Genomic DNA, 56855 nt, shown 5'->3' with positions numbered 1-56855 from the left:
ATGACTTCTTGATCTCAAGCTGGAACTGATCAATCCTTGTCTATCTAGTTTTCGGAATAGCTCTTCATCCTGACGTTGATGAAAAGCAAGCCAATGAACTGGAGCATCAATATCTGTAAGGATCATCTCAAGGGCTTGGAGCAAATGCTGCCAGCCAAAGCGATCAAGCATTGAGGTGGAACGCCAACAGAGCACAACTGCTTGGCCACCCTCCCAGCTCCTAGAGGGAAGCTGCCAAACTGGATCTGGTGCCATCAGCATCGGAGAGGGTAGGCACCACTGCTCAGCAAGCTGAAAAGAGTCTGGATCTCTCCAGCTGATCGCCTGCACCCTGCGTAAGACTCTCCTAACCATCCATCGACTCAAGCGATAACGGAATGGCCCCAGGCCCTGCCCCCAAAGCAAAACAGGAACGCCACGTTGTTGGGCTATCACAATCAAGATCAAGTAGTAGATCAGGCTCTTAAAACTCGTGCTGTCCTGCAGCAAGCTGCCACCACCAAGAATCAAACCCTGAACTTGAAAAAGTGCCCTAATGCTCTCCAGCAATGAGCGTCGGTTAATGACTTGAGCCTTCGGAGCTAAACCCTTAATCACATTTGAATCATTTGCCGTGATCCAAGGCTGCAAACTTGAGGGAAGCTCCTCAAGTAAAACCTGCAAAAGAGCATCATCGCCAAGGTTGTGCTCGCCGTAGTAGCCGCATAACAGCACTGCCTTGCATTGCTTTGCCTGAACTGCCATAGCCAAGCAATAGCTGCATCAAACATTAACGGCGACCAAGCCTCCCTAGGCTGCTGCCATCGAGCGAATCACGTGCACGCCCTATCTCTAGGCACATGGTGGATCCACCTCGCATCCTTGTTCGAATGGATGCTTGCGATTGTGCTGGTGGCGCAATGGGGGAAAAGGAACCAAAACAGGGCAATGTCATGGTTGGCTCTAGCAATGCTCCCCAACTTGGTGAGTGCAATGACAGCCATCACCTGGCATATTTTTGACAACAGCAAAGCCCTTAGTGGAATTGTTGTGCTCCAAGCGTGGCTGACTCTTATTGGCAACTGCTGTTTGGCCGCAGCCACCTGGAATTTGATGCGTTCAGAACGACAGAAATCATGATTTTTGCCACTTCTACTGAGATTCTGAACTCCCTCATTGAGATGGACCCAGGTCCTCTATATGGCCTTTCTTTAATTCCCTATCTCGGTTTCCTGTGGTGGGCGCAACAGAGCAAGAGCTTGCCACGACTATCCATCTGGGGATTCCGGCTCACTCTTCTTTTTGTGTTTATGACAATCATTTTTTCGATCCTGGCTGATCAAATTTATGGACTTGAGCTGGTTGAAGTTGATGCTTTCCATGGGGCGGCAGAAGCCTTTCTAGTGCTAAGCGATGCCCTCGTGGTTTTGGGATTTATTCGTGCTGGCCAGCAACAGGTGGTGAAAAACTCTTAAGAGGTATGGCTTGTATGCCAAGAACACCTATCAATGTCGGACAATAAGGCGTCGCTTCCACGGTCTAAATGTTCACGCACCTCCTGGCTGCAGCTGCTCCTTCCACATTCACCTGGTCGCCTGCGGTGGGCATGGTGATGATCGCTTGCAACGTGCTCGCATTTGTCATTGCTAAGGCCAACATCGAACACCAAAATGAAGGCTTCGACATGCCTAATAACAAATTCTATGGAGGCATGAGCCACGCCTCCGTTGTCGGATCCCAATGCTTAGGCCACATCCTTGGCATGGGCACAATCCTCGGATTAGCTTCACGCGGAGTTCTCTGAACAGCACGAGGGCTGGCGAATTCATCGCCAGCCCATTAAATAAGGAAGAAGACGGAGTCCGTAGCGCTCAAAGCGGTATTCGAACAACAATCGGCTCAGTTCTTCAGCGCTGACTCGCATTGACAGCCCATTAATCAAACCTGACAAGCGTCGATCGCCTTTTTGATCGCACAAACCCCACCATGTTCGCTTTGCCAAGCGACCTGAAAGATTCCAGCGCCAACCCAAACGAAGACGCAGGAGCCGTTCAAATTGCATTAAGACCATGTTGTCTTTGTCTTGATTTGAACTGGGTGGATTAGAGCAGGCTTCAACAAGCAAAGGAGTAAGCACCTCTGCACTAACGAGAGCATGACGGATGCCTTCTCCGCCAAGCAAATTGGCAGTACTAATAGAGTCGCCAACTCCAACAATCCTGCCAACAACGTGAGCTTCACTGCGCCTTAAGCTGCTGCGCAAGATTCCGCCATGTCTATCGATAACTGGTAGCTGATCAAGCTGGTTCTTGATAAGCAGGCGGTTCAAGATGCTGCTCATCGGTTCGAGGCACTCCTTCAGTGGAGGAGGCAGACGGCAAACTCCTACCTTCAACTGATTACCAGCCATGGGAAAAATCCAGCCATAACCATGTTGAATCCACTGGCATCCCAAAAAAAAACAAACCCGGTCACGCCAGTGAGCTGTTGTTTTTTGATCACCCTGCAGGATCCACTCAACGCCAGCACCTTCAAGCATGCAATCGGTATCAGAAAGCTTGGATCCTGCAGTTGAACCCAATAAAAGGCGGCGATGACCTGTGGCATCTACCACCCAGCTCACTCTCCTTGTTTGACACAAACCATTTGGACCAATCAATTCAACGTTTGCGCCGTCATTGACCGTAAGAACGGAATGAACTCTCCAACCCAATAAAAATTCAACACCTGCTTCTATAGCTTGCTGCCAGAGCTGTTGACGTAGCGAGCCGAAGTTGAGAACCACACCAAGGTCATCTTGAGACCACCATTGATGTTGAATTCCATCTGGATCCACCAATTGCCACCCTTTCCAATGGCTGGCAATTGCTTCAGCAGGAATGCAGAGATCAGACACCGCCTGGATAGGGATGGCAGCACTAGAAAAAGCATTCTGATTGGCTTCTCTTAAGCGTTCAACAAGAGTTACAGCAATCCCCTGGCTAGCAAGTCGTTGTGCAAGCCGAGCTCCTGCTGGCCCTGCACCTGCCACCAAAACAGTCAATTGATCAGGTTGACAGGGCCTGCGGTGCTTCCTGCCCTACAAGAGAAGGCTTCGAATTCAAGCAAAAGTGTTCTTGAATTCGTTCAGACATCTGTGTTGGTGTGAGCCCCAGCGCTTCACGGCTCTGTTGGGGACTGGCATGGTCTACCAATTGATCAGGGATTCCAATTCGGAACGTTGGAACCAAGACATCTTGATCACTAAGGGACTCAACCACAGCTGCACCAAAACCACCCGCAAGAGCACCCTCCTCCATCGTGACGACACTACCGATACGACGGGCTAACGGATGAATCAAGGCTTGATCAAGTGGTCTTAGAAAGCGAGCATTGATCACAGTGGCCTTGATACCTGCTTCCTGCAACAACTGAGCTGTGATCATCGCAGCAGGCACCATCACTCCATAAGCAACGATTAAAAGATCATCACCTTCACAAAGCACTTCGCCTCGACCAATTGCCAAAGGCTTCCAGCCTTCATCAAGCAGAGGTACTCCCTCTCCTGATCCTCTTGGAATACGGAGAGCTGCAGGGCCTTGATGTTGAAGACATGTCACCAACATGCGTTGAAGTTCAGCCTCATCCTTGGGCGCCATCACGGTGAAATTAGGAATGGCCCGGAAATAACTGATGTCGTACTGACCCTGATGGGTCGGCCCATCAGCGCCAACAATGCCTGCGCGATCCATCACAAAGGTCACTGGCAGGTTCTGAATCCCCACGTCGTGGATCAATTGGTCGAAGGCGCGCTGCAGGAATGTGCTGTAAATCGCCAGCACAGGCTTGAGCCCCTCACAAGCCATCCCAGCAGCAAGAGTTACAGCATGCTGTTCAGCGATACCTACATCGATGTATTGCTCAGGAACAGCCTTCTGCAGGAGGTCAAGGCCAGTACCTGTGGCCATCGCGGCTGTGATCCCAACGACAGTGCTGTCCTGCTGACAAAGCTTGATGAGCGTCTCGCCAAACACTTTGCTGTAACTCGGTGGTTTCTTTCCTTTTGAGGGAAGAGCTTTCCCAGTACTTAGATCAAACGCAGATTGCGCGTGATAGCCAACTTGATCTGCTTCGGCATAGGGATAGCCCTTGCCTTTGGTCGTAACAACATGAACGAGGACAGGGCCACCAACTTTATGAGCCGTCTCAAAGGTTCGAACCATGCGTTCAATGTCATGGCCATCAATAGGGCCCATGTAGGTGAAGCCAAGCTCCTCAAAAACAGCCCCTACCTTCGGCACGGATAATCGGCGCATACTGCCCTTGAGCAGGTCGAGTTCGGCAGGCAGTTCCCCTCCCATGAAAGGCAGACTCTTGACCCTCTCCTCGACGCTATCCGAGATGAACTGCACAGGCGCGCTGTGGCGCATGCGGTTTAGATGGGTCGACAACGCTCCGACTGGCGGAGAAATCGACATGTCGTTGTCGTTGAGAACAACCAGAAAAGGTGTATTGGGCATATGGCCGGCATGATTAATAGCTTCTAGTGCTATGCCGCCAGTAAGAGCCCCATCACCAATTACAGCTACACATTTGAACGATTCACCACGACGCTCACGAGCAACGGCCATGCCGAGTGCCGCTGATATCGAGGTACTGGCATGGCCGGCACCAAAATGATCGAAAGAACTTTCACAACGCTTCAGATAGCCAGCTACACCACCCTGCTGACGCAAGGTATTGAAGTCGCCATATCGACCAGTAATCAGCTTGTGTGGATAAGCCTGATGGCCAACGTCCCATACAACTCGATCATGATCTAGATCAAGAGTTTGATAAAGAGCAAGGGTGAGTTCAACAACACCGAGCCCAGGCCCCAAATGACCTCCACTGGTGGACACCACCTCAAGATGGCGTTCCCGTATCTGACGTGCTACATCCTCAAGCTCGGCAATGCTCAAGCCATGAAGCTGATTCGGATGGGTTAACTCGCTCAGACGCATTCGCGTTCCTGTCCCACTCCAACCCATTCAATCTAGGTCTTCTCAGCTATAGAACGACGAAAGCAACCCTGGCAAGTGCAAACAGTTGACGGATCTGAATATTGCAAGACTGTCGTGATGGACGATTATCTACAGAGGATTCTGAGGGCACGTGTCTATGACGTAGCCCATGAAACCCCCCTGGAACTGGCCAAAAACCTCAGTCGCCGTTTTCAGAACAAGATCTGGTTGAAACGTGAGGACCTACAGCCAGTCTTCTCATTCAAGCTGCGTGGTGCGTATAACCGCATGTCCCTTCTCAGCCAAGAAGAGTTGCAGCGTGGCGTGATTGCTTCAAGTGCTGGAAACCACGCTCAGGGAGTGGCACTGAGCGCCTCTTATCTCAATTGCAGAGCTGTGATTGTGATGCCTATCACCACACCCGAAATGAAGGTACGGGCAGTCCGTGCTCTTGGCGCTGAAGTCGCACTTCATGGAGAGACCTACGACGAGGCCTATCAAGAGGCCATGCGTCGCAGTGAAAAAGATGGACTCACGTTTATCCACCCGTTTGATGATCCAGAGGTGATTGCTGGGCAAGGGACGATTGCTCTAGAAATCCTGCGCCAGATCCAAGATCCACCAGATGCAATCTATGTCGCAGTTGGCGGTGGCGGACTGATCGGAGGGATTGCCACCTATGTCAAAAGCTTGTGGCCGCAAGTCGAAATTATCGGTGTCGAGCCCTACGACGCTGCAGCAATGAAGCTCTCTCTTGAGGCTGGTGAACGTATTCAGCTGCCCAATGTTGGCCTATTTGCCGACGGAGTCGCTGTACGTCAAGTAGGCAAACTCACCTTCTCATTAGCCCAGATGCACGTAGACGCGATGGTGACGGTAAGCACTGATGAAATCTGTGCAGCGATCAAAGATGTTTTTGAAGATACCCGCTCAATTCTTGAACCAGCTGGCGCACTGGCAATTGCTGGCATGAAGGCAGATATCGCCAAACGTGATCTTCAAGACCGCACTCTTGTGGCCGTGGCCTGTGGCGCAAACATGAACTTTGAACGGCTTCGTTTTGTCGCCGAAAGAGCAGAGCTAGGGGAAGAAAGGGAAGCAATACTCGCTGTGGAAATCCCAGAACAGGCAGGCAGCCTGCGAAAGCTCTGCAATGTCCTTGCAGGGAAAAATCTCACCGAATTCAGTTACCGAATGGCAGAAGGGGATAGAGCACAAATATTCATCGGGGTACAGGTTTTAGACCTGGATGATCGAACCAAGCTTTTAACGCGACTGCAGTCGTCAGGATTCGCATGCCTTGATCTCAGCAACGACGAGCTCACCAAAGGGCACCTTCGTCACATGGTGGGTGGTCGGCTTCCTGCCTCAGCCAAAACCCTTTGCCGAGATGGATGTCGCGAACTGCTCTATCGCTTTGAGTTCCCTGAGCGACCAGGAGCTCTTATGACCTTTGTTAGTGCCCTTCACCCTGAATGGAGTATCAGCATCTTCCACTACCGCAATCACGGAGCAGATGTCGGCAGGATCGTTGTAGGTGTGTTGGTTCAGGACAACGAAATGGACGATTGGCAGCGCTTTCTTGAAGATCTGGGCTACCCAAACTGGGAAGAAACAAACAACCCCGCCTACTGCTTATTTCTGGGTGCACAGACCGTTTGATCGCGGTAACTTGGCATATTCCATACCAGGGCCTGCCATGGCCACCGATTCCCCAGCTCAAGAGAGGGATGAGGTCTCCAGCTTCTCCTTACCAGCACGTTTAGAGGCCATTCTTTATTTGAAGGGTCGTCCTGTAACGCTCAAAGAGATGGCAGAGCTAGCCAATGAGACTGAAGAACTGATTGAGCAAGCTCTACTTGCGCTGACGGCAGGCTATGCACAGCGAGATACAGCCTTAGAGATCCAAGAGAACAATGGTCGATATAGCCTTCAATTGTGTCCAGGCCTTGGCGAGCTGGTCCGCAACCTTTTACCCGTAGATCTTTCCATAGCAACACTCAGAACCCTTGCCACCATTGCCCTGAAAAAAAGAATTCTTCAATCGGAGCTGATCGATATACGGGGATCAGGCGCCTACGACCACATCAAAGAACTCGTTGCTCAGAACTTCATCGAACGCAAACGACAGAGCGAGGGCAGGTCTTATTGGCTCACGCTCTCTGAAAAGTTCCATCGAACCTTCTCAGTACTTCCTGATTTAGGTTCAGCCGAACCTTCTCAGGTTGCATAGAGTTCTAAGAATAGTTGTCTTCACCCATGCAAATCCTGGCCACGTTGCTACAGGTACTAGCCCAGACACTTGAGATCTACTCACTAGTGCTTATCGTGCGCGTGCTGCTGAGCTGGTTCCCTAATCTGGACTGGGCGAATCCAGTACTGAGCACCGTTAGCTCAATCACAGATCCCTACCTCAATGCTTTTCGTGGCTTGATTCCTCCCCTTGGAGGCTTGGATCTCTCAGCGATCCTGGCGTTAGTAGCCCTGAGTCTTCTGCAACAAATGCTGAATACTGCAAGTGTGGCGATCTTGAATAGTGGAATGAGCTATTACAGCTGATCTAGCGGTTGTTTCGAAGGGGTCACTGCCTTGGTTCCCCATAAAAGACCAGGGTCTACAGCCTGTTCAAGCGGAAGCAGCTCATCATCGTCTCCAGCACGAGTACGAACAGGAGCCTTGAATCCCTTTACCTTTGCCCCCTTCACTTGTAAAGGCTCTGGAGTTCCTGCCGGAATCGCCAACCGCACTGCAAAAATACTTGACCCGGGTTGCACGTCGCCAATAGAACCAACCCGAGCGCGGTTTGGCAAAACAGGTTCACCACTTGGATCCAAGATCTGAGCAAAAACATCGCTATCAATCACGGCAGAGTTTCCTGGATTGGTGACCTCACCTGAAAGCACATAGCAACTGGCGCCGATAGGCCTAGTCAGACTGGGCTGCGCACCTGGATCCTTTTGATCACAAGCATCGATACTCAACTGATCCACACTGAGGGTTGCCGCTAAGGCTTGATCACTGAAAACCAGATTAAAAACCAGTAAAACAGCAGTGAGCACTACCTTGAAGATGGAGCTTTGCAAAAAATTCTCCTTCATCGTTGATCACCACTTCCTGAGATCTGGCCACGTGATGCCCTGCTAGCCAGCTTATCGAGATTGGCTTGAGCCACATCTTCTAAATCAAAACCTAGCTCACTAGCCAACTGGGCTACATACCAAAGCACATCTCCCAACTCAAGCTTGATTGCTTGGCGCGTATCCAGGTCAAAAACACCTTGTTGATCGCGAAGGACCTTCTTGACCTTGTCCGCGACTTCACCTGCCTCACCTGTGAGCCCAAGGGTTGGATAAATCGGGTTCTGACCCACATTCGGATAGCGGGCCGTAGCTCGAGCTCCATGCTGGTAATGATTAATGTCCATAGAAAATCATTGGCAACGCTGTCAATAACAACGTTTTGAGGCCTGGATGGTAGTTTCCGCGATGTTTCAGGTCCCGTTGATGGCCCAGATTGATCTGACACGACGGACCAAAATTGTTGCCACCATAGGTCCGGCAACCGAGAGCGCCGAACGAATCCGAGAACTCGTTGAGGTAGGTGCTACCACCTTCCGGCTGAATTTCTCACACGGCGACCATGACGAGCACGCCAAGCGCATCTCCACCATCCGTCAGGTTTCTGATGAATTGGGAATGCACATCGGCATTCTTCAAGACTTGCAAGGCCCCAAAATTCGCCTGGGTCGTTTTGATAAGGGGCCTATCACTCTGGCCAATGGCGATTCCTTCGCACTGACCTCCAAACAAGTTCAATGCAATCAGTCAGTGGCAACCGTCACTTACGACAAGCTTGCAGACGAAGTCACGACCGGCAGCCGAATCTTGCTTGATGACGGTCGAGTGGAGATGAAAGTCTTAAAAATCGATCAAAGCGAACAAACCTTGCACTGCATCGTCACGGTGGGAGGGGTGCTCTCAAATAACAAGGGAGTGAATTTCCCTGATGTACAGCTTTCGGTTCGCGCCCTTACAGAGAAAGATCGCCAAGATCTCGCCTTTGGCCTCCAGCAAGGGGTGGACTGGGTCGCACTGAGCTTTGTGCGAAACCCTTCGGACATGAAAGAGATCCGCAAACTCATCCGCGATCATGGGCACAGCACCCCAGTGATCGCGAAGATCGAGAAATTTGAGGCGATTGATCAAATCGATTCAATCCTTCCTCTCTGTGATGGAGTCATGGTTGCAAGGGGGGACTTAGGCGTTGAGATGCCAGCCGAAGAAGTGCCTCTACTGCAAAAGGATTTGATTCGCAAGGCCAACAGCCTTGGAATTCCAATCATCACAGCCACCCAGATGCTCGACTCGATGGCCTCAAGCCCGAGGCCCACCAGAGCAGAAGTCAGTGATGTAGCAAATGCGATCCTTGATGGTACTGATGCAGTGATGCTCTCGAACGAAACCGCTGTAGGAGACTATCCAGTGGAGGCGGTTCAAACGATGGCCACCATTGCCAGACGGATTGAACGGGACTATCCACAGCGTCCAATCGAAACTTATCTAGCCAGCACCATTTCCAACGCGATTAGTTCAGCCGTAAGCAGCATCGCCAGTCATCTCAACGCGGCAGCAATCGTGCCACTAACTGAAAGTGGTGCAACTGCTCACAACGTCAGTAAATTCCGCCCAGCAGCGCCAATTTTGGCCGTAACCAACAAATTGGCTGTAGCAAGAAAACTTCAATTGGCATGGGGTGTTACCCCACTGCTTGTCCCAACCCAAAAAAGTACCACTGCAACCTTCAGTGATGCAATTGCTGTTGCCCAGGAATTGGGTCTTCTCAAAGAAGGAGATCTAACAATTCAAACTGCAGGAACCCTTGCTGGCGTGAGCGGGTCCACAGATCTTGTCAAAGTAGGAATTGTCAGTGCAGTACTTGGCCAAGGGATCGGTATTGGCAATGGAACCGTTAGCGGCAAGGTCAGATTTGCTTTCTCCCCAAACGACTCAACAAAAATTGAACCAGGCGAGATTCTGGTCATTCATGAAACAAGCGATGACTATCTCGATGCAATCAGAAAGTCTGCAGGAGTGATTACAGAACAAGAAGGAGAGGAATACCACGCAGAAATGATCTCAAAACGACTAGGGATTCCGTTCATCATTGGGATAGCACATGCCACGAGAAACCTGCTTGAAGGAGAGGTGGTAACAATGCAGCTCAGTAATGGCAAAGTTCATCGCGGCACAGGCGGCAAGCTGCCAATGAAGCTCGACTCAATGGACTGAGGGCTCATGAATAGCTCACTTCCGCTCATCGAAACGGTGAGCATGGCGTTCTCAACCCTTAAAGCCAATCGCCTACGTAGTCTCCTGACAATGCTCGGCATTGTGATCGGCAATGCTTCTGTCATCACCCTGGTAGGGGTTGGCAGGGGGGCTCAGAATCTGGCTGAGGCTCAACTAAGCAACCTGGGCGCCAATGTGTTGTTTGTGGTGCCTGGCAACAACGACACTCGTCGTCGCGGTGTGGCCTTCCCGCGAAATCTCGTCATCGAAGATTCAGATGCAATCGCTGAGCAAGTTCCAAGCGTGAAAGAAGTCGCACCACAGATCAGCTCAAGCGAGGTGATTCAAGCGGGTGCCCAAAGTGCTACGAGTTCAATCTCTGGGGTGACCCCATCGTTTCTACCAGTGCGCAACTTCGAAGTAGCCCGTGGAAGATTTATTAGTGATCTAGATCTTCGTAGCGCACGCAATGTGGTTGTGATTGGTCCCGACCTTGTCAATAAACTCTTTCCAACGAGTGCTGCAGTCGGTAAGATTCTACGAATTAAGGATCAATCATTTGAAGTAATCGGTGTAATGGCTCCTAAAGGAGCAGTGTTTGGAAACAATCAAGATGAAAACGCGTACATTCCACTCACAACAATGGTTAGCCGGATCACAGGCAGAGATCCAACCTATGGCGTCAGCCTTAGTTTTATCAGTGTGGAAGCCAAGAATGAAGAAAGCACGGGGGCAGCAAAATTCCAGATCACCAACCTGCTCCGTCAACGACATCGAATCCTGAGAGATGACGACTTTGCAGTTCGATCACAGAAAGATGCCCTCAGCATCGTCAACACAATCACCGGAGGACTAACCCTCATGTTGGCAGCAATCGGAGGGATATCGCTGCTAGTAGGAGGAATCGGAATCATGAATATCATGCTGGTTGCGGTCAGTGAACGCACTGAGGAAATCGGACTAAGAAAGGCCCTAGGAGCTCGAAATAGCGATGTATTGAGCCAATTCCTAATCGAGTCACTCGTTCTTGCAAGCTTTGGTGGCGTCATTGGCACAGCTGTAGGTGTTGGTGCCGTCACAACAATCGGAGTTTTGACCCCTCTCCCGGCAGCAATCGGAATAAGCGTCGTTCTAATCACCGTTAGTCTCTCTGGATCAATTGGTTTGATCTTTGGTGTTTTGCCCGCCAGACGTGCAGCAAGACTTGACCCAATCGTTGCCCTCCGGCGCCTGTAAAACCTTTTTGATTTTCAGAGAATAGGCAAATCAAAAAAGGGGTAGCAATCACAACTCCCCCGCTACGAAAACAATGAGGTCAAGCGCCCAACGCAAGCAAAGCGGGTTGCATGGGATTGATAACTCAATCAACCAATGCGTCCTTTCTGGAAAAAACAAAACGGTTTTTGGCTCAAAGATGTTGGTTGCTCAAAGCAGCATCTAAAAGCGCAAGTGGGAATCTGAGCTCAAAAGCTCAGAAAGATGGTGCCAGAAGAGGATCTAGCAGCCAACGATCTAACCATCGACACCGTTACAGTCAGTGAACCATCCTCTAGCAGATGAATCAACGCTGGCGTCTCATTGCTCTCTGGCTGCTGCCCATCGGTGTTGCCTTGCTGCTCGCCTGGCAAATTTTAGGAAATGGCAAGCTCACAGGAGAGCAGCCGAGTAACGCAACTCTCGCTCCGCGCAATGCTGCGGTTACTCGGATGAGCTACGGCCGCTTCCTCGACTACGTGGAAGCAGGAAGAGTCACCGCCGTGGATATTTACGACGGTGGACGGAATGCAGTAGTGGAAGCCGTAGATCCCGAACTCGACAATCGCGTACAACGGCTAAGAGTTGATCTCCCCGGTCTTGCTCCGGAGCTAATCAACACACTCAAGAGCGAGGGGATCAGTTTCGATATTCATCCTGCTCGTACCACTCCTCCGGCGCTTGGCTTATTAGGCAATCTCCTCTTCCCGCTACTCCTCATTGGCGGCCTAATTCTGCTGGCCCGTCGATCAAGCTCAATGCCTGGAGGCCCAGGGCAGGCAATGCAGTTCGGCAAGACAAAAGCCCGCTTCGCAATGGAAGCTGAAACTGGAGTCAAATTCGATGATGTTGCAGGAGTAACTGAAGCAAAACAGGATCTTGAGGAAGTGGTGACATTCCTGAAGAAACCCGAACGCTTCACCTCGGTAGGTGCTCAAATTCCAAGAGGTGTTCTGCTGGTAGGGCCTCCAGGCACTGGCAAAACACTGCTTGCCAAAGCAATTGCAGGAGAAGCAGGTGTTCCCTTCTTCTCACTTTCTGGTTCGGAATTTGTAGAGATGTTCGTTGGTGTCGGCGCGAGTCGAGTCCGAGATTTATTCAAACGGGCAAAAGAGAACACACCCTGCCTAATCTTCATTGATGAAATTGATGCCGTAGGCCGACAACGTGGTGCCGGAATAGGTGGCGGGAATGATGAACGAGAACAAACTCTAAACCAACTGTTAACAGAAATGGACGGATTTGAAGGTAATAGCGGAATCATCATTATTGCAGCAACAAACCGTCCAGATGTACTGGATTCTGCGCTGATGCGACCAGGGCGTTTTGACAGGCAAGTCAGTGTGGATGCACCAGACATCAAAGGACGACTTGCAATTCTTGAAGTGCACGCACGTGACAAGAAACTTGAAGAAGATCTTTCCTTAAAGAATGTAGCCCGAAGGACACCTGGATTTACCGGGGCAGACCTTGCCAACCTACTTAATGAGGCGGCAATCCTAACAGCTAGACGTCGTAAAAAGGCTATCAGCCTTGATGAAATTGACGATGCCGTTGACAGAATCATCGCAGGCATGGAAGGGCACCCACTCACTGATGGACGTAGCAAGAGATTGATCGCTTACCACGAAGTTGGACATGCGCTAATAGGAACATTAGTTAAAGATCATGACCCTGTCCAAAAAGTGACTCTGATACCACGAGGTCAGGCTCAGGGGCTTACATGGTTTGCTCCAGATGAAGAGCAAATGCTGGTGACTCGAGCCCAACTCAAGGCTCGAATCATGGGAGCACTAGGAGGCAGAGCAGCAGAAGATGTTGTTTTTGGCGATGCAGAGATCACAACAGGTGCAGGTGGAGACATCCAGCAGGTAGCATCCATGGCACGCCAAATGGTGACACGTTTTGGCATGAGCGATTTAGGGCCAGTCTCTCTGGAGAGCGGAAATCAAGAAGTATTTATTGGACGAGACCTGATGACTCGAAGCGAGATTTCAGATGCAATATCCCGCCAAATAGATGAGGCAGTTCGGGAAATGGTTAAGCATTGCTATAGCGAAACTGTAAAAATCGTCAAGCAACATCGGGAAGCTATGGATAGACTCGTTGAAATCCTCATCGAAAAGGAAACCATAGACGGAGAAGAATTTGTTTCAGTAGTAGCAGAGTTTACATCTGTTCCAGAGAAGGAAAGAAGCATACCTATCCTCCAGAGCTAATAGAACTAGCAGTTAAATAATAATCATCCAGGAAATCAAGCATCAGCGAATGGATCCTGACAATCCATCCCCATTCGCTTTAAGATTTAATCTTTAATTTTAGAATAAAAACAATTTTGACACCAAGATGAAGCTGGATAAATGTTTTCGTAATTACAAACAAGTCAATCAGTTCCTTCAGGATTAATGGATTGATAACTATCTATTAGAAATTCTTTTGACTTGCAATACTTGCCTATCACAAGGCAGCCTTGTCAATTGACTGAATGAACCGGACGCTTATCGATCACACTATCGACAAGTCCATAGCCAACAGCTTCTGCGGGAGACATGAAAAAATCTCGATCGGTATCTTCTTGAATTCTCTCTAGAGGTTGACCTGTACGATCTGCTAATACTCGGTTCAATCGATCCTTTAGGAAGAGAATCTCATCAGCCTGAATACGAATATCACTCGCTTGCCCTCTGGCACCACCAAGCGGCTGATGAATCATAATTCTAGAATGTTGCAAACTGCTGCGTTTACCCATTGCCCCAGCGCAGAGGAGGAACGCTCCCATACTTGCTGCAAGCCCTACACATACTGTTTGAACATCTGGCTTGACATGCTGCATTGTGTCAAATATTCCGAGGCCATCATATACTGAACCTCCTGGTGAATTGATATACAAATAGATATCTTTTTCAGGATCTTCCGCCTCCAAGAACAACATCTGAGCAACAATTCGATTTGCCGAATCACTTGTCACAGGCTCGCCAAGAAAGATGATCCGTTCACGCAAAAGGCGCGAATAAATATCGAAGGCCCTTTCCCCGCGGCCCGACTCTTCAATCACAATCGGGATCATGCTGCTCTGCTCGGTTTTCACGATCTTAACGGCGCCGTAGCAGCGCTATGGTCAGGTGCGAAAAGGTCGGGCCAAGCACTTGAGTGACCGAAAGACCATTGCTGACAGCAAACGTGCGTTTAATCATGATTTCCCTCATGTCATCCCCTCGCTGTACAGACGTACAACCGATGAACTTCTTGTCGAGCTGCATCTCCTGAGCCATCAGAAGCATTTCCACCCAGACGCACTCTTTGCTATTGGCCTTAGCCAAGTTTTTGATGTCTTCACGAGTGGTTACCGACCAGAAGCTCACGTCAAGACGTTGTTCGATGCCCTATGTCGAAGCTGCGGCTTCGACCCAAATGCTTTGCGCAAGCAGGCCCAACAAACTCTTGAGTCGGTACGGGGTCACGATCTTGAGGAGGTCCAAGGCTGGATCCAACAACAAGGCAAAGGGGCTCCTGAAGCTCTCGCCAAGGCATTGCGTAATACTGCTGGTAGCACCACTTTTCATTACTCACGCCTAATGGCCGTGGGGTTGCTCAGCCTTCTCGCATCTGCCCAAGGTGATGAATCATCTGATCCCGAAAAACTAAGCCAAATCGCCCATGAACTAAGTGAATCAGTTGGATTCTCCAAAGCCAGAGTTGAAAAAGATCTGAACCTCTACAAGTCCAACCTCGAGAAGATGGCCCAGGCTGTAGAACTAACTGAACAAATTCTAGAATCTGAACGTCGCAAACGGGAACAAAATGAATCTGCAAAACTCAACACTGGATCATCAGAGCAAATGTCTCAGGGGGTTGAAGCTTGTTCCAATATCAGCTGACCTGACATCCACCACCAGTCTGTTTTTTTGAGTTTGGCACCCCGCAAATAACTTAGGTTCATCGTTAAAAACTTAGCCTGTTTAACTGGGGCTGGCCAGGATCTATTAAGCAAACCTAAACGATACAATCCAGCTGTATCAGCGGACATTTTCATAACATCAGGATGGACTAGGTTGATAGTTTTATTAGAGATCTCAGTGAGCATTGGTGAGTCGCCAATAGCAATACCAAAACGAGTAGGTTTTCCATTTTGTTTTTGCCAAACCCATCCACCAACAACTCTCTCACCATCCGAGTAAGGTTGTCTCCAGAGCGTAAGTCCATAGAAGTCAGCGTCAGTATTTTGATCATTTTTGACAACAGAGTTATCTTCTTTAATGAAGTTTCGTGCTTCCAGACGTTGACTAACAGTATCGATAACTGGTTGCCATCGTGAGGAGCCCTCTGGTAGATCAAGTTGGATTTGAATGCTGGCTTGAAAAGGCCCTTTACGTTGCTTGGCCAGGCTAAGATCAAGTGGTAACGATGCAAGTCTCAACCCTAATTGCTGATTAATGCCATAGTTCTTATCAAGGGAATCCTGAATAATCTGCTTAGAAAGCAAACTGCCAAAAAGCAAGTCCATACTCTTCACTTGCATATTCAGGAGAGCCTGATCTGAATCAGGTCTACCTGGCGATTTGATCGCCGTAGGGCGATACTGAAAAGGGCTGGCATCAATGCCAACCGGAGCCAAACCAAAAGGGCGATAACCAACAACTCCTTGCCATTTGAGTTGATTACGATCCAATCGCAGTGACAAACATCCATAACGTGAAATTTGCAAAAGAGGTGCCATTGCTCCACTCACTGAAGCCAAGCCATCGGGACTCCAGCTCACCGCTGGCCCATGTTGTAGAACAGAATTGCAAAAACGCTGTAAAGACGATTGAGCAGCAGAAGAATGGACAAACCCTTCACCAAGGCTTTGAAGTAGCTGTTGACGATGCAAGCCATCTGAAGCGATGACAACCACATCATCAAGACGCTTAAAAGCAATGCTTGAATTAACACTCATCGGCCAAAGGATCTCTGGCAAAAGCAAATAAGCCTCGCCATCATTTGCCCACGCCTGCCACCAGAGACCCCGACCCTGACGTCGCCAAAGATCCTTGGCCAGGTTCATGCCAAGACGGTCCTGCCATAGACGCGGGGCTTGGCCTTGCGGATCTCCTCGAAAACTCTGGATCAAAGTCATCTCTGTCATCAAGCGAGCAAATGTCCCTAACCGTTCTGTGCGGCTAGATGACAAATGCCCCTTTAAAAGCAGGAGAACGATCGTTGGGATTAAAAGCAGCGAGCAAATTCCAGCCGAACTGACAGGAAAGCGACAAGGGATGTAGACAATCTTCTTCAGCCTTAAGAGGCCTAGGGAATGCTGAGACATCCAATCGCCCTTTACCTATGGCAGCTGGGGATCAAACTTTCTCATTTGTCTTTTTGCGACGACGACGATCTAGCCGATCAACGACTGAAAGATAAATAACCGAAATGGTCACAAAGGCCAAAAGGATGACAGCTGCTCCGGCGAGAAGCTGATTGCTCCCTAGGCTTTGGAAAGCCTCAGGCACCTCAGAAGTTCAGTGTACCGTCGCCATTACGTCCCCACACGACCATGGCGATAGAGAAACTGAACACAGCCGCCAGTGAGGCCCAGGCGAGAGTGAACAACATAGAAGACGCAAATCAGATTGACTTAGCCTGGTAAGGCTTCAACCATTTTACACGTCAAAGCCTTCATCAGTCATGACGTTCGCGACTCCTGGTACTACGCCACTTCTTGAACGTGCCAAGCAAACTCAGAGGTATCCACAAGCTCGAGTGATCGTGCTCAACGATGATGTAAACACCTTTCAGCACGTCGTTGATTGTCTGCGAAGGATCATTCCAGGCATGAGCGAGGAGAGGGCCTGGAATCTTGCGCATCAAATCGACGGTCAAGGTTCAGCAGAGGTCTGGTGTGGTCCACTTGAGCAGGCCGAGCTCTACCACCAGCAACTGTCTGGGGAGGGGCTAACAATGGCACCACTTGAACGGTGCTGAAACAAGGCAAAGCTGATCAACCTTCAATACAGCACAATGATCTTGTTGCTTTTTGCAAGACTGACAAAAGGCTTTTCGAGCAGCAACGGCAAAAACATTCAGCGCTCAATGCCTAGCTGAATGTGCATTGAAAAAAATCTTTGAAGAGTTAATATAAAAATCACGATTAATCAACTTAAAAGGAACAGATCCTGCTACAAAATGAAAAGGATCGACAGCCTATATAACATAGACAGTTTAACTTCCATCAACAATTACAAAGAAAATCAGCAAAGACTCATTTCTAAAAATCTCAATATTACACCGCTCTAATGGCCCCACGACTCATCCTCGATAGTTTTCAAAATAGTCAAACAAATATAACTCTCTGAGCTCAAAATACTGACTTTGGCAAGTAAAAGCTGAATCTAGCCTACAAACTAATTCGTAATATAGTTATCGAGGGATTGCTCAGAGAAGAACAATCCTTGACTTTTGGGTTATCAATGTACCTAGAATATATCTGAACTTTGAATGAAGATCCTAGCAAGAATGAGAAAAATAAAATTTACCTATAGTCTCGATTAAAAGGGTTAGAACCCTCTGGGGAACATTGAACACAACCTCGCCAGGGTGGATAGACAACGCGTGAATCTATTCGTCATGAACCTTGCAGGGAGGGCCTTGACCTGGGAGCAAAAGTAGAATACTTGGGATCGAAACCACCGCAAGGAAAAATATAGGATTTAAGTATCGCCTCTTAGACAGAGCTGCTTTCACCTTGAAACTTTGGCTAGTTTCGATCAATTACACGAAAAAGTTGCGATGGGTCGAGTTGTAATCACGCACAGCACCTACGTAGAGGGTCTAATTCCATGGTTGAAGGCCCTTGCAGAGGAGAAGAACATTCAAACGATTACACCAGCCGTCATCCGACGCGTCAAAGGTCATTGTCCAGAACTTCGCCTGAGAATTACAACGCCGATCAAGGGTGGTTTCAAACTGGTTGCCAGACTTGGCAGCTCAGCTCAGGAGGTTTTTGTTGTCACAAAATTGGACGAAGGGTCATTATTGAAACGACTTAATCACAGTCGTCCAGGCGTTCAAAAGAGGTGAACCGCCATGCCGTGCGAGCCCCAGTGTTCGACCTGGAAGAACCAGAAGGGGAAGCAAAGTGGGGCTTCGTTTCCGGAAGCAAGTCCGGTCTACGTCACCTTCACGACAGCCTCCCCAAATCGAAAGAGAGTCAGATCAGAGCACTAGAAAAAGGCCGTCACCAACACAGCAGTTCAAGCAGAATTTAAGCGCAAACGGTGTCCTGCGTCGGCCAAATTGAGCGAATGTGCTTTAAGGCAGTTTCCGCCTCGAGCTGACGGCTGGGCGCATCAACACCATTAAGCAGCACGGTCACATGACCGAGCTTGCGGCCTGGAGTTTCACAATCTTTTCCATACCAGTGCAAATGGAAGCGATCACAACTGCGCAGCTTCGCTAGGCGCTCATCTAGAGAGGACTCACCCCCTTTTTGCAAACCTAGAAGATTTACCATTAAGGCTCCAGGTGCATGGAGATGGGTTTCAGGCACTGGCAAGCCCGCCGCGATACAAAGTTGTTGATCAAACTGGCTGCTGCTGCAGGCTTCGATCGAAAAATGTGCGGAATTATGAGTGCGAGGTGCAACTTCATTGACCTGTAGTCCGTCTGGTCCGTAGAAAAATTCAACAGCAAGCACGCCCACGTAATTGAGCTCTGTTAGAAGAGACGCTGCCATGTTGTAGGCCATCATTTCCACAGCATGATCAACACTCGCAGGTGCAATCACCCAATCACACACCTGTTGGAACTGATGAGTCTCAGCAAGAGGCAGGCTACGAACACGGCCCTGAGCATCTCGACTAACAACAATGGCTAATTCCTTTTCAAACGGCACCCAGCTCTCAAGCAGCCATTGAGTTGGATCCACTGAGCGCAGAAGTTGCGATAAATCCTCGACACTCTTGAGAACCTTGGTTCCTTTGCCGTCATATCCCCACCGACTTGACTTGGCCATCACCGGAAAGTTCCACTCCCTAGGAAGCTCTGGCTGAGCAAAAGAAATCGAACTCAGCAAAGTCCAATCAGGGCTAGGAAGATCTAGATCACGAAGCAACTGACGCTGCGAGATTTTGTCGACCAATGGAGCAAGCGCAGTAAGAGACGGAGAAAAACACACCCCTTGTTGTTCAAGGGGAATCAGAGCTTCAATATCGACCCATTCGTTCTCAAACGTGACGCCACAACACCCCTGCACGAGCTTGCCAGTAGCTTCTACATCCACTGGGTCGGCCAAGACAAGTCGAGTTGCTTCAACAGCAGCGGGATCGATTGCAGATCCAGACTGCACGACAACATCTACAGCGCGGCTTTTTGCTGCTTGCGCCAACATCTGAGCCAACTGACCACCACCGACGACCCCAATCATTGGGCTTTTAACGCTGCTCATGCAGAGAGAATCAACCACGCAATCCTGCAAGCATTGCATCCCAACAAAATTGAGATTTCAGAGCAAGCCCTGATCACCAGCAAAGGCCAAACGCACAGCAGTGAGCAACAGGACCAAAAGGAAAAGCGCCAAGCCCACCGTGCAGGCATAACTGATCTCAAGCTCAGCAAAAGCCTGGTCGTAAACGTAGTAGACAAGGGTTCGAGTGGTGTCGGCGGGTCCCCCCTGAGTCATCAAGAACACTTCTTCGAACACTTTTGTAGCCGCAATCGATGAAACCACCGCAACCAAGGTTACGTAAGGCCGCAACAACGGCAGTGTGATGTCGATGTGTTTGCGCAAGCCATCACTACCATCAAGTTCGGCTGCCTCATAAAGCTCTTTAGGAATTCCTTGGAGGCCAGCAAGAAATATCACCATGTAATAACCAAGCCCCTTCCACAGGGTTACAAGCATCACTGCCGGGAGTGCCAAGAATGGATTCGTGAGAAAGCCAATCGGCACGAAATCTGTGCCAACAAAGGCGGAAAGCCAGCCATTGATAAGACCGTTCTCTGCATAAAGCCAACGGAATGCGATGGCCGCAACCACAATCGACACGAGCACGGGTGTATAGAACGCACCGCGTAAAAAATGAATACCTGGTAAGGAACGGTTCAACAACACCGCCAATGCAAGAGAACCCAAAACAATCGGTGGAACCACCCCAACCAGGTAGATCAAAGTATTGATCAGCACCTTAAAAAACATCGGATCACCAGCAAGACGTCGCAGGTTGGCCAAACCCACAAAGACAAGGGGCTCTGTAACGTCGAGACCTGTTTTGGTGAAGCTCATCAAAAGAGCCATCAGCGCTGGTATCAGCACCGACAAGCTGAGTAGGACGAGCGCAGGCAAGAGGAATACCCATGCCACAAGAGTGGTCCGCCAAGACTGTCTTAATCCCCGAAACAGAGGACCAGCCATCACCACAATGCCTGTACTGACAGGAGATTACGTGGGAGCGTTTGATGCCACCCGGCAAACTGAGATCAGCAGACTTGCTCTTTCATGTCCGCTTTCGTGAATATCGACGCCCAACGCATCCCAGTAGCACTGAGCCACCAGCCCTACGAGGTGGTCATTGGGGGGGAAGGCTTGCGGGGTGTTGGTAAGGAGCTTCGCCGTGCTGGGCTGAAAGAGGGAATCAAGGTATTGGTTGTAAGCAATGCTGATGTTGCTGAGCCATATGGTGATCTTTGCCTCCAAAGCCTTAAGGAGAGCGGTTTCAGGCCCACTCTGCTGGTGATCGAGGCCGGAGAAGATCAAAAGACGCCAGTGAGCGTGGCGTTAATTCACGATGCAGCCTATGAAGCAAAGCTAGAAAGAGGATCCTTGATGGTTGCTCTTGGCGGTGGGGTAGTGGGCGACATGACTGGATTTGCAGCAGCTACTTGGCTAAGAGGTATCTCGGTGGTGCAACTTCCTACAACCCTTCTGGCAATGGTGGATGCCGCGATTGGTGGCAAGACAGGCGTCAATCACCCGGGCGGAAAAAATCTGATCGGAGCATTTCACCAACCAAGGCTTGTATTAATCGATCCCTCAACTCTGAAAACATTGCCAGAACGTGAATTCCGGGCAGGGATGGCCGAAGTGATCAAATACGGGGTGATCGGTGATTCAGCACTTTTTCAACTCCTAGAAGGCATTCAAGAACTAGACACACCATCACAACTCCATCAAGACCTTCTGGAGAAAATTCTCGAACGTTCAGCACTCGCGAAGTCGAGAGTGGTGAGCTCAGATGAACGAGAGGGCGGGCTGCGCGCCATCCTTAACTACGGGCACACCTTCGGGCATGTGGTGGAAACCCTCTGTGGCTATGGAAACTGGCTGCATGGTGAAGCTGTCGCCATCGGCATGGTGGCGGTTGGGGAGCTGGCGGTGTTGCGACAGAGCTGGAGCAGGGATGATGCCAACAGGCAAAAGTCGCTGATCGCAAAGGCAGGGCTGCCGATTGCTTGGCCCAAGCTAGATCCAGAGGAGGTGCTGTATACCCTGCAAGGGGATAAAAAGGTCAAAGATGGAAAGCTTCGCTTTGTGATTCCCACCGGCATTGGCAACGTCGAAATCAAAAATGACGTAAGCAGAGAAGAAATCCGAAAATGCCTATCAGAGCTCAGCTAACTGGGTCCTCTAGGAACCGGCAGCGAAGTTCACCGACCTCAGCATCAAGAGATGGTTTGGGCCTCAAATCAAAAGCCAACCAACGAAACTCTCCCAAGCCGACTGGATCAACAAGACGCAACAGTGCTTCCCTTCTATTGAGGGCAGCAGAGAGCTGACTGGTAGGAAGACTTTGGAGAGCATGAAGCCTCTCTGCCAAGCCAAGTGCCAAGAGTGCTTGCCCCTGTCGAGACTCACCGAGAAAGGTCCAACCCTGCTGTTCGGCCTGGAGTTGAAGAGTTTCGAGACACAGATGTGCAGTGAGATCCCACCGACCGGGATCTTGAAGCAATGCACCACTAGCTCTCTGCTGGCGATAAGCCATCAGAGTTCCGCAGGGTCTCATCGCGCTGTAATAACGACGGGCCTCGAGGGCATAGTCGATGACAAGTAAGGGGCCGCAAAGCAGAGCAGAGGCTGCCTGACTCAACCACGATTTCAGTTCACCATGCCATTCACTGCACCAACCATCAGCAGCATCAGGAGGGGGGATCTGAATGCCCAAACACATTCGGGCCTCAGTTAAAGCTGAATGCAAAGCGTCTGTAAGAAAAAGCTCAGTGAAGCGAAGATGAGCAACCGAATCGACGTTCTCAAGACAAACACCCTGCCGCCATAGACGTTGATCGCGCCACACCAACCGCTCCACCGGCAGAGCATCCAACATTTCATGAGCAAGCATCACGCCGATAGCGGGAGCTTGAGCCAACTCATTAAGACTTCGCCAGTGAATCGGCACACTGGTGACAGATTTCAGTCGCTCTCGTTGTCGTAAGGCCATGGCCTTATTGCTCTCCACCAAAACCAGCTCCAGTCTTGGTATCAGCGCTGGGCACAGATCCTCCAGGGCTGAGATCAGATCAGCACTTAAATCGCCTTCACCAGGCCCCACCTCTATCAACGATAAAGACTTTCCCTTGTCAACACGCTGCTGAAGTTGCTGGAACCAATCAACCAGTTGTATGGCCAAAAGTTGGGCAAAGTCAGCTCCTAAGGAAGGAGAAGTCGCGAAATCACCCTGACGACCAATACGAAGCTGACCTGAGGCATAGGCCCCATATACTTGGTCATGCAAGGCCCAGTCCATGTATTGATGGAAGCTGATGCTCCCTCCAGCCTGAACTATTCGGTTGACCAACCAAGCTGGACAAGGCACAGAGCAGAGATCCATTCGAGAGAATGCCTGTCACTGAAACAGGCCCATGGGAGCACATCAGAGGCGAAAAATCTTGAAAAACCTGTTGGCATGGTTATTTTGCTTGCTTTGTTGCGCAGGATCGGTTTACGCCTACGACAATCCTGAACTCCTTCCCCAGCAGCAAACACCCGTGGTTGATCTGGCGAAGGTCTTCAGCGAAAAGCAACTCACCAACCTGGAAAAATCACTAGACGACTATGAGACGAGAACAGGCTGGAAATTACGTGTACTGACCCAGTACGAACGAACTCCTGGGCTTGCAGTTCGAGAGTACTGGGGACTTGATGAACGTAGTTTGCTGATTGTCGCCGACCCACGCGGTGGAAATCTGCTCAACTTCAACGTGGGTGATGCGTTATATGCACTAATGCCTCGTACCTACTGGGTAGAGCTGCAAACCCGCTATGGGAACCAGTTTTACGTGAAGGATCATGGCGAGGACATCGCAATCCTCGATTCACTCAATGCCGTAGAAACCTGTTTGGATCGAGGTGGTTGTCAATTTGTACCTGGGCTGCCATTGGAGCAATGGTTGTTGACATTCACCACATCGCTACTTGGTGGTTTGGTTGCTGGCTTTGCTTCCTACCCCAGGAAAGAAGGTGAACTGATCGCTTGGCCTTGGTTATTGCTCGCTTCCCCGCTATGGATCATGTTGTTTGGAATCTTCGGGATTGCCCCTGTCGTGTCGCGAACTAGCGATCTTCTACCACTCCTTCGCAACGGGCTGGGCTTTTTGGGAGGAGCTGTAACGGCATACGTTATTGCTCAAGCAACATTGGGGGGTAGGCAAAAGCGAGAGTCAGAGCCTTAGCTTCAATTGATATCAGCGACTTTGAATGCTGCAAAGAATTGTGGGGGGTTTGCAAACAGGTCTCCTAGCTGCGTCATTACCAGGTGCAGCAAGATCTTGACGGCGCTGATCCCTGATCGACCTGAGCTGCGCCAAGTTGAACTTGTAGAAACCAAGCAAGCTGGAAAAGCGTTTGACAGGCTGGCCGTAGTAACTCCTGCCGCTCAGAGTGGGGAATGAAGCCCATTCAGGCGCAAGTTTTGCTGCTAATAGAGGGGTCATAAACCCTGAATCGGTAAGACCTAAAGCCTTGCGACGTTGAACAAGAAAGAGAGCTCCCTGATCCTGAACTTCTGGACCAAAACCACGCAAACCAAGACTGCGGGTCACCATGTCCCAGGTAAAAGGCATGAATTGATAAGCCCCTGCTGCAGCACTTGCATATCGAGAGGAGTAAATGACTCGATTGGGATGACGATCTAATGAGGCCATGAGACCTCCACCAAACATCACTCGATAGCCAAGGTCATGCCCATTCTTCCAAGTACCTTCGGCAAAGCGAATGGTGTTGAGAAGGGCCCGCCGCTCCGGGGTGATCACATATGGCAATGCCGCTGAGGGAACCTGTTCTGGATTACTTAGCGACTGGGAACGTGCTGTTAGCTCAAGAGATGGAAGTGAAGGAGGGAGAGGGATATGGGTATTGGTTGCTTGCGCTGCTCCAGCTGCTATTGAGAAAGGGAGAAAACCAGCTGCGACTGCTGATAGAAGACGATAGACAGTCGATGCGGGAGCGATCATTCTTTGCATTCAGAGAATAAAAACCCTTGGAATGGGGGAAGGTTTGGGCAATTCCCAGAAGCGAATGGGAGTTGCCGATGAACCAAGGGTGACTATTAAACCAAATTATTTAATAATCGGGTTGACTTTGACGAAGCTGACCCAAAGGGACAGCCCTCGTGTACCGGTGCGAGGATCGTCCACACGCGGCAATGGTTGAGTTGGGCCCAAAGATCGCTGAAATCCAAGTTGAAGAATCAGCGTTGTGCATATTGAACGATCTAAGATTTTTGATTAGTAATTCTGATTAAGAGACCAGTTCAACTACAGCACTTGCTGCCTCCACGGATCCATCGACAGCCAGCGGTTGCTGAGAAGCTGGTATCAGGGGTTGATCTAAATCCCATTCTCCAAGCTCGAGGGCCTCGCGCTCAAGCAGCCGATGGGCTGCATGGCTTTGTAAGCCGTTGATCAGTGCTACCGATTCTGCAAAGCCTTCTCGAAGAACCACATGAAGGCCGACACCCAAGCTGATGGCTTCACAGAAACTGCTGTAACCAGGCTTCCCAAGGTGCCTAGAGCAGTAAGGAAGAGCATCGACAACTCGAATTGACCTAGGTAGATACAAAACATTGTCAGGTGATTGCCTTCTCAGAAAAGTGTCAACAGATCGTGGTTTGGGCATCAAAAAGAGGTGATCAGGCCAGCGTTGGAATAACTCTGAGTCGAGTGCCAAACCCAGCCCGCCAAATCCCACCATGACGATTGGACCTTGAAAAGATTCAAGTCTCTGCTGGAGTCCTAGCGGTAGTGAACGAGGTGAGGACGCAGTTATGCCCAGGCTCTGTTCAGGTAGCCCCCAGTCCATTGCAAGTGAGAATGGGCAACGTAACAACTTCTGCCCACGTGAGTATTCAGCTGACGCAGCTTCAGCGTGGGTAAGAAAAGAATCTCCTAGAGGGGCGTAGATCTCATCCCAACCAAAGTTGCCCATCCATACCAAAGGAACACCAAGCTGATCAGCCAACTCAGCAGCAGCAGGTGGAATGTCAGCAAGTACAAGTACCGACATCTGTTGAGACTGAATCCAAGAGACCTCAGCCGCAATTTGGGCAGGAATGTGTTGTTCAAGTTCCTGCAAAGCCTTGAGAGTGGCCATTTGGTCAATGGCTAAGGCATTCGCCTGAACCATGCCCACATCCCAGCGCAGTTTGCGGTGTTCGAAAGGGACACCTTGCAGCGCAAGGTTGAGGAATTGGAAGTCCACATCCGTACTCACTACGAATCGCCATTGCGGCTGAAGACGATGCAGTTCTATAAGAACAGCTGCCTGGCGTGCTGCATGGCCATAGCCATGACTGCTCAAGCAGAGGTAAATCAGCACTGTGTCACCAATGGTGTTGCTCTTTCAAAAAGAATCTGTTCATAGGCCAAGGATGAATCTGGAAGAAACCAACGGTGGCTCACCTGACTGAGCTTTCCATCAAGGAACTCGACCCAGGAAAAGTGACACAACTGACGACCAGAGGAATCACTTCCACGCCGCGGTACACAAGCAGCATTGAGAAAGACAGTGCCAAAGCGATCCTGAACACATGTTTGCCGCAAACCTGTTCCGCGTTTGAGTTCATGATGCATGTGGCCAAAGACAACCAGATCTGGCAAACGATGCTTACGGATCCGATCAAGGGCCATCGCAAGATCCTGATCGCCCCAATCGAGAGCGGGAACTTTCCAATCGCGACCACAAGGGCTCTGAGCATCAGAGCCGAGGCCCGTCGGACCGGAATGAGCCAATATCACTAAGGGCCATTGGGATGGTGCCTGCTTTGCAGCGGCCTCAATCCGGTCAGCAGATTCACTGACCGACATCGGGCCAAAAACCGCCTGAACGGCTTTGGCGAGGTGAAAGCCACCACCAGCACTACAAGGGCGGGCGCCAACGACAGCAATCGGTGGAAACTGCCATTGTCGCAAACTCCAACCGCAATGACGGTCGCCCAATAAGGTCAATTGACGCCTGAGGACTGCGCCGCTGTGATCACGTCCGTGGTCATGATTACCAAGAATGACAGCTGTCGGCAGAGGAAGCTGTTGTATTGCTTTGACCAACTTGAGATCACCTTCGCTGAGATCACCTACAAACAACACAGCATCTGGCTGAAGTTCAGTCAGTAAGTTCTGATCATCAGGTGTCCATACACCATGGAGGTCTCCAACAATGGCGAGGCTCTGGTGTGACGTGGCAAATGTCTAGGCTATGGCCATACTGCCCTAGATGGTCCGAATGACCGCTGTTTGCACCGCCAAGACGGTCTCTCCAGTGCCATCAACTAGGAAAGAATTAAAGGGTGCCATTGCTGAACTACGCAAAAAACTCAATGCCGTGATCCTGGCTCACTACTACCAGGATCCAGAGATCCAAGACATCGCAGATTTCATTGGGGACTCCCTGGAACTATCACGTAGAGCTGCTAGCACAAATGCTGATGTAATCGTGTTCTGCGGGGTTCACTTCATGGCTGAAACAGCAAAGATTCTCAGCCCGGAAAAAATTGTATTGCTACCAGATCTCGAAGCGGGGTGCTCCCTTGCTGATGACTGCCCAGCCGATGAGTTTGCTGCTTTCAGAGACAAGCACCCAGACCACATTGTGGTGAGCTATATCAACTGCACAGCTGCTGTTAAGGCCCAAAGCGATCTGATCTGTACAAGTAGCAACGCTGTAGAACTTGTAAATCAATTACCGAAGGATCAACCAATCCTTTTTGCTCCAGATCAAAACTTGGGCAGATGGGTTCAAAAGCAGAGCGGCAGAAAACTGACGATCTGGCCTGGACGCTGCATGGTGCATGAAACATTCAGCGAAGAAGCTCTACTGAAATTAAAAATCATGCACCCCGAGGCAAAGGTAATAGCCCATCCGGAGTGCCTAGAAAATTTACTAGAGTTGGCGGATTATATTGGCTCAACGAGCAAATTACTTGAATTTACCGAGATAAGTTCATGCACAAAATTTATCGTACTAACAGAGCCAGGAATCCTACACCAGATGAAATTGAAGAACCCAAAAAAAGAATTTATGGATGTTCCAGGTATTGACGGATGTAGTTGCAATGAATGCCCATATATGCGATTGAATACATTAGAAAAGCTATGGAGCTGCTTAAGCACAATGAAGCCATCAATAGAAATCGAAGAGGGGGTACGTCAAAAGGCTTTTATTCCTATTCAACGAATGCTAAACATGAAAGAAACACAGGAGGCTAGTGAACATTAATTGTTCACTGTAAAGCTGAAGGTCAACACAACAAGAGAGAACTCTGAGAAATAATTCTTATTAGTTTAAAGATGGCGTGGAGAAAACTAGCCAATACTACGAAATGAAAAGAAGACAAGAATATTTAATTGTTTAAGTATTCAGGAAAAACTACGGAAACTAAAACCTTCATGCCTTAGGCATATCCCATAGCGGAAGGCCACCATTGTTCTATTCGCTCTATTGAGCCATACCAAGTAGCGCCAAAGAGGCCTCCGTGGGCTGTGTCATTGAGAACAAGATTTCGAGATTGATTAAGAATTGCGGAGCTGACAGGGACTAAGCCGTCTCCCTCTAATAGAGGATCATCTGAGATGCTGCGATAGGAGTTAGCTGCGGTATACCTGGCAAACTGGCTGGCATTTTGACTTTCGAGTGATAATCGACCAGCAGTAGAAAAATAATCTACATGATCAGAATAAAAACAAGCTGGATAGAGAGTGTTAACCTGGGACCGCAGAGGGGTGGCACGAACAGCTTGATGCGGACTACCTAGTGTTATGAGTCGATTGCACGATTTATATCCACTATAAACACGACCAGAAAAGGGATGTTCACCGAGATAAAGGCGAAGCATGACACCACCCGAACTATGGCCTATAAGTGTCACCTTTCCTGTATGGGATCGAGACTGAAGGTCTTGAACAATTGCATCCACTCGATCAAGGAGTCTGCGCCAACCAATGGCCCATGAAGTGAGTAGCCAGTCAAATTTAGAAGAAGGTACGACCTTTACAATCGAACCTTGATTGTTCTGAATCCAGCTAGCCAAAGAGGCATAGGCCTCATCTGTGATCAAGAAACCACCTAGGATTAAAACAGGTTGATTAGGATCAACAGATTGCATGGAGTAAAATTAGTCGCAGAGGGAGTGATGCTTAAGATAAGATAGCTATAACAAATTGGATAGAATATTTAAACAGATGTAGCCATTAGAGAATAAATTAAATTAGAAATAAGAATAAAAAAATCAAAGCCAATCAGATTTGATCATGGTAAAGGCCAAGGGTTGCACCTGCAAATAATAAAATAGCGATAATTAGGGGGAAGATCATAAAGCTTTTATCGTGAAATGGCAGTTGAAAGATTAAAATCATAAATCCAACCAAAGCTGAAGCAAAATATCCAATAGCAGAAGCCGTGAGTAGGAAATCTGAGATTGGGAGACTCAGGCCAGGAACGGCTAGAATCCTACGAACAGACTTTAAACCATAAACAAAAGTAAGTATTGTAATAAGCAACATTAACCCTAGCAAGATCCACCATAAAGACTGTTGATTATAAAGAAGCCACCATGAATAACAAGAAAGGAAGAATGTGATCAAAGTAATGAGGCGATAGAAAACTGTCTGTTTCATTAGTTGACTTTATTTTCAAACATTCTATGTGGAAAGAAGAGAATATTCAAATACAAGTTAAATTCAATAGAAAGTTATCCATAGGATATTATCGCATGGATAAGCAGGTAAAGCTTTGTAGATAGAAGTCATATGGCATTCGGGTAAGAGCTACATACCTTCGGGACTGGAGTAGAAAGGTTGTAATATGAAAAATGATGTGCAAGAGAGAGTAAAAAGCAAATATAAAATTGCCTTACCATATAAATGGTAAGACTGTTAAGAGAATGGCTAATATAACTATGTTGCTATAACGCGAACTAGAAGTCAAAGATTATTGTTGCATAGAAAGAACTAAGAAAGCAGTTGCTTGACTGAAAAGAAAGAAAGAAGATAATGAAGGGGCAAAAAAGTTATAGAAATTCTGGTCTTAAGCCAATGAAAGATGAAAACCCATGGCTGGAAATTAAGGAAGTAGAGGCCTGGCTTGGCCCTACCCAAGTTTTTAGAAACCTCTCCTTAACATTGAAGCAAGGAGAAAACACGGCAATTCTAGGGCCAAATGGATCTGGCAAAACCGCCCTGGTGAAATTAATCACACGAAATATATATCCGATCGTCAAAAGGGGCTCTACGCTAAAAATCTTTGGTAATCAAACAATTAAGTTAAATCAGCTTCGTTCTCGTATAGGAGTGGTTTCCACTGACCTGGAGGTACGCACACCAGATTATATTAGTGCTAAGGATGTTGTTTTATCTGGACTTTATGGCTCAATAGGAATTAACCGTAACCTTAGCCCGAAAGAAAAAGAGATCAAAAAAGTACAGGACCTTATTTCAGAGCTTGGACTTGAAGACATTGATGAAAGATCATTCGGTCAATTATCAGATGGAGAAAGGAGGAGACTATTAATCGCTAGGGCAATGATAAATGAACCTGAAGTTTTAATATTAGATGAACCCACAAATGGACTAGATCTAAAAGCAAGGCACCAGTTACTAAAATACATTCGTATTTTATGTACTAGCAAAAGTACGATCATTTTAATAACACATCGAGTAGAAGATATAGTAAAAGAAATGCAACGAATCATATTCCTAAAGAATGGAGCAATTATTCGCGATGGAGCTACTAACGATCTACTACTATCAGAGCCACTAGGAAAACTCTATGAAACACCACTAGAAATTATTTTTGCTAATGGATATTATCAAGTTATCCCAGGGTAGTTACAAACAATATGTCAAATCAAAAAACGTGAATAGACATCATTAATGTATTATCAGCACAATAGGAAGGGTCTATTGTGAGATTTTGAATAAAAAATAAGGCTCTATTCTGAAAAATCAGTATTGTATTTAAAGAAATCAAGGCATAATTAATATAATTAATAAACTTATGATAAAGATTATTAGGAGTGTCTGCCAGCGTAATCTAAATGCTGAACTTAATGGGGTGATTCTTGATAGATTAATTTGACTGCTTCTAGTATTTGACCCTAATGGAGTTCCACAGGTCATGCAAACCAACCGACCGGCAAGCGAACGATCGGCCCTAAACATAGAGCCACCACAAGAACTACAGTATTTAGAGCTCATGAAGTCGGTGGAGTGAGAACAAGACCAAATCTAGAGTTGATAGGGAATTCACGGGATATCAAATTATAATTTTAGTATGGCGAGACACGCAAAAGTCATCGCTACAACATACAAATGAACGTTGCCTAAAAAGAAGTATGAATAAAAGGGCCGAAATCCACAAATAAGGTTGATAAGAATATATTTAATGTATAAATAGAAACATAGGGTGATATAGATAAATAGAATTGTAGAGAGAATCAAGCAAAAGATAGAGGTTCTAATAAAATACTGGTTATTATTAGTGAAAGAGGGAAAGTGAAGAATACTCTAATCTTGATATTCTAATCAAATAGCAACTGATGAGTTGTTAGTTAGTGAAATTCATGAGTTATGGAATGATCAACAAGAAGTCATATTGTGACTGATGTTAAACAAACAGTCCTGTTGATTATGATAATAAATATCTAATTAAAAATTAACAGTGGAGACCTTAGGATCAAAGCGTATTTAGTTAATAGCGAATAAGCTGAAGAGTAGCATTAGATCAAATATCTTTTCTCATAGCCTGGAACTATGAATTGTAAATTTAAGTATTTTTGAAAAATCAGTCGCTTAAGTAAAATGAAAATCGATTACAAGTAAAAGGTTCATTTGTATGACTAGAAGAAAAGGGGTAACAGTTACTAAGTATAAAAAGTATTAGTGAATTTCTATTGAATCCAATCGTTTACGAAAATCTCCTTTTGGCATCCCTCCTTTAAGTTCACCATGAATAGTAAATTCACCCTCTGGATCACTAACTAGTAAATAAGTAGGCCAGCCCATGCCAACTTTATTTGGGTATTGGGCAAGCAACAATCGCCTGTATCGACGATAAGTATCTGTATCCTGAAGCATAACATTGACAAAGCCATAGCCAAGTTCCTTACTGACGGCTTCATCGTAATGACTCATGCGGTGACAGGTACCACAATCCTCTGAGCTGAACTTAAAAACAGTGATTGGTCCCATGGAGGCAGTAAGATCATTACAATCGATTTAATACGCTAGCATAAATATAGACGAAATGGAACGGTAAAATTAAACAAGTTATTTGCATTAGTTACACCTTGATCCGCTGAGCGTTTATTCAATCAAAGCAAATGAGATCAAGACAATAAAGGAATAGAAATAACTTTCTTGAAAGAGATTTTTAGGACATGAAACCAATTAAACTGGTACCCTAGTTTTAAATTGATGATTCATTTTGGGAAATAGATTAGTCAATCAGACAATCAAGAGGATAATAATTAAGAATATTATTTGTTTATAAATTAACTAGAGAGCAATAATAGGCACAGCAGCAGCCTAGAAGGCTATTTGTTAGGTTGGCTAGGCATCTGAATACTTATCAGAGATTAACGCTTGAAATCAACTATAATAATAATTTGAATATTCAATTTCCCTAGAAAAATGAGTTCAGTTTCAAATATATCAATTGAAGAGTACTGTAGACCCTTTATGCAATCTACTAAAAAATGGCCAAGCCTTCCTCTACCAGTGCATCCAGGCATTGAATGGTGGCAAAAATGGCTACAAGAGACAGCTTGCGAAGGATATTTCGAGAGTTTGCGTTCCTATCTACCACAGCTATGGATTAATCCTCATGATGGAGCGAATAAATCCGAGAGATACAAACAATTAGTACTACGAGGTAAAGCAATGAATAATGTAGAAAATGATAACATTCTGAAGCTTAAGGATCAACAAGGGTTTTCAGTTCGATTAGTCGATCACCCATGCGGAACATACCCTGTAATAGAGATAAATGATCAGGATGATTTTTTGAATGTGGTACGTTGCTTAGCATACCGCTGTGAACAAACACATATCCAATCTTCTGTTCATGCCCAAGCTGTTGCTGGTTTAATTCACTGGGGGTTAATCCAAAATATAAATATTAAGGAACGTTGTCAGTTGATTATCCTACATCGCTCTCCATATAGCTCACTACCTATAAGTGTTATCCCAGGGAAACCGACAACAAAAGCATGGCTTGAAATCTCTCAAAGTTGGCGACTAGAACATGAACTAACCCATCTCGCCACAGAACGATTAGCCGGAGAAATGAGGTTAAACCTATTTGATGAACTGGTTGCAGATGCCCTAGGTATGCTTAGGGCGCTAAATGTGTTTTCTGCCGACTTGTTTAGACAAGGGCTAGGGCTAAATAATGATGCTTCAACAACCACAACTGGACGAGTTCATACATATCTAAAAGGATTGAATAAGAATGCCAGTAGATTAGCTTGTCAATATGTACTGCAACGTGCAAATGAGTTAGAGCAATTATTAGAAGCAGGAATAATACCAGATGAGCGAATGGCTCTACTAAACTATCTGATGAATCAGAAGCTTGATCAACCATTTACGGCCAACAAGAGCTCGTAGACACAAGCCGAGTTTGGAACAGATTTATAAATTATCTTTGATACAAAAGAAGACTCTATTGAAATAGATTGCTTACAACAACATGTGTCACTGACATAAGTATAGATGCAAATTAAACTAAACATTTGGCAAAAGAGAAAAACTATGTAAGCAGGAGTCGAACTCTAACTTGCCTGACTAGGATTAAATAGGACGTGTAGCAATAATAAAAAATAGAAGAGGGGCGAGACAAATCAAAGAGAGATAGCTATCAATATCAATACCAACAAAAGACAATTGAATGTAATACAAAGTAGACTATTATCACTGAATTTTTAGTATATTTTTCAAAAGATGACAGTGATTTAATTTTGATCAACTCATATCATTAATAAAAGCTTTAATTTGCTTAGGCAACGGCTTCCATTTGATCACCAGCTTGCTCCCGTTCCCAAAGGCTGCGGTATGGTCCCTGGACAGCAAGTAAGTCAGTGTGATGGCCTTGTTGCACCAGCCGTCCTTGTTCAATCACAAGAATTCGATCGCAGGCAGCGGCCGCAGAAAGCTGATGGCTAATCATCAGGATTGTCTGATTCTGTTGGGCACGAATCGAACTCAGGATTGACGCAGCTGTTTTGTTGTCCACACTGGCTAGAGCGTCATCAAGAACCACAACAGGAGCCTCCACTAGAAGTGCTCTGCCAAGAGCAGTTCGTTGACGCTGCCCGCCACTGAGAGTGATGCCTCTTTCGCCTACAAGCGTTTCCAATCCATCCGGGAAGCCCCTGATGTCATCCATCAGTCGGGCCTGCCTCGCAGATGTTTCAACTCGCTCCATAGAGGCCTGAGGATCGCCGTAACGAAGGTTGTCGGCGAGGCTGCTGGTGAAGAGATAGCCCTCTTGCGGAACAAGTGCAACATTGCTGCGCAGATCCTCGAGCAGCAAATCATTGACATCATGGTTGTCAATGAAAAGTTGCCCCCTTGGAACTTCCACCATCCTTCCGAGAGCTCTTGCCAGGGTCGTTTTCCCACATCCCACTGGCCCCACCACGGCGACGAGTTCACCTGGATTGATCACAAAGCTCAGTCCCGACAGCGAGTCGGTCTTGCTTTTGTCGTAACGAATCCGCAGTTCACGTGCTTCGATTCGACCTTTGAGCGGCGTCTCCAGGCTTAATGGTGTGGTTGGGTTGCGAATCATCGGGATACGCTGCAGAAGCTCTTCCACACGCTCCAAGCTCACCTGTCCGGTCTGGAACGTGTTGAGGGTGAAACCAAGTAGTGCAGTAGGAAAAACTAAGCGCTCTACAAAAAGGATCAAGGCCACCAATCCGCCGATGCTGAGGGTGCCTTGTTCCAGTTGACCGCTGCCAAGTGCCAAAAGTAGGAGCAGTGAAACCGAGGAGATTCCACCCAGCAAGGGGAAGAGGGTGCTGCGAGTTCGTGCCAGGCGAATAGCACTATCTTTATAGGTATTGTTTCGCTCCGCAAAGGCATCCTGTTCAGGTTGCTCCTGGCCATAGATCTTGATGGCACTTATGCCTGAGAGATCCTCCTGGATCAGTTCGCTGAGACTTGATAGAGCTTCCTGCTGGCGTTTTTGTTGCCGCATCATTCGCCCCCCAAACAGGCGCACAGTGCCAAGCATTACTGGATAGAGAGAGATTGCGGCCAGGGTTAAGCCTGGGTCGATGGCCAGCATCGCGGGAAGAGTGAAGCAGTAAGCCAACACAGTGTTGGTAAGGCTAAGAATCGCGAAGCCAAGTAGACGACGAATGTTTTCAACATCGCTGGTTGCGCGGCTAATGACTTCACCACTACCAGTCTCCTGCACCCAGCCTGGTTCCTGCCTAAGCATGTGGTCAAAAATGCGCTGGCGCAGGTCCACCTCCACTTGGCGACCGACACCGAAAACCAGTTGCCTAGACACCAAACGCACGATGCCCATGATGCTGGCGAGAATCACAATCCAGCTGGCCTGACGCATCACGTCAGTGATGGCAAAGCCTTCTTGGAGATCATCAATGATGCGCCTCACCTCTAGGGGGATGATGACGCTGACAATGTTCACCACTACGAGGGCCATTGCACCCATCAGCACAGTGCGGCGATGGGGCTTTAGATAACGACCAATGAGATCGAGGCGAAATGCTGCCATGCAGGTATCGCTACATGGTTCAACCTATGCAGCCAGTTTGATGAGCGAGCCTAGAGGGATTCTTGAAACATTGCGATCACAGATCCTTAGCTAATGCGCATTAGAACCATCCAATCCAGCTGAATGCTGGCGATTAAGTAACGTTGCTGCTCACTAACGAACGAGCTCCGGATGTAAATCTGGTCTCTATGCCCTGATTGTTGATTCGATTCATCGTCCTTCAGGGGTGCAAGATTTTTAGTGTGAATGTCTCAAGATCCTTAAGTTTTTGGGATTGAATGACGCAGCGCTAAATGCCTGAGACCTTTGGCCTTGGCACTAGTTGCAGCAATCAGAAAGTCGTTCCTATCCAGAGCTTCAATAGCGCCGTTTGGATGGATCAGAGGTCTTTCTTGCTGTTCTCTTGTAGAAATTCTCGCCAGTAGCAAAGTTTTAGGGGATAGTGGTGTTGTCCCCATCACCCAGCCCGGAGTGCTTTGCACCCGGGTTTTTTTCTGCTCCGATGCCTACTTCAGTTACTGCCTCTTCCTCTTGGTCGCAAATCCTCGAGATGTTGCTCGAGGGACAAAACCTTCCTGAGGTGGAAGCAACTGCCTTGATGGAGGCTTGGTTGGCGGAACAACTAACCCCTGTGCAGACCGGTGCGTTTCTAGCGGCTTTACGAGCCAAGGGGGTAACAGGAAATGAGTTATCAGGCATGGCCCAGGTGTTGCGAGGTGCTTGTCCCTTGCCTTGCCCATTGCCAGACATCCCTATGGTCGACACTTGTGGAACAGGTGGCGACGGTGCAGACACCTTCAACATCTCAACCGCAGTGGCGTTTACTGCTGCCGCCTGCGGGGCGAATGTGGCTAAGCATGGCAATCGCAGTGCAAGTGGCAAAGTCGGTTCAGCAGATGTTCTTGAGGGCCTGGGTCTACAGCTCAAGGCCCCTCTTGTCTCCGTGGTGGAGGCCCTGGTTGAGGTAGGCGTCACATTTTTATTTGCCCCAGCCTGGCACCCCGCTTTGGTCAACTTGGCCCCGTTGCGGCGCAGCCTTGGAGTGCGCACCGTCTTCAATCTTCTGGGTCCACTGGTGAATCCTTTGCAACCAAATGCCCAGGTTCTCGGGGTAGCTAAGGCTGAGCTGCTCAATCCAATGGCGGAAGCATTGCAACGGCTTGGCTTGCAGCGGGCCGTTGTTGTCCATGGCGCTGGAGGCCTTGATGAAGCGTCGTTGGAGGGAGCCAATGCAATGCGTTTGCTTGAGAATGGTCACTTACGACAAGCATCGATCGATTCGGCAGAACTCGGGCTTACTAGAGCTCCTTTGCAGGCTCTCCAGGGTGGTGATTTGGCAACAAATCAAGCGATTCTTTCCGCTGTACTTCAGGGAGGTGGTACCGCCCCTCAACGGGATGTGGTGGCATTGAACACAGCCCTAGTGCTCTGGGCTGCTGGCCTACAAGATGATTTACAAGCAGGTGTTTCTACTGCAAAGACTTGCCTGCAGGAAGGCCTCCCCTGGCAACGGCTAGAAGGGCTCCGCATGGCACTTGATCATCAAATTGGAGAATGAGACTGCGATGACTTCGGGATCCTTCTGCTGATGATTGCTTCATCGCGAAATTCGGCGCTCTTGATGCTTGCTGATGGAACGGTGCTTGAGGGGGAGGCCTTTGGTCATTGCGGTGACGCGATGGGCGAGGTGGTTTTCAACACCGGCATGACGGGCTACCAGGAAGTCCTTACGGATCCCAGTTACTCCGGTCAGTTGGTCACATTCACCTATCCAGAGTTGGGCAACACAGGCGTAAATCTTGATGATCAAGAATCATCCCGGCCGCATGCAAGGGGTGTCATCGCCCGTCAACTCTCCCCAACGCCGAGCAGTTGGCGTTGCCAACAGTCGCTGCAGACTTGGCTGGAGGAGAAAAGAGTTGTTGGTATCTCAGGTGTTGATACCAGGGCGCTTGTGAGACATCTGCGCGAGGTCGGAGCCATGAATGGGGTCATAAGCAGCAATGGTTCCACCCCTAAGCAGCTGATGGAACTGTTGCAGCAGGCTCCATCGATGGAGGGATTAAACCTTGCAGATCAGGTCTCAACGAAAGATCCATACCGCTGGAGATCAACTTGTGCTGTGGGCTTTGATCAAAGGTTGAAGCAACAAATTGATTCGCCCTATCACGTTGTCGCGATTGATTTCGGTATCAAGCGGGCCATACTCGACCGTTTGGTCGCTCACGGTTGTGAGGTCACCGTCCTGCCGGCCAGTTCAGATTTAGCCACCGTGTTGAGTTCACAACCCGAGGGCGTTTTTCTATCTAATGGACCTGGTGACCCTGCTGCCGTGACTGGTGGTATTGCCCTGGTTAAAGATCTTCTCAATAAGGTTGATATCCCCCTGTTTGGCATTTGCCTGGGTCATCAGATTATTGGGCTTGCCATGGGTGGCCGTACTTTCAAATTGGCCTATGGCCATCGCGGGCTCAACCATCCCTGCGGCACAACGGGGCAGGTGGAGATCACCAGTCAAAACCATGGATTCGCACTTGACGCCTCGTCTCTGTCACAGGTCAACGTGGTTGTGACCCATCTCAATCTCAATGACCGCACTGTTGCCGCGATAGCGCATCGGGATCGACCTGTCTTTGGTGTGCAATACCACCCGGAGGCGAGTCCTGGTCCTCATGATGCAGACCACCACTTCGCTCACTTTGTTGAGCTGATGGCAGATCGTCGCTGAAGCGTGGTGCGGATCACTCAGTATCACTACACTTCGTGCCATTGCGTCCCGGGGGACTGGTCCCATCACAGAATTGCAGCGACTGACCGTTTCTCTAAGAGGGGGTTTTGAACGTCGGCAGGGTTGTCTGGTGTTCCAGTTCACTGGACAGCTAGACGCTTATTCCGAGAAGCAGTTCATCACCTACGTAGAGGATGTGCTCATGGCCAATGCTGCTCCTTTGGTTATTGACCTGAACAAGATTGACTTTCTTGACTCTTCTGGTCTAGGGGCTTTGGTTCAAACTGCCAAGAAGTGCACCGATGCCAAACGGTCATTTGCCCTTGTGGGCAATGCAAGGGTCGTCCAAACTGTGAAACTTGTGCGGCTTGAGGATTTTCTCCACCTGGCAGTTGATCTGCGTACGGCTTTAAATCAGTTGAAGGCTTGAACAATTGGATTCGTAGTCAGTCAGCGATTGGCGGTGCTAATGAACTGGGACCGTTGCAGTTGGCTTGGCTTGGTGATGCTGTTTGGGAATTGCATCAGCGTCTGCGTCATTGTTACCAACCTGGCAGATCTGAAGATCTCCACCGAGCTGTTGTTGACGAGGTTAAGGCCGCTGCGCAGGCAGAAGCTCTGCTTCGCTTAGATCCGCATCTTTCAGATCTTGAGAAGGATTTGGTACGGCGAGGTCGTAACAAATCCGGACGAGGACCACGCCGTGGAGATGCAGCGACCTACGGCAAGGCCACAGGGTTTGAGACAATGGTTGGCTGGCTCTTTTTGCAGAATCCGGCGCGGCTTGCGCAGCTCTTGGATCAACTGGAGGAGACCGAACACGACTTGCTATAGCTTCTTCTCTTCTTATGAGCTCCCGCTTTGATCGCCGTTCAGGCAACCCCCCTCGTGGTGGTCGTCCTAGAGGAGGTCGTCCTGGTGGGATCCGACGGGATGGCGATGGGGTTTCTGGTCGATCTGCTTACGGAAGCCGCTCTTCCGGCAGCCGCCCATCGGGTGGTCGTTCCTCTGGACCGCGAGGGGTGTATCGCTCCAGGCCTGATGGAGAAGCTGGTGATAGCCCTTCAAAAGTATCCAATGGTGAAGGCTCTGGGCAGGGCCGTTTTAACCGTGATCGTTCTCGCTCTGAGCAGGGGCGTTTTAGCCGGGATCGGCCTCGCTCTGAACAAGGGCGTGCAAGTGAAACTGACAGAAAAGAGGCTCGTCGATTTCGTGATCAGAGGCCATCACGACGTCGCAGCGATGAACGGCTAGGGCGACGTCCCTCCTTGGGAGAACGTTCACGTCCTGCAGACAGGCAGTTGCCTTCAAAAAGATTCGATCCATCTACTTCGGATCGCGTTCCAGAGGCAGAAACATTCGGACCGGCTGCTGCCGATGATTTGCTTTGGGGACGTCATGCCAGCCAAGCTGCTCTGGAAGCTGGCCGCCCGATTCATCGCATCTGGTGCACATCAGATTTACGAAGCGCACCAAGGTTTTTGCAATTGCTTCGTGAGGCCAAGTCCTCAGGAGTACTGGTGGAAGAAGTTACCTGGGCTCGTCTCGGTCAACTCACAGGTGGTGCTGTGCATCAAGGAATTGTTCTACAGACTGCTGCCGCGGAGACCCTTGATTTGCAAAGTCTGATCGAGGGATGTGCGGGTCTTGGGGAATCGCCCCTTTTACTTGCCCTCGATGGCCTAACGGATCCCCACAATCTTGGCGCCATTATTCGATCTGCAGAGGCTCTAGGCGCCCATGGAGTTGTTCTCCCACAACGACGAAGTGCTGGTCTCACTGGTTCGGTGGCCAAGGTTGCAGCAGGCGCTTTGGAGCATCTACCAGTAGCGCGTGTCGTGAATCTCAATCGCTCTTTAGAAGCACTGAAGCAGGCGGGATATCGAGTTATTGGCCTGGCGGAGGAAGGGGACATCACCCTTCCAGATGTCGATCTAGACGGACCTTTAGTGATCGTAACGGGATCAGAGAAGCAGGGGATCTCTCTCCTAACTCGTCGCCATTGCGATCAGCTTGTACGCGTTCCATTGCGGGGGGTTACTCCCAGTCTGAATGCCTCTGTTGCTACTGCGATGTGTTTATACGAGGTTGCCCGTCGTGGCTGGATGAAGGGGGTTCATGGCCAAACTCCATCCCCCAGGATCGCGCGGCCTCAATGCCCTTTGCCGGTCATCTCTTGCGACTCCATTTCCGTGGAGTCAGAACCCATTGCCAAGACCAATCATTCGCCAATCCATCAGCCAGATGAGATTGAGCGGTTTGGGGAGGCTTTGCCATCCAGCTTGGCTAACCAGCAACTTTGTTCCAAAGATGATGAACCACCGATGGATCGCCAAATAGGGGATTTGCAGGCAGAAAGAACTTCGATTGAGGATGAGGATTTGCTGACCAGTCAGGATTGCAATTTTGACGTTTGTGAGGATCAATCACCTGATGAAGAGAGTGTTCAGCGTTGATCCAAAAATTCCTTCGCAGCCGACAGCGGAACACCAATTGGAACATGACGAGGCAAAATAATGCTCATCCGCAAACCTCAATCATGGGCTCATTGATTAGGCCCCTGCGTAGCCTCGTCAATGGCTTTGGTTTGGCTTGGTGGGCCAGGGTTGAAACCCGTGAACCAAATGTCACCTATTGGTTCGGCCCTTTTGTGACCCGAAAGAGTCTTGAGGTCAAGCTATCGACCTTCGTTGCGGATCTCTCTTTTGAGGGACCTGCGTCTGTGAATCACACCCTCGTGCGTTGTCGTCGCGTTGAGCCGCTGACGATCGCAGTCGAAGGCTGGTCAGACGACTGATAGCGTCGCTGCTGCACAGCACAGCACCGCAAGCCGATGGCGATCGCTGAATGGCGTCAGCAACTAAAGCTCGGCGAGGTTTCCGCCAGGGAACTCACAGATCACCAACTTGCTCGTATCGCAGTGGTGGATCCCACTCTGCACGCTTTTCTGGATATCACAGCAGATCGAGCTCGTGCCGATGCCGATCGCATCGATGAGGCCTTGGCTGCGGGTGAGTCTCTGCCACCTCTGGCTGGTGTGCCTTTGGCAATTAAGGACAACCTCTGCACGAAAGGAATACGCACCACCTGTTCCAGTCGAATGCTGGAAACCTTTGTGCCGCCCTATGAATCCACCGTCACTGAGCGCCTCTGGCAGGCCGGTGCTGTACTTCTCGGGAAAACAAATCTCGATGAGTTCGCCATGGGTAGCTCGACCGAGACATCTGCGTTTGGGGCTACATCCAATCCCTGGGATATCAGCCGTGTGCCGGGTGGCAGTTCTGGTGGCAGTGCAGCAGCTGTTGCGGCAGGTGAATGCATGGCTGCCTTGGGTTCGGATACTGGGGGCTCAATCCGTCAGCCCGCTTCATTTTGTGGAGTCGTAGGCCTTAAACCCACCTATGGCCGTGTCAGTCGTTGGGGTTTGGTGGCTTTTGCCAGTTCTCTTGACCAGGTTGGACCATTCACGACCAACGTGGCCGATGCTGCTGAGCTTTTACAAGTGATCGCAGGATCTGATCCTCGTGACTCCACTTGTCTCAATGTTGCTGTTCCCGATTATTGCTCTGCCCTTTCGCAACCAATGTCTGGGGTACGCATCGGCTTGATTCGTGAGTGCTTTGACCAAAACGGCTTGGATGCGCAAGTGAAGAGAACAGTTTTGACAGCTGCAGAGAAGCTGCAATCCTTGGGAGCGGAACTGGTTGAGGTGAGTTGCCCACGCTTTAGCGATGGCATCGCCACCTATTACGTGATTGCCCCATCGGAGGCTTCGGCCAACTTGGCGCGTTACGACGGGGTGAAGTACGGCTACCGAGCTGAAGGAGCTGATGCTCTAGCCGCGATGACAGCCCGAAGTCGCGCAGAGGGTTTTGGTAGCGAGGTGCAGCGACGCATCCTGATCGGCACCTATGCCCTCTCGGCTGGTTACATGGACGCTTACTACAAGAAAGCCCAGCAGGTCCGCACATTGATCCGTCAAGATTTTGATGCAGCCTTCCAAACGGTCGATGTGCTGCTGACACCCACATCACCTACCACTGCATTCAAAGCCGGTGCCCACGCTGATGATCCACTTGCCATGTACCTGGCTGACCTGCTGACGATCCCAGCCAACCTGGCTGGCTTACCTGCCATCAGTCTTCCCTGTGGATTCGATGACGATGGCCTTCCGATCGGGGTGCAGTTGATTGCAAATGTGCTGGAGGAGTCACGCCTCCTACAAGTGGCTTTTCACTATGAGCAAGCAGCAAACGTTATGGCAAATCACCCGCAGGGAAACTTCATTCCCTAAACGATCAATTGCACTAGATGCAGCGTTTGGCTACATGAACAACCCTGCATCTTGCGCCTCCTCCTAGGCTGGGGGCATGGCATTCGTTCCTCTTCACAACCACAGCGACTACAGCCTTCTGGACGGAGCTACACAGCTTCCCCAGATGGTGAAGCGAGCCAAGGAGCTAGGCATGCCCGCTCTGGCACTCACCGACCACGGTGTGATGTATGGCGCCATTGAACTGCTGAAGCTTTGCAAGAACGCTGAGATCAAGCCGATCATCGGCAATGAGATGTATGTGATCAACGGGTCTATTGAGGATCCGCAACCGAAGAAGGAGCGTCGTTATCACCTGGTGGTGCTTGCTAAGAACGCTGTTGGCTATCGCAATCTTGTGAAACTCACCAGCATTAGCCATCTGCGCGGCATGCGCGGCCGAGGCATCTTTGCAAGGCCATGCATTGATAAAGAACTGCTGAAGGCCTATAGCGAGGGGTTAATTGTTGCCACCGCTTGTCTTGGTGGGGAGATTCCTCAAGCCATCTTGCGCGGTCGCATTGATGTAGCAAGGGATGTGGCCCGTTGGTACCAGGAGGTCTTTGGCAAAGACTTCTATCTCGAAGTTCAGGATCACGGCTCGCCGGAAGACCGAATCGTCAATGTAGAGATTGTGAACATTGCCAAAGAACTAGGGATTGAGCTGATTGCGACCAATGACGCCCATTACCTCAGCAAGAACGATGTGGAGGCCCATGACGCCCTGCTTTGTGTGCTGACAGGCAAGTTGATCAGTGATGAGAAGCGTCTGCGCTACACAGGTACTGAATACATCAAGTCTGAACAGGAGATGGGACGGCTATTCGCCGATCATCTCGAACCTGATGTGCTGCAAAAGGCTATTGCCAACACAGCAGCCGTTGCCGAAAAAGTAGAGGAATACTCAATCCTCGGTAGTTATCAGATGCCTCGTTTCCCGATTCCTGAAGGACATAGCGCCGTGAGTTATCTACACGAGGTCTCTGAGCAGGGGCTACGGCAAAGGTTGAAACTGGCAACGACAGATCCAATTGATGACCATTACGGCGAAAGGCTCACCTATGAGCTGGGCGTGATGGAACAGATGGGCTTCCCCACCTATTTCCTGGTGGTATGGGATTACATCCGCTTTGCACGTGAACAGGGCATTCCAGTAGGACCAGGGAGGGGGTCAGCAGCTGGCTCACTCGTGGCATATGCCCTTGGTATTACCAACATTGACCCTGTTCAAAACGGATTGTTATTTGAGCGATTCCTTAATCCTGAGCGTAAGTCGATGCCTGATATTGACACTGATTTCTGTATTGAACGTCGTGGTGAGGTGATCGACTATGTCACGCGTCGTTACGGCGAAGACAAGGTTGCTCAAATTATCACTTTTAACCGAATGACATCCAAGGCCGTCTTGAAGGATGTAGCCCGGGTGCTTGATATTCCCTATGGAGATGCCGATCGACTTGCCAAGCTTATTCCCGTAGTAAGGGGAAAGCCTGCAAAACTAGCTGCGATGATCGGCAGCGATTCGCCGAATGCTGAATTCCGTGAGAAGTATCAGAACGATCCAGTAGTTACAAAATGGGTCGATATGGCGATGCGCATTGAAGGTACAAATAAAACCTTTGGCGTTCATGCCGCTGGAGTCGTCATTGCTGCTGAGCCCCTAGATGATCTTGTACCCCTTCAGCGCAATAACGATGGACAGGTAATTACTCAATACTTCATGGAGGATGTGGAGTCGATGGGGTTATTAAAGATGGATTTTCTTGGGCTCAAGAATCTCACCATGATTGACAAAACACTTGAGCTTGTTGAAGTCAGCAATGGAGAGAGAATTGATCCTGATCAATTGCCAACAGAGGATCCTGAAACTTTTGCCTTACTTGCAAGAGGAGATCTTGAGGGCATCTTTCAACTTGAATCGACTGGGATGAGACAGATTGTGCGTGACCTTCGCCCCTCATCTCTTGAAGATATATCCTCAATTTTAGCTTTGTACAGACCAGGTCCTCTGGATGCCGGATTGATTCCAAAATTTATCAATCGGAAACATGGTCGAGAGGCAATTGATTTTGCTCATGCTGCCCTTGAACCAATCCTTAAGGAGACTTACGGGATCATGGTTTACCAGGAGCAGATCATGAAAATTGCCCAGGATCTTGCTGGCTATTCTCTGGGCGAAGCTGACTTGCTACGGCGTGCAATGGGCAAGAAAAAGGTTTCAGAGATGCAGAAACATCGCAGTATTTTTGTTGAAGGAGCAAGTCGAAGTGGTGTTGATCAGAAGATCGCCGATGAGCTTTTCGACCAAATGGTTTTGTTCGCCGAATATTGCTTCAACAAGAGTCACTCAACAGCTTATGGCGCTGTTACTTATCAAACTGCCTATTTAAAGGCACATTATCCAGTTGCCTATATGGCGTCATTACTGACAGTAAATGCTGGCGCTAGTGACAAGGTGCAGCGCTATATCTCGAATTGCAATGCGATGGGAATTGAAGTGATGCCGCCAGATGTGAATGCTTCAGGGATTGATTTCACCCCTGCTGGTGATCGCATCTTGTTTGGTCTTTCTGCTGTGAGAAATCTTGGCGATGGTGCAATCAGGCAGCTAATTGCAAATCGCGATGGTGATGGCCCCTTTGTCTCCCTTGCCGATCTCTGTGATCGTCTGCCCTCCAATGTTCTGAATCGTCGCGGGTTGGAATCTCTTATTCATTGCGGAGCCCTAGATGCCATAGACCCTGAATCGAACCGGGCCCAGTTAATTGCCGACTTGGAGCTTCTGATCCACTGGGCTGCTTCTCGTGCCCGTGATCGACTCAGTGGTCAGGGCAACCTATTTGATCTTGTAGCTGGAGCAGCAGACGAGCAAACGTCTGATGAGCTGAGCACTGCACCCAAGGCAGCACCGGTTACCGACTACCCACCGACTGAAAAGCTGAGACTTGAAAAAGAGTTGGTTGGTTTCTACCTTTCTGATCACCCTCTCAAGCAGCTCACTGCTCCAGCTCAATTGCTGGCGCCCATTGGTCTTGCCAGCCTTGAGGATCAGCCTGACAAGGCGAAGGTCAGTGTGATCACGATGCTGACGGAGATGCGCCAAGTCACAACCCGCAAGGGCGATCGCATGGCAGTTCTCAACATTGAGGATCTCACCGGTAGTTGCGAAGCTGTGGTGTTCCCCAAGAGCTATGCCCGTCTATCAGATCACCTCATGTTGGAAGCGCGACTGCTCATCTGGGCCTCTGTTGATCGTCGCGACGACCGTATCCAATTGATCATTGATGATTGCCGCGCCATCGATGACCTACGACTGCTGTTGGTGGAGTTGATGCCTGATGAAGCCTGTGACATCACTGTGCAGCACAAGCTTCGGGAATGTCTCCATCAGCATCGCCCAGCCAAGGATGAATTTGGCGTGCGAGTGCCCGTGGTGGCAGCGGTTCGCCAGGGTCCCCAGGTGCGTTACGTATGCCTAGGTCATCAGTTCTGCGTTCGAGACGCTTCTGCTGCACTCAGTTCCCTTCAACAGCAGGCATTCAAAGCTCGATGCAGCGACCGACTATTTGTCTGATGTTTGTCCGGAATCCTTTGGCTTGTTCTCTGATTTTGAGCCAGGTTGATTAGCTTTGCTTGAATCGCGCATTCTTCCTATGTTGCGACCAATGTGTTCCAGTCCAAGCAGGCTGCCTGGGGCATCTTCCCAGCTGGCAGATAGAACCCCATAACTCAGTCCTATCAAGCCAACGAGGAAACAGGCTGCTGAAGTGATCAGCGTGATGAATGGTGAGATATCAGCAATGCCACGGCTCACAATCAGATAACTAACTACAAAAACACCCATCCCTGCAGCTGTAGGCAGACCCGAGGCGAAGATCACGCGCCGCAGCATGCGATTTGCCACTGGCTTTGGAATAGCCTGCTGACTGCTGGAAGTCGCTTTTGGTTTCTTGATCTTTGGCGATTTGGATCCCTTTTGGGGCAGGCTTTTGTTGGCCGTTCCACTCTTTTCTGGCTCGAAAGGCATAGCTTTGCTTCGTTCGGCCATCTGCTTAAGAATTAGAGGGAAATCGCCAAAAGGGATTTAACCGCGGATGCCTAGTTTGGTGATCAGGCCGTTGTAGCGCTGTTCACTTTTTCCGCGTACATAACTAAGCAGGCGCTTGCGACGACCAATCATCTTGAGCAGTCCCTGCCGGGATGAGAAGTCGTGCTTGTTCTCCTGCAGGTGCGAGCTGAGCTTTGTAATCCGCTCGCTAAGCATTGCCACTTGCACCTCCACAGACCCCGTATCGGTGCCATGGGTTTGGTTGGCATTGATCAGCTGTTGCTTTTCTGTTGTATCGAGCGACATGCTTGGCGTTTTGCCCTGAGAGACCAAAAAAACAATCTAACTCTTTGAGGACCATTGTTTAGGCAGCTTCCTGACTAAGCCAGCGCAGGCTTGCTCTCAGCCAGGCGTCAGTGTCGTCGATGGAAGGGACAGACTCAGGCATGTCACTGGCTCCTATTGCAGCACCGCTGGCCACAGCCCTTATGGCACGGCGTATTTCAAGATCTTCGTAGCCAAGGCCCCCGAGGGTGATCTGTAGCTCATGCAGACTTGAATCCTTGAGCTGATGCGAATCGATCACACCATTGTCCACCAGGGACATTCCAGGATCACGACAACTAAATTCAGCCAACTTTGTGCGCAATTCCACCGCAAGACGTTCGGCAGTGCGCTTGCCTACACCTTGAGCCTGACAAAGCTTGCGTAGGTCTCCCTGCACAATCGCCTCTACAAGTTCTCCGGTCTGACATTCCTCTAGAAGAGCGAGAGCCATCTGGGGCCCCACGCCGCTGACACCAATCAAGGTACGAAACATGTCCCGTTCTCGTCGTTCCGGGAAGCCAAACAAGCTGGATCCATCATCACGCTGCACCTGATGGATCCAGAGGATGAATGTGTTTTGCCCGTGCTCCATTTCGCTGAGATGGCGCGGTGCAATCTGAACCTCGTAACCAACACCAGCACAAGCCAGAACGACTCCTTGCCGAGTCCCTTGCTGCCAGGCTTCTACCTTTTGCCCTTGCAGCCAGCCAATCATAAGGTTGCTCTTGATGTCATCCATGCTGCCTGATCTGTCCAGCCTCTGCTTGATCGTTCGAGGATCTGATTAGAGCTTCTGGAGCTTGTTTTGCTTTGCGTAACCGGTCTAAAACTCAATTCCTGCAATGGTTATCAGTAGCCTCGCCAGTGGATGTTCGCCAGAAGCCTTGGTACTACAGATTGAGCTGCTGCAAACCGCTATTACCAGCCTCCTAGATCTTAAGAGGAGGAGTTGTGCAGATAGGAGTGGAGTGCATGTTGACAAGCGAGATAACAGTCATCTACGTGAGAATTGGGTCTTGGGGGGTAATGGGTGACTTTGCTTAACAGCTACCTAGTGATTCACTACCTGTAGAAAGTTCGTTAAATAATTTCTAGAGCATTTTTTAAAAAGGGTAAGTTGTATTTGCCTGTCTATTTATGACCATCTTCAGAAGAGAAGCCCAAACTGTCTACTCAAAGAAGAACTAGAACCTCGATACCGTTTTGCCTATAGGCTTGACGAGGTTAGACAAGCTCATCTACTGAGTAAAGCTAGACTCAATAGACCCCATTGATTTTGGACAAGTATAATCTACAAGTTCTGGTTTTCTCTTTCAGGCTTTCACCCTTCTCCTTATTCCAACCTTTACCCTTAATAATTGAGTCTTTTGCGGGATGATAGCTATACAAGACCTCTAGCTTACTTCTACACTCGTTTATCTTGTGGTCATTTATTGATATTGGTATTTGAGTTAAAATCCATACAACCAATCAACCCATAAAGATTCCGTCTCTTTTAGATACATGTGACTAGATTATCTCCTCACATGGCCTATCATTAGAATACCTAGCAGAAACACCTAATGACAGACGAAGAAACGAGGAACTCTCAGTACTGGGAAGAAAGATCCGAGGAACTCTCAAATGATGAGTTGAAAGGTGTTAGTGGTGGAATAGATAGTGTTCTATTTGAACTAAAATCTAATGACCAAAAAGATTCAGGGACTTCAGCAAAGAAAGCATTAGAGGACTTGGATGGTCAAGTTAAGGAAGATTCTGGGTTCAAGACCCACGGTGGGAGTAGTTTCTAGGTTGTTCTGACCCCATTTTAGGACCAGAAAAAGGGTTACAAGACTCCCCTACCAGCCTTGACTACCTACGACACGTTTCGACATCTTAAAAGTGACGACAGCTAATTCTCATCTGGTGCTCCTAGGCGTGCACTTTTAAGGTGTTTTTACAGAAGTTGCCACCCATTATTTACAACTCCATCAACAAGACTGAGGTCGCTATCTTGTTTTCATGTTGATTGCTTTAGGATATTTTCTTGTCTGCTTCTGAAGCTGATGAGTGTTGCTCCCAGTACCAACAGAGCTCCAATCACGAACCAGCCATCAACAGGTTCAGCAAACAACAGTACACCCCAGAGAGTTGCGAACAAAACTTGGAAATAGCCAATTGAACCTGCTGTAGCTGCTGGTAAAAGAGTTAATCCCTCGGTAATCCAGATTTGCCCAAGTTGGGTAAATAGGCCAATACCCAGTATCCAGAGCCAATCGATTCCAAGTGGCAAGACTCCCTGATTCCCGAGGAAGAGCAAGGCTATTGGTACTGATGTCAATGGAAAGTAGAAAACGATCACAAGTTGATGTTCCTGCTTGGAAAGCTCACGTACGCAGACGTAGGCCAGAGCTGTAAATAGAGCACCTGAAAGTGCAATAGAGACAGATAAAGGGGAGTAACCGGTGAAGCTTGTGCCAAGCCATGCGGGTTTTAAAACCAGGGTGATCCCCAACCAACCAAGAAATACTGCTATGCCAATACGAGGATGGATTCTTTCTCTTAAAAACATCCATGCCGCTAACGCAACAAAAGTTGGATAGGTGTATTGCAGAACAGTTGCTGTAGCAAGGGGTAAGGACGCCAAGGCGTCAAATACACAGAACAATGCCGCTGTGCCCAGCAGCCCTCGCAATAACAGCAACCTTTTACGGTGTCCCCAGGGGGAAACCCCAACCCGACTGAGCATGAACCGAGTAATTGCCAGGCTGATCAGAGATCTTGCAAACAAAATTTCTGCGACAGGCAAACGACCACCAAGGTGTTTGACGCAAACGGTCATCAAGCTGAAGGCCAGAGCGGCGAGCAGGAGTGATTTGAATCCACGCCATTGGCTGTTTGTCTGCGGTTGGTTGTTGCCCTGCATCGACATCATTCATCTCATCCGCAGAACTAAGGCAATGGCATAGTCAACAACACAAGAGAAGAGGCCATCCCTGAAAGCCATTGCAGCAAGGAAAGACCAGCAACAGGATTGAGATCGCCATGACGTTCCAAATTGGTGATGGCAAGTCGCGTTGCTTTACGAGAATCAACCCACTCTCCTAATTCTTTTTAAATTGCCCGACTGTAGAAATCTCTAATGGATTCAAAAGCCTTGAAACTCTCCTCCTTTGGTGTTGCAGCAGCAGTGGCTTCGTTTGTGTTTGTTCCAGTAACCGCCTGGGCTGGCCCAACGGTTTCTGTACCTGACTTTAAAAACCAGGTGGGCAGGTTGTCTTGGTGGAGCCCGCGTGTGAGCCGTCAGCTCGCGGATGCTCTTTCCAATGAACTAGCCCTTGCTGGTGGACTAACAGTCGTGGAACGGCAGAATCTCAAGGCCGTCCTCTCTGAGCAAGAGCTTGCCGAGTTGGGGATTGTGCGAAACGACGGAAACGCCGCACGTAGCCGTCAAATGCGTGGCGCCCAATATTTGATTATGGGGCGTGTGAGTGGCTACGAGGATGGGGTTGAAACAAAGCAATCTGGAAGTGGGATGCGCTTTATGGGTTTTGGAGGCTCGAAGACTGTTTCGGAATCCAAGGCTTATGTTTCCATCGACCTACGGGTGGTGGATTCCTCCACTGGAGAGGTTGTCGGTGCGCGAACAGTAGAGGGGCGTGCGACCAGCACAGCTAAGCAGAAAGGCTCCGGCGGATCTTTGGCTCCCTTGGCTGGGCTTGTAGGAGGTGCAACCGGAGCAAGAGGGGCAGGGGCCTATGGCCTTGCGGCTGCAGGCACTTTTAGTTATGAAGAATCATCCAGTGAAAGTAATCGCACTCCCGCAGCAAAAGCCATTCGCGCAGCTCTCATTGATGGTGCTGATTATGTGAATTGCCTATTGGTGATTCGTGATGGCTGTTTGGCGTCTTATCAGCAGCAGGAATCAATTCGACGCTCTAATACACGTGATGTGCTCCAACTCGATTGATCTCGATCAAAGTTTTGTCGTTTTGCGGCAGGGCTGATTACGGCGTTTGCGCTGCCAATACAGAGAGGACGATTTTGAAGAGGTTTTGAGTTCTTATTGATCTCGGCCTTGCTTGTCGTATCGATTGATTTTGCTGATCATGTTCTCTTCTCGACCTCTCACGGCGCAACCAGCAAAATAAGGTCATGCCCGTCCCCCGTCTTCACCCGCGCACGATCGAGGCCGTCAAGGAGCGTGCCGACATTGTTGATGTCGTTGGCGAACATGTGGTTCTAAAGAAAAAGGGCCGTGAATTCGTAGGGATCTGTCCGTTCCATGACGACAGCAAACCATCGATGACGGTCTCGCCAGCGAAGCAGTTTTATTACTGCTTCTCTTGTGGAGCTGGTGGAAACTCGATCAAGTTCCTGATGGAGTTTCAGCGCCAGAGTTTTGGTGATGTGGTGCTGGAGCTTGCTCGCAAGTATCAACTACCTGTTGAGACGGTCGAGGGGCCCCAGCAGGAACGACTACGTCAGCAGCTCTCTCGTCGAGACAAGCTTCATCGTGCGCTTGCATTGGCGGCCGGTTGGTTTCGTGGCCAGCTGCGTACGCCAGTTGGTGCAAGTGCGCTGAATTACCTCACTGAGAAGCGGGGCCTTAGTGAAGTCACCTTGGAATCCTTCGAGCTTGGCTATGCCCCTGAGCAATGGGATGGTTTACTCAAGCACCTCCAGCAGGTGGAAGGTTTGTCTGCTGAATTACTGGAAGCCGCCGGGCTTGTTGTGGCGCGCAAGGGGGGAGGAGGTTTTTACGATCGCTTTCGTCATCGTGTGATGGTGCCGATCCACGACCGCCAGGGAAGGGTGATTGGTTTCGGTGGACGCAGTCTTGATGGCTCAGAGCCGAAGTACCTCAACTCTCCTGAGACAGACGTGTTCGAGAAAGGCAAGCATTTGTTTGGACTGGATCGAGCGGCGAATGCCATCCGTAAGGATGACCGGGCTGTGGTAGTCGAAGGATATTTCGATGTCATTGCATTGCATGCTGCAGGTGTCACCAATTCAGTGGCCTCCTTAGGCACTGCTTTGAGTAGTCAGCAGATCACCCAGATCTGCCGTTGCAGCGAAGGGAAGCGGATCGTGCTTAATTTTGATGCTGATGGAGCCGGTGTTCGTGCTGCGAACCGAGCCATTGGCGAAGTTGAGCAACTGGCTTTGCAAGGCCAGTTGGAATTACGAGTGCTTCATTTGCCTTCTGGCAAAGACCCCGATGAATTTCTCAAAGATCATGGTGCTGGCGATTACAGGGCTCTATTAGATCAGTCACCTCTTTGGCTTGATTGGCAGATTCAACAGGTGTTGGAGGGCCGTGATTTAAGTCAAGCGGATCAGTTTCAGCAAGCAGTGAGTGGCCTGGTTGCATTGCTCGGCAAGTTGCCCCAGTCGGCCGTACGGACCCACTACCTGCAACAGGTTGCCGAACGCTTGAGCGGTGGGCAGGGCCGGTTGGCCTTGCAGTTGGAGGAAGACCTGCGCCAACAAGTGAAAGGGCAGCGCTGGCATGGCCGCTCAAGTCGCCATGAGCAACCTGGCGAGGCCAGTCAACGGGAGCGCAGCGAAGCGGAAATACTGAGGTTATATCTCCATTGCTCAAATCATCGGGCTGCCATTCGCAGGGAGTTACGACAGCGAGAGCTGGAGGATTTTGCCTTACAACATCACCGTTTGCTTTGGGCGGCGATCACTGATTTGGAGGAAACCAATCTTGGTGCAGGACGTTTAGAGGCGATCAGTCGCGGAACTGACTCTGGTCATGATTTGGAGGATATTGAGTTGCCACGGCTGCTTACCGATCAATTGCTCCTGGAGAACAGTGCTCTAGTCGCTCGTCTTACCCCGTTATTAGAGCCTGGCGAGGTTCATTTGGCGGCTATGGCTAAGCCACTGCTTCAGCTCCGGGGCACAGCAGCGGCTCTAGAACGCCAGAAATCCCTCAAGCGTTGTCGTCATCTTCTTGAGGCCTGGGGTGGTCAGCGTCTTGAAACTCTTGAGCGTTGTATTGCTGCTTTGATTCAAGAAGAGCGACAGCAACCTACTGAATCAGTCGATATGGAAAAGCGTATCGAAGCAATGTTTGAGGAGCTCAACAGCGATGCGTTGCGTTTCCAGGAGCTTTATTACAGCGAGCGCAAGCATATTGGTCACTTAGATCAGCAGCGGTGTGGTGGGTTCTCAGGCCAGGATGTCATTCCGGCTTAGGTCATCAGTCTGTGGATGCGCTTCACAAGCCAATCGGCGATATCAAAGAACTTGTTGTCTTGATTGACCATCACGATTCCTGCTTGCATCTTCTCGCTGATCTTTTCTAGCTTTTGAATGCACCGCTCAGCGAGGCTTTACCATCTACGTTTCAGTCCATTAGCAACAGCTGCGCAGGTCAACGAATCCTTTGTAGGGCTGTCAGATAAGGCGTCAAGTTGTGGAGCTTAAAGATGAAACTCACTTGTCATTCTAAGCAGATGGTTGTCTCTACGGAGGTGTACTGAGGCCTTTTAACTGCAGCATGGCTCTTTAAACTGATGATCTCTTCTTAAATTTGATGGCATGAGCTTCTACGAAGCGATTTGGCACGGTGAGGGCATTGGTGATGGAGGTGATTTAGAGGAGTCTCTCCAGGCTTATATCGTGGTAAAACCTGAAGATGGCGACTGGACAGAAGCCTGTGCGAAGGACGGGGCGAATCCTCATGTGGATCACTACTCTTCCTTCGACGCTTATCTTGATAATGCCGATGCAATCGAGACGATTCCGGTAACCCCGGCGATGATTGCAGGAGCTGTACAACAACTTTCCTCATGATCGCTGTTTTAATCCAAAGGTTGCTGCGATTAGCCTCTGATGAGTGACGTCCCTATTGCCTTTGCTGGTTGCACGCCGGTGAATCATCTCTGGCCTCAGCTTGTTGAACGGCTGGGAATGGATAAATCAAAACGCGCAGTGCGCCAGGCGCTTGATTTGCAGGGCATGCAAGGTCATGCTGCAACTTTGCCGGTGCTTTTGGTTGAAACTTGTGGGGTCGCCTTGGCTAGTACTGAACTGCTGCGTCATCAGACCGGCCTCGCTTGCCATGGTGAGCGCATGGTATTGCTGTTGAATCGTCGCGAAGAGGAGGTGCAGCTTCTGCAGCAATTTTAAAATGCCTGCACCCCCTAATGATCAAATAAAAAAACCTCTCTTCTTCATTGTATATCTGTAGATCAGTTACTCTGCCTTGAGATTATTTTAATGGCGTTCAGTCACCTTTGCAGACTTTGCGGTAAATCTGTTGAGATTACTGAAGCATTTGCCAAGAGTATTCAGCGAACGGGAGGGTCTTCAATAATTTGCTCTACTTGCCTGGCTCATGAAACCACGCACTTGTTGCCTTCTAGGCCATCAGCCAGGCTCTCATTTGTTCGCCTAATAACCAAGACTTTTTTCATAGTAACTTTTCTATTTATCCTCACTTCTTTCTTCTCTGCTTGGCGCATTCTTTATGGATTGGAGATGTGGATGGAACCGAGCAAATCAAATCCAGCCCAATCCACTAACTAATGAGATCTGTTGACATTCAATTCTAAATTTCAGGCCAGCACCAACGGCACGTCATTGAGGCGAGTTGTGGCCGCGCGGCTGAGTTGATGACGACGCATGCTCCATCCTGGCTGCATGCCACAAACAGCCCAACTCACGGTTCCGCTGCCGTAACGGTGATTAAGTCGGTCGACGGTGTTCATTAGTCGATCGCTACGATGCTGCTCATCGGCATGAACTGCTACCAACAGGTGTTGTTGCAGATGGTCTGCGCTCTGTAGGTTTTGCATCAGCACCCCGGCTTTGTTTAAGCGGCGATGGGGCCGGTAGATTCGCTCGACTAGTGGCAAGGCTGCTGCTAGCAAGATTGCAGTGTCGTTGCTTGGCAAATCCAGTTGAATGGTAGCGGCTTGGCTGTAAAACGATGGTGCAAATGGGCTGGTACGTGTGAATACGGTGAGGATCCCGGCCCGTTGCTGTTGTCGTCGCAGTTTTTCACTGGCGCGCACCACGTAGGTTGCGATTGCCTGGCGTAATTCCTCTAGGTTGGCGATTGGTCGGCTAAAACTGCGGCTAACGCAGGTTTCCTGTTTTGATGTTGGGGCTAGGGCTAGAGGAAGGCAGGCATAACCTTGTAATTCTCGTTGTAGGCGTATGCCTACAACGCCGCAGCGGGCATGAAGTTGGCTACGTGGCATATCGCGCAATTGCCGGGCATTGGTTACGCCTCTAAGTCGGCACCAATGGGCCAACTTGCGACCGATCCCCCATACATTTTCGATAGCGACGCTCTCAAGCCATGTATCTGGATCACTAGCGGTGAGTAGGTTGAACACTCCAGCGTGAGCCGGTATGGCCTTGGCCAGGTGGTTGGCGAGTTTGGCCTGACCTTTACTGGCGCCAAGTCCGATTGCTATCGGTAGGCCCAGGTTGCGATGCACCAGGGCCCGTAGTTGACGGGCCCAGGGCTTTAGGTTGTCATCAGAGGGACCATTGATGTAAGCAAAGGCTTCATCAATCGAGTAAATCTCCAGCTCCTCACAATGGGCTTCCAGCAAGCTCATCAGTCGTTGGCTCATATCGCCGTAGAGGGCGTAGTTGGAGCTGCGCACGACAACGCCAAGTCGGTCCAATTTGTGACGGACCTTGAAATAGGGCGTGCCCATGCTGATTCCGAGAGCACGCGCTTCGGAGCTGCGAGCAACAATGCAGCCATCGTTGTTGGAGAGCACGACCAGAGGACGACCGATCAGCGAGGCGTCAAGGCTTTGCTCACAGGAGGCATAGAAATTGTTGCCGTCGATCAGGGCTGTGACCCGAGACATGGCACTGAAGAGAAGCGAGCGAAACTATGCCCTATCCTAGTACAAAGATACTAGTGCCTGTTTGATGGCGAGAACGTGCTTTGCTGTGACAGCCAGTCGCAATGGTTGTCGTCAATGTGGCGAGGAGAATGTCAATGCAGACTGGCGGCCAATCATTACTTTGATTGGTTGTTTGGCTGCATTGGTCTTGCTTGGCTGCATCAAGGTTTCCAACCTCAAGCCTGTCGTTGTGACCTAGAAACCTTTTGCGATAGAGGATGCTGGCTCAATGGCCGGCTAGGCGTAGCTGAATCCCTAACAATGTCTACAAAAAGTCGTCTATGACGTCTTAGCTGAACCTGGCCACATAGGTTGATTCCATGTTATGAGCAACCGCATCGGTCGGGTCTTTTGTAAAACCAACAAGACCAAAGGATTTGCAATGGCACCAACTCTAAGCAAGCATCAGAAAGATATTATTCAGAGAGTCAACAAGGAAACCTTCTCTGAATGGCTATCAAGAGGAGATAGGCAAGAGATCAGAGAGTTGATGGAAGAGGTCTGGATCGAATGGCTTTGCAAGGAAGATGATCAGTTCCGCGAACGTTACTATGAGCTTCAATCACAGGGTGATTGCGAATGGCTCAATATCAGAGAAGAAATCATAGCTGTGCATGGCCATGTTGAGTCTCCAGAAGGAGCCTCAGAGCTTCAGCAAAAAGCGATTAAAGCCAATGGTATTAAACACTTACATGATTGGTTTGCATTTGTAGATGAATGTGTTCACGAGTATCTGGAAGATCTTGGCTGGGCAAGGGGGCCGGAGGAGAAATCCCTGAATTACTCCCACACCTCTGTTTCTGCTTGGGTTTCCGATCAAGAGGCAAATGAACAACAAGAAAGGCGTCAATGGCTTGGTCAG

The 56855-nt window shown here is 49.2% G+C and carries 57 protein-coding genes and 1 other RNA gene (2 of these 58 running past the window's edge); 32 read left to right on the top strand and 26 right to left on the bottom strand.

Going from position 1 to position 56855, the window contains the following annotated elements; genetic code table 11:
- Nucleotides 1–744 carry the 5' portion of a polysaccharide pyruvyl transferase CsaB gene (csaB, locus tag AKG35_RS03600; RefSeq protein ID WP_011130068.1) on the bottom strand. The gene continues 321 nt to the left of window position 1, outside the view, so 744 of the gene's 1065 nt are visible here — the first part of the coding sequence; it begins with the start codon at nt 742–744; its stop codon lies beyond the left edge, outside the window.
- 72 nt (nt 745–816) lie between these two features.
- Here csaB and AKG35_RS03595 point away from each other — a divergent pair, with 72 nt between their 5' ends.
- The 3 genes from AKG35_RS03595 to psaK all read left to right on the top strand — a co-directional run bounded on the left by AKG35_RS03595 (nt 817) and on the right by psaK (nt 1783).
- Complete coding sequence (locus AKG35_RS03595; RefSeq protein WP_011130067.1) at nt 817–1119, top strand: DUF2499 domain-containing protein; 303 nt, start codon at nt 817–819, stop codon at nt 1117–1119.
- On the top strand, nt 1116–1454 hold the full coding sequence (locus tag AKG35_RS03590) for a DUF3593 domain-containing protein (protein WP_011130066.1): 339 nt from the start codon (nt 1116–1118) through the stop codon (nt 1452–1454). The genes AKG35_RS03595 and AKG35_RS03590 overlap by 4 nt, the downstream gene beginning before the upstream one ends.
- Before the next feature lie 68 nt (nt 1455–1522).
- Entirely contained in the window at nt 1523–1783 is a 261-nt protein-coding gene (gene psaK, locus AKG35_RS03585; protein WP_011130065.1) for a photosystem I reaction center subunit PsaK, read from the top strand.
- A 21-nt stretch (nt 1784–1804) separates the two neighbouring features.
- Here the strand turns inward: psaK and AKG35_RS03580 are convergent, their stop codons facing one another.
- Both AKG35_RS03580 and dxs read right to left on the bottom strand, forming a co-directional pair.
- Nucleotides 1805–3022, bottom strand: coding sequence for an NAD(P)/FAD-dependent oxidoreductase (locus AKG35_RS03580; protein WP_011130064.1), 1218 nt, complete (start codon nt 3020–3022; stop codon nt 1805–1807).
- A gap of 4 nt (nt 3023–3026) precedes the next feature.
- Nucleotides 3027–4961 carry a 1-deoxy-D-xylulose-5-phosphate synthase gene (dxs, locus tag AKG35_RS03575; RefSeq protein ID WP_011130063.1) on the bottom strand — a complete coding sequence of 645 codons (1935 nt, stop codon included), beginning with the start codon at nt 4959–4961 and terminating at the stop codon, nt 3027–3029.
- 117 nt (nt 4962–5078) lie between these two features.
- Here dxs and ilvA point away from each other — a divergent pair, with 117 nt between their 5' ends.
- The 3 genes from ilvA to AKG35_RS03560 are packed head-to-tail and all read left to right on the top strand — an operon-like array spanning nt 5079 to nt 7520.
- Entirely contained in the window at nt 5079–6623 is a 1545-nt protein-coding gene (ilvA, locus tag AKG35_RS03570; RefSeq protein ID WP_011130062.1) for a threonine ammonia-lyase, biosynthetic, read from the top strand.
- 37 nt (nt 6624–6660) lie between these two features.
- On the top strand, nt 6661–7194 hold the full coding sequence (gene scpB, locus AKG35_RS03565) for an SMC-Scp complex subunit ScpB (protein WP_011130061.1): 534 nt from the start codon (nt 6661–6663) through the stop codon (nt 7192–7194).
- Nucleotides 7195–7220: 26 nt separating this feature from the next.
- A complete protein-coding gene (locus AKG35_RS03560) occupies nt 7221–7520 on the top strand; it encodes a YggT family protein (protein ID WP_011130060.1) in 300 nt (99 codons plus the stop codon).
- On the opposite strand, the gene AKG35_RS03555 is transcribed toward AKG35_RS03560, so the two are convergent.
- On the bottom strand, nt 7511–8059 hold the full coding sequence (locus tag AKG35_RS03555; protein WP_011130059.1) for a hypothetical protein: 549 nt from the start codon (nt 8057–8059) through the stop codon (nt 7511–7513). The genes AKG35_RS03560 and AKG35_RS03555 overlap by 10 nt on opposite strands.
- Nucleotides 8056–8385, bottom strand: coding sequence for a nucleoside triphosphate pyrophosphohydrolase family protein (locus AKG35_RS03550; RefSeq protein WP_011130058.1), 330 nt, complete (start codon nt 8383–8385; stop codon nt 8056–8058). Before AKG35_RS03550 ends, AKG35_RS03555 begins: the two co-directional genes overlap by 4 nt.
- A 79-nt stretch (nt 8386–8464) precedes the next feature.
- Here AKG35_RS03550 and pyk point away from each other — a divergent pair, with 79 nt between their 5' ends.
- From pyk to ftsH, 3 genes are all read left to right on the top strand, one after another.
- Entirely contained in the window at nt 8465–10249 is a 1785-nt protein-coding gene (gene pyk / locus AKG35_RS03545; RefSeq protein ID WP_041384965.1) for a pyruvate kinase, read from the top strand.
- Nucleotides 10250–10255: 6 nt separating this feature from the next.
- On the top strand, nt 10256–11485 hold the full coding sequence (locus AKG35_RS03540) for an ABC transporter permease (RefSeq protein ID WP_011130056.1): 1230 nt from the start codon (nt 10256–10258) through the stop codon (nt 11483–11485).
- A gap of 320 nt (nt 11486–11805) precedes the next feature.
- Nucleotides 11806–13722, top strand: a complete 1917-nt coding sequence (gene ftsH / locus AKG35_RS03535) for an ATP-dependent zinc metalloprotease FtsH (RefSeq protein WP_011130055.1) — start codon at nt 11806–11808, stop codon at nt 13720–13722.
- Nucleotides 13723–13976: 254 nt separating this feature from the next.
- Here the strand turns inward: ftsH and clpP are convergent, their stop codons facing one another.
- A complete protein-coding gene (clpP, locus tag AKG35_RS03530; protein ID WP_071818070.1) occupies nt 13977–14591 on the bottom strand; it encodes an ATP-dependent Clp endopeptidase proteolytic subunit ClpP in 615 nt (204 codons plus the stop codon).
- A gap of 58 nt (nt 14592–14649) precedes the next feature.
- Between clpP and psb29 the strand changes: the two genes are divergently transcribed.
- Nucleotides 14650–15381 (top strand): photosystem II biogenesis protein Psp29, encoded by a 732-nt coding sequence (psb29, locus tag AKG35_RS03525; protein ID WP_011130053.1) that lies wholly within the window; start codon nt 14650–14652, stop codon nt 15379–15381.
- Here the strand turns inward: psb29 and AKG35_RS03520 are convergent.
- From AKG35_RS03520 to petN, 3 genes are read right to left on the bottom strand one after another with little or no spacing between them, the layout of a single operon-like run.
- Nucleotides 15348–16808: a hypothetical protein gene (locus AKG35_RS03520; protein ID WP_011130052.1), complete on the bottom strand. Its 1461-nt coding sequence runs from the start codon at nt 16806–16808 to the stop codon at nt 15348–15350. The genes psb29 and AKG35_RS03520 overlap by 34 nt on opposite strands.
- Nucleotides 16809–16839: 31 nt before the next feature.
- Complete coding sequence (locus AKG35_RS13295) at nt 16840–16992, bottom strand: hypothetical protein (protein ID WP_167523912.1); 153 nt, start codon at nt 16990–16992, stop codon at nt 16840–16842.
- A gap of 1 nt (nt 16993) precedes the next feature.
- Nucleotides 16994–17095 carry a cytochrome b6-f complex subunit PetN gene (gene petN / locus AKG35_RS12250; protein WP_006041398.1) on the bottom strand — a complete coding sequence of 34 codons (102 nt, stop codon included), beginning with the start codon at nt 17093–17095 and terminating at the stop codon, nt 16994–16996.
- Between the two features lie 72 nt (nt 17096–17167).
- On the opposite strand from petN, the gene clpS reads away from it, so the two are divergent.
- Both clpS and AKG35_RS03510 read left to right on the top strand, forming a co-directional pair.
- Nucleotides 17168–17464 (top strand): ATP-dependent Clp protease adapter ClpS, encoded by a 297-nt coding sequence (gene clpS / locus AKG35_RS03515; protein ID WP_011130051.1) that lies wholly within the window; start codon nt 17168–17170, stop codon nt 17462–17464.
- Nucleotides 17465–18268: 804 nt separating this feature from the next.
- A complete protein-coding gene (locus AKG35_RS03510) occupies nt 18269–18559 on the top strand; it encodes a DUF2103 domain-containing protein (RefSeq protein WP_041384963.1) in 291 nt (96 codons plus the stop codon).
- Here AKG35_RS03510 and ssrS read toward each other — a convergent pair.
- The 3 genes from ssrS to AKG35_RS03495 all read right to left on the bottom strand — a co-directional run bounded on the left by ssrS (nt 18554) and on the right by AKG35_RS03495 (nt 20891).
- A non-coding RNA gene (gene ssrS, locus AKG35_RS12245) (6S RNA) lies at nt 18554–18737 on the bottom strand. The genes AKG35_RS03510 and ssrS overlap by 6 nt on opposite strands.
- A 6-nt stretch (nt 18738–18743) precedes the next feature.
- Nucleotides 18744–19925: a 5-(carboxyamino)imidazole ribonucleotide synthase gene (locus tag AKG35_RS03500; RefSeq protein WP_236069649.1), complete on the bottom strand. Its 1182-nt coding sequence runs from the start codon at nt 19923–19925 to the stop codon at nt 18744–18746.
- A 57-nt stretch (nt 19926–19982) separates the two neighbouring features.
- Nucleotides 19983–20891, bottom strand: coding sequence for a carbohydrate ABC transporter permease (locus tag AKG35_RS03495; RefSeq protein ID WP_011130047.1), 909 nt, complete (start codon nt 20889–20891; stop codon nt 19983–19985).
- An 84-nt stretch (nt 20892–20975) separates the two neighbouring features.
- Between AKG35_RS03495 and aroB the strand changes: the two genes are divergently transcribed.
- Nucleotides 20976–22094 carry a 3-dehydroquinate synthase gene (gene aroB, locus AKG35_RS03490; protein ID WP_011130046.1) on the top strand — a complete coding sequence of 373 codons (1119 nt, stop codon included), beginning with the start codon at nt 20976–20978 and terminating at the stop codon, nt 22092–22094.
- Here the strand turns inward: aroB and AKG35_RS03485 are convergent.
- Complete coding sequence (locus AKG35_RS03485; RefSeq protein ID WP_011130045.1) at nt 22087–23304, bottom strand: class I SAM-dependent methyltransferase; 1218 nt, start codon at nt 23302–23304, stop codon at nt 22087–22089. The two genes, aroB and AKG35_RS03485, sit on opposite strands and share 8 nt — an antisense overlap.
- Before the next feature lie 31 nt (nt 23305–23335).
- Here AKG35_RS03485 and AKG35_RS03480 point away from each other — a divergent pair, with 31 nt between their 5' ends.
- Nucleotides 23336–24145 carry a TPM domain-containing protein gene (locus AKG35_RS03480; RefSeq protein ID WP_041384324.1) on the top strand — a complete coding sequence of 270 codons (810 nt, stop codon included), beginning with the start codon at nt 23336–23338 and terminating at the stop codon, nt 24143–24145.
- Nucleotides 24146–24157: 12 nt separating this feature from the next.
- On the opposite strand, the gene AKG35_RS03475 is transcribed toward AKG35_RS03480, so the two are convergent.
- The 3 genes from AKG35_RS03475 to AKG35_RS03465 all read right to left on the bottom strand — a co-directional run bounded on the left by AKG35_RS03475 (nt 24158) and on the right by AKG35_RS03465 (nt 27127).
- Nucleotides 24158–24934, bottom strand: a complete 777-nt coding sequence (locus AKG35_RS03475; RefSeq protein WP_011130043.1) for a glycoside hydrolase family 24 protein — start codon at nt 24932–24934, stop codon at nt 24158–24160.
- A 277-nt stretch (nt 24935–25211) separates the two neighbouring features.
- Nucleotides 25212–26288, bottom strand: a complete 1077-nt coding sequence (locus AKG35_RS03470; RefSeq protein ID WP_011130042.1) for a hypothetical protein — start codon at nt 26286–26288, stop codon at nt 25212–25214.
- Complete coding sequence (locus AKG35_RS03465) at nt 26282–27127, bottom strand: TIGR04168 family protein (RefSeq protein ID WP_071818069.1); 846 nt, start codon at nt 27125–27127, stop codon at nt 26282–26284. The genes AKG35_RS03470 and AKG35_RS03465 overlap by 7 nt, the downstream gene beginning before the upstream one ends.
- Before the next feature lie 64 nt (nt 27128–27191).
- Here AKG35_RS03465 and nadA point away from each other — a divergent pair, with 64 nt between their 5' ends.
- Nucleotides 27192–28184, top strand: coding sequence for a quinolinate synthase NadA (nadA, locus tag AKG35_RS03460; protein WP_419177151.1), 993 nt, complete (start codon nt 27192–27194; stop codon nt 28182–28184).
- A 175-nt stretch (nt 28185–28359) separates the two neighbouring features.
- On the opposite strand, the gene AKG35_RS03455 is transcribed toward nadA, so the two are convergent.
- Both AKG35_RS03455 and AKG35_RS03450 read right to left on the bottom strand, forming a co-directional pair.
- Nucleotides 28360–29070 carry an esterase/lipase family protein gene (locus AKG35_RS03455; RefSeq protein ID WP_011130039.1) on the bottom strand — a complete coding sequence of 237 codons (711 nt, stop codon included), beginning with the start codon at nt 29068–29070 and terminating at the stop codon, nt 28360–28362.
- 133 nt (nt 29071–29203) lie between these two features.
- Nucleotides 29204–29581, bottom strand: a complete 378-nt coding sequence (locus AKG35_RS03450) for a hypothetical protein (protein WP_011130038.1) — start codon at nt 29579–29581, stop codon at nt 29204–29206.
- 417 nt (nt 29582–29998) lie between these two features.
- Between AKG35_RS03450 and AKG35_RS03445 the strand changes: the two genes are divergently transcribed.
- On the top strand, nt 29999–30790 hold the full coding sequence (locus AKG35_RS03445; RefSeq protein ID WP_041384322.1) for an ABC transporter ATP-binding protein: 792 nt from the start codon (nt 29999–30001) through the stop codon (nt 30788–30790).
- Between the two features lie 1050 nt (nt 30791–31840).
- Here AKG35_RS03445 and AKG35_RS03440 read toward each other — a convergent pair.
- Nucleotides 31841–32152: a thioredoxin family protein gene (locus AKG35_RS03440; RefSeq protein WP_011130036.1), complete on the bottom strand. Its 312-nt coding sequence runs from the start codon at nt 32150–32152 to the stop codon at nt 31841–31843.
- Between the two features lie 489 nt (nt 32153–32641).
- Here AKG35_RS03440 and AKG35_RS03435 point away from each other — a divergent pair, with 489 nt between their 5' ends.
- Nucleotides 32642–33571 (top strand): DUF7005 family protein, encoded by a 930-nt coding sequence (locus tag AKG35_RS03435; RefSeq protein WP_236069648.1) that lies wholly within the window; start codon nt 32642–32644, stop codon nt 33569–33571.
- A gap of 388 nt (nt 33572–33959) precedes the next feature.
- Here the strand turns inward: AKG35_RS03435 and AKG35_RS03430 are convergent, their stop codons facing one another.
- Both AKG35_RS03430 and AKG35_RS12730 read right to left on the bottom strand, forming a co-directional pair.
- Entirely contained in the window at nt 33960–35711 is a 1752-nt protein-coding gene (locus AKG35_RS03430; protein ID WP_011130034.1) for an ABC transporter ATP-binding protein, read from the bottom strand.
- A 260-nt stretch (nt 35712–35971) separates the two neighbouring features.
- On the bottom strand, nt 35972–36193 hold the full coding sequence (locus AKG35_RS12730) for a hypothetical protein (RefSeq protein WP_157859803.1): 222 nt from the start codon (nt 36191–36193) through the stop codon (nt 35972–35974).
- Between the two features lie 20 nt (nt 36194–36213).
- Between AKG35_RS12730 and trpD the strand changes: the two genes are divergently transcribed.
- From trpD to AKG35_RS03390, 8 genes are all read left to right on the top strand, one after another.
- The gene (gene trpD / locus AKG35_RS03425) at nt 36214–37269 is read left to right on the top strand and encodes an anthranilate phosphoribosyltransferase (RefSeq protein ID WP_011130033.1); all 1056 of its coding nucleotides are present in this window, start codon (nt 36214–36216) and stop codon (nt 37267–37269) included.
- Nucleotides 37270–37299: 30 nt separating this feature from the next.
- The gene (gene carA / locus AKG35_RS03420; RefSeq protein ID WP_011130032.1) at nt 37300–38439 is read left to right on the top strand and encodes a glutamine-hydrolyzing carbamoyl-phosphate synthase small subunit; all 1140 of its coding nucleotides are present in this window, start codon (nt 37300–37302) and stop codon (nt 38437–38439) included.
- 73 nt (nt 38440–38512) lie between these two features.
- A complete protein-coding gene (locus AKG35_RS03415) occupies nt 38513–38869 on the top strand; it encodes an STAS domain-containing protein (protein ID WP_080502861.1) in 357 nt (118 codons plus the stop codon).
- Nucleotides 38866–39273 carry a Mini-ribonuclease 3 gene (locus tag AKG35_RS03410; RefSeq protein WP_011130030.1) on the top strand — a complete coding sequence of 136 codons (408 nt, stop codon included), beginning with the start codon at nt 38866–38868 and terminating at the stop codon, nt 39271–39273. The genes AKG35_RS03415 and AKG35_RS03410 overlap by 4 nt, the downstream gene beginning before the upstream one ends.
- A 14-nt stretch (nt 39274–39287) precedes the next feature.
- Nucleotides 39288–40895 carry a 23S rRNA (guanosine(2251)-2'-O)-methyltransferase RlmB gene (gene rlmB, locus AKG35_RS03405; RefSeq protein ID WP_011130029.1) on the top strand — a complete coding sequence of 536 codons (1608 nt, stop codon included), beginning with the start codon at nt 39288–39290 and terminating at the stop codon, nt 40893–40895.
- A gap of 44 nt (nt 40896–40939) precedes the next feature.
- Nucleotides 40940–41236 carry a DUF1816 domain-containing protein gene (locus AKG35_RS03400; RefSeq protein WP_080502878.1) on the top strand — a complete coding sequence of 99 codons (297 nt, stop codon included), beginning with the start codon at nt 40940–40942 and terminating at the stop codon, nt 41234–41236.
- Nucleotides 41237–41272: 36 nt separating this feature from the next.
- The gene (gene gatA / locus AKG35_RS03395) at nt 41273–42733 is read left to right on the top strand and encodes an Asp-tRNA(Asn)/Glu-tRNA(Gln) amidotransferase subunit GatA (RefSeq protein WP_011130027.1); all 1461 of its coding nucleotides are present in this window, start codon (nt 41273–41275) and stop codon (nt 42731–42733) included.
- A 76-nt stretch (nt 42734–42809) separates the two neighbouring features.
- On the top strand, nt 42810–46325 hold the full coding sequence (locus AKG35_RS03390) for a DNA polymerase III subunit alpha (protein ID WP_011130026.1): 3516 nt from the start codon (nt 42810–42812) through the stop codon (nt 46323–46325).
- Here AKG35_RS03390 and AKG35_RS03385 read toward each other — a convergent pair.
- From AKG35_RS03385 to ruvA, 3 genes are read right to left on the bottom strand one after another with little or no spacing between them, the layout of a single operon-like run.
- Nucleotides 46314–46799 carry a PAM68 family protein gene (locus AKG35_RS03385; RefSeq protein WP_011130025.1) on the bottom strand — a complete coding sequence of 162 codons (486 nt, stop codon included), beginning with the start codon at nt 46797–46799 and terminating at the stop codon, nt 46314–46316. The genes AKG35_RS03390 and AKG35_RS03385 overlap by 12 nt on opposite strands.
- A 36-nt stretch (nt 46800–46835) precedes the next feature.
- Entirely contained in the window at nt 46836–47105 is a 270-nt protein-coding gene (gene rpsO / locus AKG35_RS03380; RefSeq protein ID WP_011130024.1) for a 30S ribosomal protein S15, read from the bottom strand.
- A gap of 58 nt (nt 47106–47163) precedes the next feature.
- A complete protein-coding gene (gene ruvA, locus AKG35_RS03375) occupies nt 47164–47841 on the bottom strand; it encodes a Holliday junction branch migration protein RuvA (RefSeq protein WP_011130023.1) in 678 nt (225 codons plus the stop codon).
- Between the two features lie 847 nt (nt 47842–48688).
- Here ruvA and AKG35_RS03370 point away from each other — a divergent pair.
- Complete coding sequence (locus AKG35_RS03370) at nt 48689–48916, top strand: hypothetical protein (protein WP_041384320.1); 228 nt, start codon at nt 48689–48691, stop codon at nt 48914–48916.
- Nucleotides 48917–49125: 209 nt separating this feature from the next.
- On the opposite strand, the gene AKG35_RS03365 is transcribed toward AKG35_RS03370, so the two are convergent.
- Nucleotides 49126–50040, bottom strand: coding sequence for a DMT family transporter (locus tag AKG35_RS03365; RefSeq protein ID WP_011130022.1), 915 nt, complete (start codon nt 50038–50040; stop codon nt 49126–49128).
- A 222-nt stretch (nt 50041–50262) separates the two neighbouring features.
- Between AKG35_RS03365 and AKG35_RS03360 the strand changes: the two genes are divergently transcribed.
- The 4 genes from AKG35_RS03360 to AKG35_RS03345 all read left to right on the top strand — a co-directional run bounded on the left by AKG35_RS03360 (nt 50263) and on the right by AKG35_RS03345 (nt 54251).
- Complete coding sequence (locus tag AKG35_RS03360; protein WP_236069647.1) at nt 50263–51075, top strand: CsgG/HfaB family protein; 813 nt, start codon at nt 50263–50265, stop codon at nt 51073–51075.
- Between the two features lie 185 nt (nt 51076–51260).
- Nucleotides 51261–53315, top strand: a complete 2055-nt coding sequence (dnaG, locus tag AKG35_RS03355) for a DNA primase (protein WP_011130020.1) — start codon at nt 51261–51263, stop codon at nt 53313–53315.
- Nucleotides 53316–53660: 345 nt separating this feature from the next.
- Nucleotides 53661–53915: a hypothetical protein gene (locus tag AKG35_RS03350; protein ID WP_011130019.1), complete on the top strand. Its 255-nt coding sequence runs from the start codon at nt 53661–53663 to the stop codon at nt 53913–53915.
- A 39-nt stretch (nt 53916–53954) separates the two neighbouring features.
- Nucleotides 53955–54251 carry a hypothetical protein gene (locus AKG35_RS03345; protein ID WP_011130018.1) on the top strand — a complete coding sequence of 99 codons (297 nt, stop codon included), beginning with the start codon at nt 53955–53957 and terminating at the stop codon, nt 54249–54251.
- A 428-nt stretch (nt 54252–54679) separates the two neighbouring features.
- Here the strand turns inward: AKG35_RS03345 and AKG35_RS03340 are convergent, their stop codons facing one another.
- Entirely contained in the window at nt 54680–55954 is a 1275-nt protein-coding gene (locus tag AKG35_RS03340; protein WP_011130017.1) for a Y-family DNA polymerase, read from the bottom strand.
- Nucleotides 55955–56018: 64 nt separating this feature from the next.
- On the opposite strand from AKG35_RS03340, the gene AKG35_RS12725 reads away from it, so the two are divergent.
- Together AKG35_RS12725 and AKG35_RS03335 are read left to right on the top strand one after the other, a co-directional pair.
- The gene (locus AKG35_RS12725; protein WP_155724662.1) at nt 56019–56192 is read left to right on the top strand and encodes a hypothetical protein; all 174 of its coding nucleotides are present in this window, start codon (nt 56019–56021) and stop codon (nt 56190–56192) included.
- 126 nt (nt 56193–56318) lie between these two features.
- Nucleotides 56319–56855, top strand: the 5' portion of a protein-coding gene (locus AKG35_RS03335) for a hypothetical protein (RefSeq protein ID WP_011130015.1). Its footprint extends 102 nt past the window's final position; only the first 537 of its 639 coding nucleotides appear in the window; its start codon is at nt 56319–56321; the stop codon falls past the right edge of the window.

This window comes from Prochlorococcus marinus str. MIT 9313, assembly GCF_000011485.1.
GTDB lineage: Bacteria > Cyanobacteriota > Cyanobacteriia > PCC-6307 > Cyanobiaceae > Prochlorococcus > Prochlorococcus marinus_D.
Note: the sequence above shows the minus strand (reverse complement) of the source record. Positions and strands in the feature narration are given on the sequence as shown.

What these genes read in the sequence shown, in the direction of transcription:
- AKG35_RS12725 (WP_155724662.1), top strand. Translation starts at nt 56,019, where the DNA reads ATGGCGAGAACGTGCTTTGCTGTGACAGCCAGTCGCAATGGTTGTCGT.
- AKG35_RS03540 (WP_011130056.1), top strand. Translation starts at nt 10,256, where the DNA reads ATGAATAGCTCACTTCCGCTCATCGAAACGGTGAGCATGGCGTTCTCA.
- dxs (WP_011130063.1), bottom strand. Translation starts at nt 4,961, where the DNA reads ATGCGTCTGAGCGAGTTAACCCATCCGAATCAGCTTCATGGCTTGAGC.
- AKG35_RS03365 (WP_011130022.1), bottom strand. Translation starts at nt 50,040, where the DNA reads ATGATGTCGATGCAGGGCAACAACCAACCGCAGACAAACAGCCAATGG.
- nadA (WP_419177151.1), top strand. Translation starts at nt 27,192, where the DNA reads ATGACCGCTGTTTGCACCGCCAAGACGGTCTCTCCAGTGCCATCAACT.
- AKG35_RS03500 (WP_236069649.1), bottom strand. Translation starts at nt 19,925, where the DNA reads ATGAGCAGCGTTAAAAGCCCAATGATTGGGGTCGTCGGTGGTGGTCAG.
- gatA (WP_011130027.1), top strand. Translation starts at nt 41,273, where the DNA reads ATGGCGATCGCTGAATGGCGTCAGCAACTAAAGCTCGGCGAGGTTTCC.
- trpD (WP_011130033.1), top strand. Translation starts at nt 36,214, where the DNA reads ATGCCTACTTCAGTTACTGCCTCTTCCTCTTGGTCGCAAATCCTCGAG.
- AKG35_RS03495 (WP_011130047.1), bottom strand. Translation starts at nt 20,891, where the DNA reads ATGGCTGGTCCTCTGTTTCGGGGATTAAGACAGTCTTGGCGGACCACT.
- AKG35_RS03435 (WP_236069648.1), top strand. Translation starts at nt 32,642, where the DNA reads ATGCAATCTACTAAAAAATGGCCAAGCCTTCCTCTACCAGTGCATCCA.
- clpS (WP_011130051.1), top strand. Translation starts at nt 17,168, where the DNA reads ATGACGTTCGCGACTCCTGGTACTACGCCACTTCTTGAACGTGCCAAG.
- ilvA (WP_011130062.1), top strand. Translation starts at nt 5,079, where the DNA reads ATGGACGATTATCTACAGAGGATTCTGAGGGCACGTGTCTATGACGTA.
- rlmB (WP_011130029.1), top strand. Translation starts at nt 39,288, where the DNA reads ATGAGCTCCCGCTTTGATCGCCGTTCAGGCAACCCCCCTCGTGGTGGT.
- ftsH (WP_011130055.1), top strand. Translation starts at nt 11,806, where the DNA reads ATGAATCAACGCTGGCGTCTCATTGCTCTCTGGCTGCTGCCCATCGGT.
- pyk (WP_041384965.1), top strand. Translation starts at nt 8,465, where the DNA reads ATGGCCCAGATTGATCTGACACGACGGACCAAAATTGTTGCCACCATA.
- petN (WP_006041398.1), bottom strand. Translation starts at nt 17,095, where the DNA reads ATGTTGTTCACTCTCGCCTGGGCCTCACTGGCGGCTGTGTTCAGTTTC.
- dnaG (WP_011130020.1), top strand. Translation starts at nt 51,261, where the DNA reads ATGCCCGTCCCCCGTCTTCACCCGCGCACGATCGAGGCCGTCAAGGAG.
- carA (WP_011130032.1), top strand. Translation starts at nt 37,300, where the DNA reads ATGATTGCTTCATCGCGAAATTCGGCGCTCTTGATGCTTGCTGATGGA.
- AKG35_RS03430 (WP_011130034.1), bottom strand. Translation starts at nt 35,711, where the DNA reads ATGGCAGCATTTCGCCTCGATCTCATTGGTCGTTATCTAAAGCCCCAT.
- AKG35_RS03400 (WP_080502878.1), top strand. Translation starts at nt 40,940, where the DNA reads ATGACGAGGCAAAATAATGCTCATCCGCAAACCTCAATCATGGGCTCA.
- aroB (WP_011130046.1), top strand. Translation starts at nt 20,976, where the DNA reads ATGTCCGCTTTCGTGAATATCGACGCCCAACGCATCCCAGTAGCACTG.
- AKG35_RS03440 (WP_011130036.1), bottom strand. Translation starts at nt 32,152, where the DNA reads ATGGGACCAATCACTGTTTTTAAGTTCAGCTCAGAGGATTGTGGTACC.
- AKG35_RS03560 (WP_011130060.1), top strand. Translation starts at nt 7,221, where the DNA reads ATGCAAATCCTGGCCACGTTGCTACAGGTACTAGCCCAGACACTTGAG.
- AKG35_RS03475 (WP_011130043.1), bottom strand. Translation starts at nt 24,934, where the DNA reads ATGCAAAGAATGATCGCTCCCGCATCGACTGTCTATCGTCTTCTATCA.
- AKG35_RS03455 (WP_011130039.1), bottom strand. Translation starts at nt 29,070, where the DNA reads ATGCAATCTGTTGATCCTAATCAACCTGTTTTAATCCTAGGTGGTTTC.
- rpsO (WP_011130024.1), bottom strand. Translation starts at nt 47,105, where the DNA reads ATGTCGCTCGATACAACAGAAAAGCAACAGCTGATCAATGCCAACCAA.
- AKG35_RS03550 (WP_011130058.1), bottom strand. Translation starts at nt 8,385, where the DNA reads ATGGACATTAATCATTACCAGCATGGAGCTCGAGCTACGGCCCGCTAT.
- psaK (WP_011130065.1), top strand. Translation starts at nt 1,523, where the DNA reads ATGTTCACGCACCTCCTGGCTGCAGCTGCTCCTTCCACATTCACCTGG.
- AKG35_RS03555 (WP_011130059.1), bottom strand. Translation starts at nt 8,059, where the DNA reads ATGAAGGAGAATTTTTTGCAAAGCTCCATCTTCAAGGTAGTGCTCACT.
- AKG35_RS03390 (WP_011130026.1), top strand. Translation starts at nt 42,810, where the DNA reads ATGGCATTCGTTCCTCTTCACAACCACAGCGACTACAGCCTTCTGGAC.
- AKG35_RS03450 (WP_011130038.1), bottom strand. Translation starts at nt 29,581, where the DNA reads ATGAAACAGACAGTTTTCTATCGCCTCATTACTTTGATCACATTCTTC.
- AKG35_RS03370 (WP_041384320.1), top strand. Translation starts at nt 48,689, where the DNA reads ATGACAGACGAAGAAACGAGGAACTCTCAGTACTGGGAAGAAAGATCC.
- AKG35_RS03510 (WP_041384963.1), top strand. Translation starts at nt 18,269, where the DNA reads ATGGGTCGAGTTGTAATCACGCACAGCACCTACGTAGAGGGTCTAATT.
- AKG35_RS03445 (WP_041384322.1), top strand. Translation starts at nt 29,999, where the DNA reads ATGAAAGATGAAAACCCATGGCTGGAAATTAAGGAAGTAGAGGCCTGG.
- AKG35_RS03345 (WP_011130018.1), top strand. Translation starts at nt 53,955, where the DNA reads ATGAGTGACGTCCCTATTGCCTTTGCTGGTTGCACGCCGGTGAATCAT.
- AKG35_RS03485 (WP_011130045.1), bottom strand. Translation starts at nt 23,304, where the DNA reads ATGGATCTCTGCTCTGTGCCTTGTCCAGCTTGGTTGGTCAACCGAATA.
- ruvA (WP_011130023.1), bottom strand. Translation starts at nt 47,841, where the DNA reads ATGATTGGCTGGCTGCAAGGGCAAAAGGTAGAAGCCTGGCAGCAAGGG.
- AKG35_RS03350 (WP_011130019.1), top strand. Translation starts at nt 53,661, where the DNA reads ATGAGCTTCTACGAAGCGATTTGGCACGGTGAGGGCATTGGTGATGGA.
- scpB (WP_011130061.1), top strand. Translation starts at nt 6,661, where the DNA reads ATGGCCACCGATTCCCCAGCTCAAGAGAGGGATGAGGTCTCCAGCTTC.
- AKG35_RS03590 (WP_011130066.1), top strand. Translation starts at nt 1,116, where the DNA reads ATGATTTTTGCCACTTCTACTGAGATTCTGAACTCCCTCATTGAGATG.
- AKG35_RS03385 (WP_011130025.1), bottom strand. Translation starts at nt 46,799, where the DNA reads ATGGCCGAACGAAGCAAAGCTATGCCTTTCGAGCCAGAAAAGAGTGGA.
- AKG35_RS03340 (WP_011130017.1), bottom strand. Translation starts at nt 55,954, where the DNA reads ATGTCTCGGGTCACAGCCCTGATCGACGGCAACAATTTCTATGCCTCC.
- AKG35_RS03480 (WP_041384324.1), top strand. Translation starts at nt 23,336, where the DNA reads ATGGGAGCACATCAGAGGCGAAAAATCTTGAAAAACCTGTTGGCATGG.
- AKG35_RS03520 (WP_011130052.1), bottom strand. Translation starts at nt 16,808, where the DNA reads ATGTCTCAGCATTCCCTAGGCCTCTTAAGGCTGAAGAAGATTGTCTAC.